The sequence below is a fragment of the Pseudaestuariivita sp. genome (assembly GCF_052825805.1).
The window spans coordinates 52336-107700 of record NZ_JBRBVB010000010.1 but is presented as its reverse complement, the minus strand read 5'-3'; the positions used below and the strand labels follow the sequence as shown (position 1 = coordinate 107700).

The following is a 55365-nucleotide window of genomic DNA, read 5'->3' as shown; positions in this document are numbered from 1 at the left end:
CGAGGATGGCGCGATGCTGCGCCCGTCTTTGCGCAAGGCGCGCAAGGAGCTGACGGAACTGGCCGCTGAATACGGGCTCAAGATCGACCCGGACGCCGTGGTCGAGGAGATCGGCGTCGGCATGCAGCAACGTGTGGAGATCCTCAAGGCGCTCTATCGCCAGGCTGATATCCTGATCCTCGACGAGCCAACGGGCGTGCTGACGCCCGCCGAAGCCGACCAGCTTTTCCGTATTCTCAATCGCCTGCGGGAGGAGGGGAAGACGATCATCCTCATCACCCACAAGCTGCGCGAGATCATGGACATCACCGACACCGTCAGCGTGATGCGGCGCGGGGAGATGACGGCGACCGTCAAGACCTCCGAGACCTCGCCCGCCGAGCTTGCCGAGCTGATGGTCGGGCGCAAGGTGCTGCTCCGCGTCGACAAGGTGCCAGCGACGCCGGGGGCAAACGTGCTCGAGGTCGAGAACCTGCGTGTGGTCGACGAAAAAGGCGTGGAGCGTCTGCGCGGCATCGACTTGACTGTGCGCGCCGGCGAAATACTGGGCATCGCGGGCGTTGCGGGAAATGGGCAGTCAGAGCTGCTCGAGGTGCTCGGTGGCTATCGCACCGGCACGGGCACCATCCGGGTCAACGGGCAGGAGATCGACCTTACGGGCACTGGCTCGGACGGCAAGACCCGCCGCGCGCGCGGCATCGCCCACGTGCCGGAGGACCGTCAGTCCGAGGGCCTGATCATGGACTACATGGCCTGGGAGAACACCGCCTTCGGCTATCACGACGATCCTGCCTTGCAGACCGGTCTTTTGATGAACAACGCCGCGATCAAGGCGGATACCGCCGGCAAGATGGAGCGGTTCGACGTGCGCCCCCCCAACCCGCGCCTCGCGGCCAAGAACTTTTCGGGCGGGAACCAGCAAAAGATCGTCCTCGCCCGCGAGATCGAGCGCAACCCGGACCTGCTGCTGATCGGCCAACCCACCCGCGGCGTCGACATCGGCGCCATCGAGTTCATCCACCAACAGATCGTCGCCCTCCGCGACGCCGGCAAGGCGATCCTCCTGGTGTCCGTCGAGCTCGACGAGATCATGAGCCTCTCGGACCGCATCGCCGTCATGTTCGACGGCCGCGTGATGGGCGAACGGCTGCCTTCGGAGACTGACGAGAAGCGGCTTGGTTTGTTGATGGCAGGTGTGACTGAGGATGCGGCGTGATGTGCGTTAAATTGATTTTAACGACCCGTGCGCTTAACTTCACGCACACGCGCAGAGCCGCAACTTCGCGCAGCCTTCCTTTTGAGGACCCTCGATTCAATGGCGCATTTGGAACACGAAAGCGAATCCATCAAACGCCTGCGCGCGGAGATCGCCGACGGGCGCGAGGCGCGGCGCACATACGTAGCGCTCCTCGTCGCGCTGGTGATGTTGTCGGCGGCCACGCTGCTCGGATCCTACTTGTTTCACACGATTTTCTAAGCGCCACGTCTTTTGAGCGACTTGGAACAAGAAAAACTGAAGGCGGAAATCAGCCTTCTCAGCGCCGAGACCGAAAAGATCAGTGCCGAAATTCGCAAGATGGAGCGGGAACGTTCGCTCGCGCCAGTGGTGGTCGCGACGGGCGTTTTACTTTCAATCATCGGATTGATCAGGCTCCTCATGTAACAACAACCCCGGAGACCCGCCCATGAGCAAGATGCCAGCCTGGGCGGACGCGGTGCTTGTGCCAGTCATCTCGATCCTGCTTGCGGCGATCCTGTCGGCGCTTGTGATCCTCTTCATCGGCGAAGACCCCATGGCCGCGCTCAACCTCATGGTCGAGGGCGCGCTGGGGTCGACCTATGGCTGGGGATACACGCTCTACTACGCGACCAACTTCCTCTTCACAGGGCTCGCCTTTGCCGTCGCCTTTCACGCCGCACAGTTCAACATTGGGGCTGAAGGGCAGGCCATGCTCGGAGGGCTGGGCGTCGCTTGCATCTGCCTTTTGATCCCTTGGCCCCACTGGGCGCTGGCGTTGCCTTTCGCCATTCTTGGCGCAGCGGCGTTTGGGGCGCTCTGGGCGGCGGTGCCAGCCTGGCTGCAAGCGACGCGCGGCAGTCACATCGTGATCACGACGATCATGTTCAACTTCATCGCGGCGGCGCTGCTCAACTACCTGCTGGTGAACGTCATGCGCCCGGCGGGGCAGATGGACCCGGCCACCGGCAAATTCCCCGAAGGCACGCATCTACCCACACTGCACGACATCCTTGGCGTCTTTGGCATCCCCTTCTCCAAGGCGGCACCTGCCAACGTCTCGCTCATCATCGGGCTTATCGCCTGTGTGCTGGTCTACCTGCTGATCTGGCGGACCAAGCTTGGCTACGAGATCCGCGCTTTCGGGAAGTCAGAATCAGCGGCCAAGTACGCGGGCATCAACCCGGTTAAGATCACCGTCGTCGCGATGATGATCTCGGGCGGGCTCGCGGGCATGATGGCGATCAACAACGTCATGGGCGAGGCCGAACGGCTGGTGATGAACGCCACCGAGGGCGCGGGCTTCATCGGGATCGCGGTCGCGCTCATGGGGCGCAACCACCCGCTGGGAGTGCTGCTGGCGGCGATCCTCTTTGGGTTCCTCTACCAGGGCGGGGCGGAGCTGGCGCTCTGGACCAATATCCCTCGTGAGCTGATCGTAGTGATCCAGGCGCTTGTGATCCTCTTCACCGGGGCGCTCGACAATATGGTGCGGATGCCGCTCGAAAAAGTCTTCCTCATGTTCCGAAGGGCTGGCTGATGGATCTCGCAACCGTCCTGCAAATTCTTGATTCCACCGTGCGACTGGCAACGCCGCTGCTGCTCGCCTGCCTTGCCGGGCTCTTTTCCGAGCGGGCGGGCATCTTTGACATCGGGCTGGAGGGCAAGATGCTGATGGCCGCCTTCTTCTCGGCAGCGGTTGCGGCGATGACCGGGTCGGTCTGGCTTGGGCTGCTGGCGGGCATGGCGTCCTCGATGGTGCTGAGCGGGCTGCATGGGCTGGCCTCGATCACCTTTCGCGGCGATCAGCTGATTTCCGGCGTCGCGATCAACTTTCTCGCGGCGGGGCTAACGGTGCTGATCGCGCAGGACTGGTTCTCCCAGGGCGGGCGCACGCCCTCGCTCATCGGCGGGGGCCGGTTCCAGGAGATCACCCTGCCCTTTGCCGAGAGCCTGCAGGGCGTGCCGATCTTTGGCCCGATCTACCACGATCTGATCTCCGGCCACTCGATCCTCGTCTATGTCGCGCTGCTGATGGTGCCGCTGACCTGGTGGACGCTCTATCGCACACGCTTTGGCCTGCGCCTGCGCGCGGTGGGGGAGAACCCGGCGGCGGTCGACACCGCGGGCGTCTCGGTCGTGGGCCTGCGCTTTGCCGCTGTCGCCATCTGCGGCGCGCTCTGCGGGCTGGCGGGCGCGTATCTGGCGACGGGTCTGCAGGCGGGCTTTGTGAAGGATATGACGGCCGGGCGTGGCTACATCGCGCTGGCGGCGCTGATCTTTGCCAAGTGGCGGCCCTGGTACGCGCTGGGGGCCTGCCTGCTCTTTGGCTTCCTTCAAGCCATCGCGCTGCGCTATCAGAACATCGACCTTGGCGCGTTCACCGTGCCGGTGCAGGTGATGGACGCGCTGCCCTATATCCTGACCGTGGTGATCCTGGCCGGGTTCATCGGCAAGGCGATCCCGCCGCGGTCGGGAGGCGTGCCCTACGTCAAGGAGCGCTAGGCGTAGGGTGGGCATCTGCCCACCTTACCTTGCCGGTCACACGCCCAGAGCGGCACGCCCCTTCGCGGCAAACATCGGGACATAGCTGCCATAGCGCGCCGCCTGCTCGGGGTTCGAGGCATTTCCGTCCAGCCCCCGTTTCTTGACCCCCTGCAGGATCGCCGCCATCCGAAAGAAGGCGAAGGCGAGGTAGATGTTGAAATCCGGTATCGGACCCAAGCCGCGCAGGTCGCAGTACCGCGCAACGACCTCTTCATCCGACGGCAATCCAAGCACAGCGCGGTCGAGCCCGGCGAGCCCGCGCCCTGTTTCCCCCGGCGGGAGTTGCCACTGCATGATCAGCGCCGCGAGATCGGCGAGAGGGTGGCCTGTGGTCGAGAGCTCCCAATCGAGCACCGCCGCCACCTCGGGCGCATCCGGGGCAAAGATCAGGTTGTCGATGCGGTAGTCACCGTGCACCAACGTCCGCTGGCCGTCATCCTCCGGCAGCCCGGCCTCGAGCCCGGCGATGAGCGCGTCCATATCAGCCAAGGTGCCAGTCTCGCTCGCCCGGTATTGCTTGGTCCAGCGCGCAAGCTGCCGCGCAAGATAGTGACCTTCGGGCCCGTAGTCCTGCAGCCCTGCCTCTTGCAAATCCACGTCATGCAGCGCCGCCAGCGTCTGGATCATCGCATCAAAATACGCGCCGCGCTCGTCCTTCGGCACATCCGGCAGCGCGGGGTCAAAAAAGATGCGCCCTTCGACATGGTCCATCACGTAAAACGCCGATCCGATCACCTCTGCATCCTCGCACAGCGCGTGCATCCGCGGCACCGGCACGGCGCTGCCCGCCAAGGCGCGCTGCACCCGAAACTCGCGCTCGACGGCGTGGGCGGACTTGAGCAGCACGCCCTCTGGCTTGCGGCGCAGCACGTAAGTCTCACCCGGGGAGCTCAGCTTGTAGGTCGGGTTGGACTGCCCGGACGCAAACTTCTCGAGCACAAACGGCCCGCGCAGAGGCGTCTCCGCCTCGAGCCAGCGCGTCAGCGCGTCCACGTTCATACCTTGGCGTTCGTGTACTTGCGCAGCTCGGCGCGCGCGACCTGACGGCGATGAACCGCGTCCGGCCCGTCGGCAAAGCGCAACGTGCGGTTGTGCGTGTACATCGCGGCGAGGTCAAAGTCCTGGCTGATCCCCGCCGCACCGTGCATCTGCATCGCTTCATCAAGCACCTTTTGCGCCGTCAAAGGCGCGATCACCTTGATCTGGCTGATCCAGGGCGCCGCCTCCTTGGGCGATGTGTTGTCCATCATCCAGGCTGCCTTGAGGCACAGGAGCCGGGCCATCTCGATCTTCATCCGGGCGTTGGCGATGATGTCGAAATTCGCGCCCAGCTCCGCCAGCGGCTTGCCGAACGCTTCACGCGCAATCCCGCGCCTGCACATCATCTCGAGCGCAGCTTCGGCCTGCCCGATCGCCCGCATGCAATGGTGAATGCGCCCCGGCCCGAGCCGCCCCTGCGCCACTTCGAACCCGCGTCCCCGCCCGAGGATCAGGTCCTCCTTCGACACACGCACGTCGGTGAACCGCAAGTGCATGTGACCGTGCGGCGCGTCGTCATTCCCGAACACCTGCATCGGGCGCAGCACCTCGACCCCAGGCGCATCCGCCGGCAGCACGAACATCGAATGCCGCTGGTGCTTGGACGCCTCCCGGTCCGTCTCGGCCAGCAGGATGTAGACCTTGCAGCGCGGATCACCCGCGCCACTGATCCACCACTTCTCACCGTTCAGGACAAACGCGTCGCCGTCCTCGCGGGCCTCGAACGCAAGCTGCGCAGCGTCCGACGACGCCACATCCGGCTCGGTCATCACGTAGGCCGACCGGATCTCTCCGGCCAAAAGCGGCGCCAGCCAGCGCTCTTTATGCGCCGCGGTCCCGTAACGCTCGAACACCTCCATGTTGCCCGTGTCCGGGGCGGAGCAATTAAAGACCTCGGCCGCAAGCCGCACCTTTCCCATCTCCTCGGCCAGGTAAGCGTATTCGACCGTGTTCAGCCCCTGCCCTTTGTCACTGCCCGTAAGCCAAAAATTCCACAGCCCCCGGGCACGCGCCTCGGCTTTGAGACCGTCGAGGATTTCCAGCTGCCGCGGCACGTGGGCAAATCTGTTGCCGGAAGGATGCGTGCCGACCAGCGCGTGAAACTCGTGATCAAGCGGCGCAATCTCTTCGACGATCATCGCGCGCACCTGCGCCACCAGCGGGCGCACCCGGTCCGTCATGCCAAGGTCCATGAGGCTCCTCCCTTTGCGCGCATCAGACCCAATGTCCGGCTGCGGCGCAAGACAGCAGACCGCCCGTCTGCGGTGCTGAAGCGTCGGACATTCAGGTATTTATGAACCAGAGAATGAAGGACGCCGCGCCCAGGTCTTCTTCTGGCGAGAAATATCCCGGGGGGGAGCGGTGAAAATCCATGAATTTTCGAAGTGGGGGGCTGGCCCCCCATGTCACGCCGGTTGCACGTCCGTGGGCGGCTCGGCATCGAGCGAGAAGGGCGCGGCAGGCACAGCCTTGAGGTCCTCGACCGTGAGCGCGCCGGTTGGTTTGGCAAGGCGGTTGCGCACCACCCAATAGAGCCGGTCGGACGCGCGGGTGATCGCGACGTAGGCGAGGCGTTTCCAGAGCGGGACGCCCGCCTCGGACCGGCCGGCGCGGAAGGCGGCGTAAAGGTCAGGGGCAAAGACCTGCACATTCTCCCACTGCGAGCCTTGCGCCTTGTGGATGGTGACCGCCGCGCCGTGCAAGAAGGTGGCGCCCATACGGGCGGCGAAGGGGATGAAGGGTTCCTCCTCGTCCGGTTTCTCGATCTTGACGATCGAGGCCGCGGAGACCTGCGGGTCCTCGGCGCCCATGACGTGCAGTCGTGAGAACCCGGGCCTGCGTCCGAGGCCCATGTAGACCACCTGCGCGCCCTTGATTAGCCCTCGCGCCTCGAGGTCGAGGCGTTTCTTGCGGTGCTTCATGGGCAGTTCGATCCCATCGCAGATCAGCGGCTCACCCTCTAGAAGCTCGTCCTCCGGCGCACCGTAGACGCTGCGAAAGGCTTGGATCAGGCGGATGCGGGTAGCATTGCGCCAGACCAGCACCGGCGAGCGGGCCATCAGGTCGACCTCCACCCGTCCGGCGTAGACGACGCGGTCGTCCCGGGCGGCGGCCTCTTCGACCAGGTGCTCGAACCGGGGGAAGTCCACCGCGGGGTCGGCGAGCGCGTGCGCGAGATCGAGGATCGGGCTGTCCGCCTCCTGCCGGTGCACCCGGTTCAGCGTCATCTTTTGGCTGTCCTTGAGGCGGTCGAACACCATTGCTCCGGATTGGTTGACGGGCGCCAGCTGCGCGGGATCGCCAAAGAGCAGGAGGGTCGGGAAAATTTCGCGCAGGTCGTCGTATTGCTTGTCGTCGAGCATCGAGGATTCATCGACAAAGCCGATATCGAGCGGCTCCTCGCGCCGCTTCCAACCGGTGATGAAGTCGCTGCCCTTGAGGCCGGCGGCCGCCAGCGCGCCGGGCACGGAGGCGTTGACCTGGTAGAAGGCATAGGCGCGGTCGAGTGCTTCGTCGGTGAGCCCCTCGATCTCGGGGCGGTCGCCACTCCCGGCGATCCACTCGGCGATGCGCTCGTATTCGGGATCATAGACAGGCGTGTAGAGGATCCGGTGGATGGTCGTCGCCGGCACGCCGCGCATGCGCAGGACGCTGGCGGCCTTGTTGGTCGGGGCGAGAACGGCGAGGGTGCGCCGCTCCTTGCGGGCCTTGCCCTCCCAATCGCCCGAAACGATGTCGACCCCGGCGGCACGCAGCGCCTTGACCAGCTCGGCGAGCAGCAGCGTCTTGCCCGAGCCCGCCTTGCCCATCAGCCCCATCACCGCCGAGGTGCTGTCTCTTGGCGGGCGGAGCAGCGCGTCAGTGAGGTCGACGCCGGAGGCCGCCAGAAGGGCGGCGACGCGGTCATAAGCCTCGGCCTGGTCCTCGGAAAAGGTAATGGTGGGGGCGGTTTGCATGGCGCCACGGTATACCCAGCGCCCGGCCTTCACCAGCCTTGGTCGTCGCGGATCAGGCCGTTTTTGCGGGCTGTGCCTGGCTGCCAAAGGCCGCCTCGAACCACGCACGCGACTGGGCGGGCAGGATGCCGGAGGCGGCGGAGAGGCGCGCGTTTGCCTCGGGTGTGAAGTTCCAGAGGCCCACGCTGGCCTTGTCCCGGCCGGTGCCGCTGCTGCCAAGCACGTCTGGAGACGCGCCAATCCGGCGGTAGATGCGGACCATGCGCGCGTCAAAGACGCCGATAAAGTGTGTGATGCCAAAGCCCTGCAGGACTTCGCCCCCTGCCAGCATCAGCGCCGCGGCGACATGCGCAGGTGCGCCGGGCGCGAGGCAGAACCGGGTGCATTCCCAGATCAGCGCGCTGTTGATCGCGCCACCCGTCAGGTGCTCGAAATGGTCGTTGACCATGGTCGCGCCTGTGGTCGGCAAAAGCCGCATGGACCCGCCATGGGTGCCGTCGGCGTTCTCCCAGATGACATAAAGCGGGTTCAGCGCGTCGTAGGCGTCGCGCTCCAAGCCTTCGGCGTCGACAGCGACGTCCCAGCCTTGCCGCTCTTTGAACTGGCGCGCGCGGTCGCGAAACATGGTTTCCGCAAGCGTGGGATGCGCGGCAAGCGCGTTTGCGTAGATGTAACGGATCATGGTGTGCCCCTCCATGTGCATGACATGGCAAGGCACGCTCGGATGCGGCGCTTTCGGGTTTCCTACGGCTCCCGGCGCCTGCGTTAACGGTCAGACAACGATGATCCCGCGACTCAGGGCGCGGGCCACGGCGTGGGTGGTGTTCATCGCACCCAGTTTGAAACGCGCGGACTCGATGTAGACGCGCAAGGTATGTTCCGATATTTCAAGGGTTTGCGCAGCCTGCGCGCGGTTGTAGCCCGCCGCCAATAGGGTCATCGCCTCTCGTTCGCGGGGGGACAGGGCCTGATGCGCTTCGGGCGCGCGGCCCGGCTCGAATTCCAGCGCCTTTTTGTTGAAGTAATGCGCGACGAGGATCAAGTCCTGGCGCCACGCGGCGGTAAAGGCCGTCCACTCCGAATCAGTACACGAGTGGTTGACGGTAAAGAGCGCGAACTGACCGTTCGGCCCCCGGATCGGGATGGAAAAGCCCTGATTGCCCACCCCGTGCTGAATCGCGTCCTGCAGAAACGCGCGCGCGGCCTTGGGGGACCAGTCGAGCCGCTTCCAATCGACCGGGTGAAAGCGCTGGAAACAGCCCGACACAACCGGATCGATCGTCAGGTAACCCTGTTCGAGATAGCGCTGCACCCAGACGGGATCGTAAGTGCCGCAGCCGTATTGCTCCCCGTCCGAATTGACCCAGTGATAGACAAGGTGATCGACGCCAATCGTGTCGCGCAGTGCCTCGATCACATGTTGCAGCTCGTCATGCGCGCTCGCGCGCTCGAGGTCCTCCAGGATGTCCGTTACGGTCTGCGTCATGAATTCCCAGCCTCTGCGCGGCAGGCGGTGTCTGCGATGCGATCTCCCGGGCGGCCACCCGGTGCGTGCCGATCAGCGCCTCGGACAGGTCACGAAGCCCGTTGGCCTGTGCAAAGTGGTTCAGGTCTGCAAGGACATCGAGGATCCAGTCGTTGGGCGTCGTCTGCTTCATGCCAAAGTCCTTTATAGGTGTTAACAAAATCTTAAGTTCAACTTTAGCATGTATCATTGCCGCTGCGTAAGTCGCGGCTTTGCACTCCCCCTTTATGGGGAGGGGTCATGCGGACAACCCCCTGAAATCCTGCATCTCCCTGACGGCAAACGGAAAATGACCCAAGACAGCGGCTGCTGTCCCGGGCCATTGTTGCTTTCTTGGAAACGGTGTGTTTACCCGCGTGCGCCCAGCACTTCCTCGAGCGTCGTCAGACCCGCTTTCGGCGACTGCACCAGCACGGACATGTTGCCCGGCTTGTGCTCGTTCCGGCGCATCTTGATATGCGCCTCGGGGATCTGGTTCCACTCGAACACCTCGGACATGCACGGATCGAGCCGCCCTTCGCACATCAGCTGGTTTGCAGCCGCGGCTTGCTGCAGGTGGGCGAAGTGCGAGCCCTGGATGCGCTTCTGGTGCATCCAGACATAGCGTGCGTCCATGGTCAGATTGTAGCCGGTGGTGCCTGCGCAGATCACGACCATGCCGCCCTTCTTGCAGACGAAGGTGGAAACCGGGAACGTGCTCTCGCCAGGGTGCTCGAAGACCATGTCGACGTTCACACCCTTGCCGGTGATGTCCCAGATCGCCTTGCCGAACTTGCGGACCTCGGCGAACCACTCCTTGTACTCGGGTGTGTTGACCGTCGGGAGCTGGCCAAAGCAGTTGAACTCCTTGCGGTTGATCACGCCCTTGGCGCCGAGCTTCATCACAAACTCGCGCTTGTCCTCGTCGGAGATCACCGCGATCGGGTTGGCGCCAGCCACCTTGGCGAGCTGGATCGCGTAGGAGCCAAGACCGCCCGACGCGCCCCAGATCAGGACGTTCTGGCCGGGCTTGATGTCATGCGGCGCGTGGCCGAACAGCATCCGGTAAGCGGTCGCAAGCGTCAGCGTGTAGCACGCCGCCTCTTCCCACGTTAGGTGCTTGGGACGCGGCATAAGCTGTTGTTGTTGCACGCAAGTGAACTGCGCAAAGGAGCCGTCGGGCGTCTCATATCCCCAGATGCGCTGGCTGTCCGAGTACATCGGGTCGCCGCCGTTGCAATGCTCGTCGTCGCCATTGTCCTGGTTGCAGTGGATGACGACCTCGTCACCCACTTTCCAGCGCGTGACCTTGTCACCCACCGCCCAGACGATGCCGGACGCGTCGGAGCCGGCGATGTGGTACTCGGCCTTGTGCACGTCGAAGGGGGAGAGCGGGATGCCGAGGCCAGCCCAGACGCCGTTGTAGTTCACGCCAGCGGCCATCACGAGCACCAGCACCTCGTGGCTGTCGGGTTTCGGCACATCCACCGTTTCGACCTTGAACGCCTGATCGGGCTCGCCGTGCCGTTCGCGGCGGATCGCCCAGGCGAACATCTTGGCCGGGACGTGACCGACGGGCGGCATCTCCCCAACCTCATACAGGTCCTTGATCGGTGCGTCGTAGCTGACGATGCCGGTTTTGTTGTCCAATGCCATATCCGCCTCCATCCCGGGGGTGTCTCAAGAATGCCGCGGCGCAGAACCGCGTCTGACGCTGGGAGTAGCGTCGCCTGAGTAACATTGCAATAGAATTGCGGCATTGTTTTGAAATTTTATAACCGAGCAGTTGCAGAATTTCACGCTACGACTGCGAAATCACTCTATGCGCCACAGATCGCGCGTAAAACTCGAGCGTGCCGCGCTCTTCGGGAATAGGCGTCAAGAGCCCGTTAACCTTGGAAATCAGGCGGCGGCGGAGCAGGATTCCAACGCCATAGGCCGCGTCCTTGTCCACGTCGGACGGCAAGCCTTGCGGCACATCCAGCGCGCTGGTCCGGGCGGCATAGGCGCGTGTCAGGTCCTCCTGGCTCATCGGTCCGTCCTCGAGCAGGCAGGTCGCCACCACCGGCACCGGCAGCACGGGCATCGCCGCCTCGATTCGGCGCATCAGCTCTTCGGCCAGCGCTTCGGGCGTGTCGCCCTTCAGCTCGGCCAGCGGCAGGGGCGCGCCAAAGCACACGCCCGCTACGCCGAACCGGTTGAACTTGCCGCGCAGCATCCGCCCGAGCACGCGCAGCGTAAAGCCGAGGATGACCGAGATGCGCGCACGGAACTTGCGCTCGCCCGAGCTGGCTGCCTCCATCAGCACCCGATCCTCGAGCACGCGGTCATAGTTGAGCGCCACCGGCACAAACGTCAGATCGCGCGCGTCCTCGGCCCGCCCCTCGATCATGTACTTGAGCAGGCCCACCTTGGGCTGCGCGAGCGCGCCGGTCAGGCTGAGCCCGCCTTCGGGGAACATCGCCTGCGCCACACCGCCATCCGTCGACAGCCGCACATACCGCGCCAGCACCTTGCGATAGAGGTTCGTGCGGCTTTTCCGGCGGATGAAATACGCGCCCATCGAGCGGATGAGAAAACTGAGCGGCCAGATGCGCGCCCACTCCCCCACCGCGTAGGACAGCGCCGAGCGCGACCCGACCAGATACGTCACCAGCACGTAGTCCATGTTCGAACGGTGATTCATCACAAAGATGATGGTGCTATCCGTGTCGATGTTCTGCAGCGCCGCGTCATCGACCGAGCCGACCCGCACACGAAAGAGCAGGTTCGACAGCCACCGCGCCGCCCGGATCGCAAACCCGAAATAGGCGCTGGCCGAGAAGGACGGCACGATCTCCCGCGCGTAGCGCTGCGCGGTCTCGAACGCGACGTTCTCCGGCACGCCGTTCTTGGCCGCATGGTCGATCACCGCCTGCGCGACCTCCGGGTCGTAGCTGAGCCTTTGGATCATGTCGTGCCGCCGCGCCAGCTTGAAAGGCTGGATCGGCACCGCCAGACGCTTGTTTAGCCGCGCCACCAGCCGCTCCGCCCGCCTCCGGAAAAACCAGCGCACTGACGGGAAGAGAAAGTGCGACGCAAAGGTCACCCCGGCAAAAAGCACGATCAGAACAAAAAGCCACAGGGGCACAATCACAGGAGCCGTCATGGGCGGCAGAGTGACCGCAAAGCGCGCCGTGGTAAACGGGCGACGCGGAAAACCTATGCCGCAGCGCAGCGGATTGACTTGGCAATGGTGTTTCGTTTACTCACCGCTTTACGAAACAATGTTGCGCAGCAAGGCAGAGGTGATTCATGACCCAGACCGCGACCCCCACGCCGGACCGCCCCTGGCTGATCCGCACCTATGCCGGCCACTCGACGGCGGCTGCGTCCAATGCGCTTTACCGCAAGAACCTGTCCAAAGGGCAGACAGGGCTGTCCGTCGCCTTCGATCTGCCAACGCAGACAGGATACGACAGCGATCACGTGCTGGCGCGCGGAGAGGTGGGCAAAGTCGGCGTGCCGGTGTGTCACCTCGGCGACATGCGCACACTCTTTGACCAGATCCCGCTCGAGCAGATGAACACCTCGATGACGATCAACGCGACGGCGCCCTGGCTGCTCGCGCTTTATGTCGCCGTCGCCGAAGAGCAAGGCGCTGACACGCGCAAGCTGCAAGGCACGGTGCAGAACGACATCATCAAGGAATACCTGAGCCGCGGCACCTACATGTGCCCGCCCAAGCCTTCGCTCAAGCTGATCTCGGACGTGGCCGAGTATTGCTACCGGGAAATCCCCAAGTGGAACCCGATGAACGTCTGCTCCTATCACCTGCAAGAAGCCGGCGCGACGCCGGAGCAGGAGCTGGCCTTTGCCCTCGCAACCGCGCAGGCGGTGCTGGACGAACTGCGGGACAAAGTGCCTGCCGAGGACTTTCCCCGCGTGGTGGGACGCATTTCGTTTTTCGTGAATGCCGGAATTCGCTTTGTCACTGAAATGTGCAAGATGCGCGCCTTTCTCGACCTCTGGGATGAAATTTGCCGGGAGCGTTATGGCGTCGAGGACCCGAAATACCGCCGTTTCCGCTACGGGGTGCAGGTCAATTCGCTTGGCCTGACCGAGCAGCAACCCGAGAACAACGTCTACCGCATCCTTATCGAGATGCTGGCGGTGACGCTCTCCAAGAAAGCCCGCGCCCGCGCCGTGCAATTGCCCGCCTGGAACGAGGCGCTTGGCCTGCCGCGCCCCTGGGACCAGCAATGGTCGATGCGCATGCAGCAGATCATGGCCTATGAAACGGACCTTCTGGAATACGAGGACCTTTTCGACGGCAATCCAGCGGTGGATCGCAAGGTCGAGGAATTGAAAGACGGCGCCCGCGCGGAACTCGCCAATATCGAGGCGATGGGCGGTGCGGTCGGTGCCATCGACTATATGAAAGGCCGGCTCGTCGAATCGAATGCCGCGCGGCTTGGCCGTATCGAACGCGGCGAGACCACCGTCGTCGGCGTTAACCGGTTCGAGACCGGCGAGCCTTCGCCCCTCACCAGCGGGGACGGCGGTATCATGGTGGTCGATCCCGAGGTCGAGGCTGAACAGATCGGGCGCCTGGACGCGTGGCGCGCAGAGCGCGACCCGGCCCGCGTGGAGGCTGCGCTCGGGGCGCTCCGCACCGCCGCCCGCAACGGCGACAACATCATGCCCCCGTCCATCGAAGCCGCCAAGGCCGGCGTCACAACCGGCGAATGGGCGGCCGAAATGCGCAGCATCCACGGCGAATACCGCGCCCCCACCGGCGTGTCGCAGAACCCCTCGAACCAGACCGAAGGGCTCGACGATCTGCGCAGCGACGTGGACCGGGTCAGCGACGCGCTGGGCCGCCGCCTCAAGTTCCTGATGGGCAAACCCGGTCTCGACGGCCACTCGAACGGCGCCGAACAGATCGCCGTCCGCGCCCGTGACTGCGGCATGGACATCGCCTACGAAGGCATCCGCCTGACCCCCGAACAGATCATCGACGCCGCCCGGTCCGAGGAGGCGCATGTCATCGGCCTCTCGATCCTTTCCGGCAGCCATTTGCCGTTGATCGAAGACGTGATGACGCGCCTCTCGGGCGCTGGCCTTTCGAATGTGCCAGTCGTCGTGGGGGGAATCATTCCCGACGACGATGCGGAAAGGCTCTCTGAAATGGGCGTCGCACGCGTTTACACACCAAAGGATTTTCAGCTGAACACGATTATGAAAGACATCGTGGATTTGGCCGACCCAAACAAGCCTGGAAAAACGTCGGACAATCAGGAATTGGCGGAGGCCAGCTGAATTAATCCATGACATTGCGGATTGGCTGACACACTTATGTGTCTTTGCAATTCTATTTTCGGCAGATAAAGGGATCGCACCCAAACCGCTGGAGTGCTTTCCCGATGAATCTTGACGCCATGTCAAAAGAAGAATTGCTCGACCTCAGAAATCAGGTCGACAAAGCCCTTAAATCCGTCGATGCTCGTAAAAAGACCGAGGCGCTGAAAGCCGCCGAAGAGGCTGCGCGCGCGCACGGCTTTTCGCTCGACCAATTGACCAAAGGCAAAGGTGGCGCCACGTCGGCTCCGAAATTCCGCAACCCTGACAATCCAAACCAGACCTGGACCGGCCGCGGCCGTAAACCCGGCTGGTTCACACAAGCCATCGACGGCGGCGCGTCCGAGAGCGACCTCGCCATCTAAACCCGGTCACGGAACGGGTCGCGCTTGCCGCCCTGCTGCGCGCAAGGCACAGTGGCGCGACCCTTCCTGATCGGAGACCCCCATGACCATCCACATCGGTGCCGCGCCCGGCGACATCGCAGAGACCGTCCTGATGCCCGGCGACCCGCTGCGCGCGAAATGGGCGGCAGAGACCTTCCTCGACGATCCGAAATGCGTGAATGAAGTGCGCGGGATGCTCGGTTACACCGGCACCTGGCAGGGCCACCGCGTCACGATCCATGGCTCGGGCATGGGCATGCCGTCCCTGTCGATCTACGCCAACGAGCTGATCAAGGATTACCGGGCCAAGACGCTGATCCGCATCGGTTCTTGCGGCGCGATGCAAGAGAGAGTCGCGGTACGGGACATCATCCTCGCCATGACGTCCTCGACGCTGTCGACGCCGTCGCGCGGGATTTTCCGCGAGCTCAACTACGCGCCATGCGCCGACTTTGACCTCCTGCACGCCGCACATGCCGCAGCAAGGGACACCGGCGCCAAGGTCCATGTCGGCGGCATCTATTCGTCGGATGTGTTCTACGACGAGCGCCCGGACCTCAACGAGCAGATGATGCGTCACGGCATCCTCGGCGTGGAGATGGAGGCGGCCGAGCTCTACACCCTCGCTGCGCGCTACAGCGTCCGCGCGCTGGCCGTGCTCACCGTCTCCGACCACCTGATCACCCACGAGGCCCTGCCAGCCGAAGACCGCGAACGCAGCTTTGGCGACATGGTTGAGATTGCCCTAAAGGCGGCGTTTGCATGATGAAACAGCGACAATTCGGCACCACCTCCGTCGGCGCACTTGGCCTTGGCTGCATGAGCTTTGGCGGCATGTTCGGCCCGGCCAAGGACGAGGAGAGCTTTGCCTGCCTCGACGCCGCCCTCGCCGCCGGGATCACGCACTGGGACACGGCCAACATCTACGGCATGGGCAAATCCGAGGAAGTCCTCGGCGCGTATCTCAAGCAATCAGGCGCCAAGCCGCATATCGCGACCAAGGTCGGCATCCGCCGCGACGGCGCCTATGCGACCAAGTTCGACAACTCGCGCGACTACGTACGTGCCGAGCTTGAAGGCTCGCTAGAGCGCCTCGGCCTCGACCGGGTGGATCTCTACTATTTCCACCGCCGCGACCCGTCGATGGAGACCGAAGCCGCCGTCGAAGTCATGGCGGAACTGATCGACGAAGGGCTGATCGGCGGCTATGGCCTGTCCGAAGTCGCGCCGTCGACCATCCGCCGCGCCCATGCGGTGCATCCGGTGACGGCAGTGCAGAACGAATACTCGCTCTGGTCGCGCCAGCCCGAGCTGGGCGTGATCCAGGCGTGTCACAAGCTGGGCATCACCTTTGTCCCGTTCTCGCCGCTGGCGCGCGGGTTCCTGACCAACCAGTCGGTTGGCGCAGCTGAGCTGGAAGCCGATCCCGGCTCTTTCCGCCGTGACATGCCGCGGTTTCAGGCGCCGAACCTTGGCTACAACTGCGCGCGCCGCAACGCGTTCGCGGACTGGTGCGCGCACAAAGGCTGGACGGTCGCGGCTGCGTCGCTGGCTTGGGTGCTGGACGCCGACCCGTCGTGTGTTCCGATCCCAGCCACCCGCACCGCCGCGCATTTGCAGGAATGGCTGGCCGCTGCCGATATCACGTTCACGGACGAAGATCGCGTGAAGATCGCAGAGCTGCTGCCCGCAGGCTGGGCGCACGGCGACCGCTACAGCGACACCCACGCGCAAACGGTCGAGCGGTATTGCTGACGTAGGGTGGGCATTGTGCCCACCTTACCTACGCCCCGTGGCTGCGGTCGTACCCATTGACCGGCGGAGACGACCAACCGTCCAGCGCACCCGCAGCAGGCTCGAACACCTCCACCAGCATCGGGTAGCACGCCGCCGCATCCGACGAATGGGTCGCGCTGCAATCGCCTCCCGGACAGGCGCTGAGCCCGCCCAGGATGTCGATCTCGGCAAAGAACTCGAGGTAATCGCCGGGCCGCACGGGCGACGCCTTCATGAAATACTGGCCTGTGTCCCGCGTGAACCCGGTACACATGAAGACGTTGCAGACGTCATGCACATGCGGCTCCGCCTCATCAAGCGGCACGCCCAGATGCTCCGCCATCCCGCGGGTCAGGTTGGAATGGCAGCAATGGTGGTACATGTCCCCGCCGGAAAGCGCGTGGTGCGTGTAGGGATCGCAGCGCGTGCCGATAACGTCGTGGACCGAGCCGCCATCCGCGTCGATCCCGTACCAGCCCAGCGTGTCCTCCACGACCGTCGCCATGGGACGCATGTAGGGAAAGGTCGACCACATCCGCTCGCCCGTGGTGACATGCGTGCCATGCAGCGCGCGGGTCTTGCCGGACCAGAACCGCTCATCGAGATTGCGCGCGTTCCACAGGTTCAAGTCGCCGACCTGCGGTCCTTCGATGGAGGTGATGCGAAAGAACGTCCCGGCAGGCGCCTCCCAGCACCTGGCCTCACGCGGAGGGACGACAACCTCCGCCACCTTGGCAGCGCTAGCGCGCGCCGCGCGAAAAAGGTCCATCGGCGGCGGTGCGAGCGTTTCAGGTGGGTAACACACGACGGCTGGCGCGGCGCGGCGCGCGGCGGCATCCTGGGGCTGGGTCATGGTGCGGCACTCCTCTAAGGGTCACGCCGCACGCTGGGTCATCGGGTCATAAGGCGCAAGCCCCGTCACGCCGCCTTTTGCTTGCGCTGGGGACGGCGGCGGCGGCGCCGGTTCGACGGCTTGCTCTCGCCCGGGCGTCCACCTTGCGGCTTGCCGCGCCCCTTGCGACCCGCGGGCTCCACCCCCGGCCAGGGCGTGCCGCTGGCCACGGGAATGTCGAGTTTCATCACGCGCTGAATGTCGCGCAGCGCGCCCGCCTCGTCCGGCGCACAGAACGCCACCGCCCGGCCATCGGCACCCGCACGGGCGGTCCGCCCGATGCGATGCACGTAATTGTCCGGCACGTTCGGCAGGTCAAAGTTGTAGACGTGCCGCACGTCCGGGATGTCGATCCCGCGCGCCGCCACGTCCGTCGCCACAAGCACCTTGAGCTCGCCCTCGCGGAACGCCTTCAGCGCACGGTCGCGCTGGCCCTGGCTCTTGTTCCCGTGGATCGAGCCTGCGGCATACCCCGCCGCCTCGAGCGACTTCTTCAGCTTTTCCGCGCCGTGTTTGGTGCGGGCAAAGACCAGCGCCAACTCCTCGCGGTGCGCATCCAGCAGCTCGATCAAGAGCTCGCGCTTGTGCGGCTGGGTGACGAAGTGGATCGACTGGTCGATCTTGTCCACCGCCTTGCCCGGCGGGGAGACCTGCACCTTGACCGGGTCATCGAGAAACGCGCCGGCGATCTCTTCCATCAGCTTCGGCATCGTGGCCGAGAAAAGCAGCGTCTGGCGCTTCTCGGGCAGCGCCCGCGCGATCTTGCGCAGGTCGTGAATGAACCCCATGTCGAGCATCTGGTCCGCCTCGTCGAGCACCAGAAACTCCGTGGCCTCCAGCGTAACCGCACCGCGGTCCATCAGGTCGAGCAGCCGGCCCGGCGTCGCCACCAGGATATGCACGCCGCGCATCATCCGCTGCGCCTGCGCGTTGATCGACTGGCCACCGACGACAAGCCCCACGCGCAGATGCGCGCCGCTGACGTAATCCATCAGGTTGTCGCGAATTTGCTTGGCAAGCTCGCGGGTTGGCGCAAGCACCAGCCCCTGCGCGCTCTTCGGCGCAGCCTTGCGCGATCTGGCCAGCATCCGCTGCGCCATCGGCAGCCCAAAGGCCGCCGTCTTGCCGGTGCCAGTCTGCGCCAGCCCCATGATGTCGCGCCCTTCGAGCGCATACGGAATGGCCTGCTCCTGGATCGGTGTTGGCGTGGTCAGCCCCGCCTCTGTTAGGCGCGTCACCAGCTTCTCGGTCAGGCCAAGCTGTGTAAAATCAGTCAAAATCGTCTCTTTCCGGCGCAGCTCCTGCGCCCGCCACCCGCACAGCGGTCAGCATGTGTTGGCAGGCCCTCGCGCCCTCACCGGATGTGAGGCACGCTGGTCGCACTGCCCGACCCCATGCGTGATGTGGGAACAAGATATGCCGGATGGTTGGGGCGCGCTCCTGCGGCCGGCCCGCTCACGCGGCGGGGCAAACACCTGACAGACGTCACATGCGCTGCGGCGCGGCAAAGGTCAAGGGTGTCCCGCAGGTCGAGACCCTAACTTCTCTGGTTTTCAAATACCTTGGGGGAGAACCACAAAATCTTCGCAAGAAGATTTTGTGGGTCGGGGGCAAAGCCCCCGAAACCACTGCTAAACCGCGCGCTCCACCATCAGCTTCTTGATCTCGGCAATCGACTTGGCCGGGTTAAGGCCCTTGGGACACGTCTTGGTGCAGTTCATGATCGTGTGACAGCGGTAGAGCTTGAACGGATCTTCCAGCTGGTCCAGCCTCTCGCCCGTCGCCTCGTCGCGGCTGTCGATGATCCAGCGGTAGGCGTGCAGAAGCGCTGCCGGCCCAAGGTACTTGTCCCCGTTCCACCAGTAAGATGGGCACGACGTCGAGCAAGACGCGCACATCACGCACTCATAGAGCCCATCGAGCTTCTTGCGGTCCTCGATCGACTGCTTCCACTCCTTGGCGGGGCGGTTGGTCTTGGTCTCGAGCCACGGCATGATCGACGCGTGTTGCGCGTAGAAGTGCGTGAGGTCCGGGATCAGGTCCTTGACCACCGGCATGTGCGGGAGCGGGTAGATCTTCACATCACCCTTCACCTCGTCGGTGCCGTAGATGCAGGCAAGCGTGTTGATCCCGTCGATGTTCATCGCGCAGGACCCGCAAATCCCCTCGCGGCAGGACCGGCGAAAGGTAAGCGTCGGATCGATCTCATTCTTGATCTTGATCAGCGCGTCCAGAACCATCGGGCCGCAGTTGTCCATGTCGACCCAGTAGGTGTCGACGCGCGGGTTCTCCCCGTCATCGGGGTTCCAGCGGTAGATCTCGAACTTGCGCAAGTTGTTGGCGCCCTCGGGCTTGGGCCAGGTCTTGCCTGTGCGGATACGCGAATTCTTGGGAAGCCTCAGCTGTACCATCAGTTGTCCTTTCCAATCTCGGGCGCCCTATCAGGCGTCAGTCGTTTTGCGCCGCTCACAGCTGAAAACTCCGAAGCTGCGCGGCGGCGATGCACTCCACCGCCTCTGGCCTTTGCGCGATGTCGAGCACCAGCGACGGAATGTCCGACGTGTCGCCTGTTACGCTGGCACTGGCGATGCGCAGAATTTCCTGCGCCGAGGCCGCGTCAATGATGCAGTCGGTGACCGCGGACACGTTCACCCCCGGCAGGCGGTCGGCAACGATCCCGTTGACCGTGTCCTTGGCCTGCGCCCGCGCCAGCCCGTCTGCCGTCTCTTGCACGGCAGAGCAGGCCGAGAGCGCAAGGATCGCCACCACCGCCAGGCCTCGGATCAATAGACCCGCGCTTTCGGCGCGATCTTCTTGGGGTCGATACCGCCGTCGTTGTGGCTGGTGAGCTGTTGCAGGTGTACGCCGCGGTAGCCGAGCGACGCCTTGGAGCCCTGGAACCAGACGAGACTGTGCTTGCGCCAGTTCTCGTCGTCGCGGTCGGGGTAATCCTCGTGCGCGTGGGCACCCCGGCTCTCCTTCCGTGCCTCCGCGGCTTTGATCGTGGCAAGCGCGTTGGGCATCAGGTTGGTGAGCTCCAGCGTCTCCATCAGGTCGGAGTTCCAGATCAGCGACGTGTCGGTCACGCTCACGTCCGTAAGTTTGCCGGCGACGCCGTCCATCTTTTCCATGCCATCGGCGAGCGTCTTGTCGGTGCGGAAAACGGCGGCGTCCTGCTGCATTGTCTTTTGCATCTCGAGGCGCAGCTCGGCGGTCGGGACGTGGCCCTTGGCGTAGCGCAGCCCGTCGAAACGGGAGAACGCCGCCTCTATCGCGGATTTCTGCGGCGTCGGCACAGCGGCCTTGGCGTCCACCACTTCGGCGGCGCGGATCGCGGCGGCACGGCCGAAGACCACAAGGTCGATCAGCGAGTTCGAGCCCAGCCGGTTGGCGCCATGCACCGAGGCGCAGCCCGCCTCACCCACGGCCATGAGGCCCGGCGCGACGCGGTCCTCGTTGTCCTTCGTCGGGGCAAGCACCTCACCCCAGTAGTTCGTCGGGATACCGCCCATGTTGTAGTGCACCGTCGGGAGCACCGGGATCGGCTCCTTGGTGACGTCGACACCCGCAAAGATGCGCGCGGATTCCGAGATGCCCGGCAGGCGCTCGGCTAGCGTGTCCGGCGGCAGGTGCGAGAGATTGAGGTGGATGTGATCCCCCTCCTTGCCCACGCCGCGCCCTTCGCGGATTTCCATTGTCATGCAGCGCGAGACCACGTCGCGGGAGGCGAGGTCCTTGTACGTGGGCGCATAGCGCTCCATGAACCGCTCGCCTTCGGAGTTGGTGAGGTACCCGCCCTCGCCCCGTGCGCCTTCAGTGATAAGGCAGCCCGAGCCATAGATGCCGGTGGGGTGGAACTGGACGAACTCCATGTCCTGCAGCGGCAGACCCGCGCGGGCCGTCATGCCGCCGCCGTCCCCCGTGCATGTGTGCGCTGAGGTGGCGGAGAAGTACGCGCGGCCATAGCCGCCCGTCGCCAGCACGACCATCTTGGCCGAGAAGACGTGCATCGTGCCGTCGTCAAGCTTCCAGCAAAGCACGCCGTTGCAGACACCGTCGTCGCTCATCAAAAGGTCAATGGCAAAATACTCGATGTAGAACTCGGCGTTGTTTTTGAGCGACTGGCCGTAAAGCGTGTGCAGGATCGCGTGACCCGTGCGGTCGGCGGCGGCGCAGGTGCGCTGCACCGGGGGGCCCTCACCAAACTCGGTGGTGTGACCGCCGAAGGGACGCTGGTAGATCTTGCCCTCTTCGGTGCGCGAAAATGGCACGCCGTAATGCTCAAGCTCGTAGACCGCCTTGGGTGCCTCGCGTGCGAGATACTCCATCGCGTCGGTGTCACCGAGCCAGTCCGAGCCTTTCACGGTGTCGTACATGTGCCACTGCCAGTGGTCGGGCCCCATGTTCGAGAGCGATGCCGCGATGCCGCCCTGCGCCGCCACAGTGTGCGAGCGGGTCGGGAACACCTTGGTCACGCAAGCCGTGCGCAAGCCCTGTTCTGCCATGCCGAGCGTCGCGCGAAGACCGGCGCCGCCTGCCCCCACAACCACGACGTCATATTCATGCGTCTCGTAGTCATATGCTGCCATGTCGCGTCCTCCTCAGAGCGCAAGTTTGACGACGGCAAAGACGCCCACAGCCGCCATCGCGTAGCTGAGGCAGATCATGCCGATCAAAAGGAATTTCTGCAGGTCCCCATGCACATAGTCCTCGATCAGCGTCTGCACACCGTCCTTGAAGTGCATCATGCTGACCGCAATGGTCAGCGCCGCTACGATGGCCGGGAAGGGGCGCGCATAATAGGCGGTGACCTCTTCGTAAGAGCCGCCGAGAGCCGCGCCGAATGTGAACACAAAGAGTGGAACGAGGATCAGGAGAGCAACCGAAGACACCTTCATCGCCCAGAAGTGATGCACGCCCGATTTGGCGGAGCCGAGGCCGGTGGCGCGTTTGCGGTCGGTCAGATAGCGCATGTCAGCTCCTCACACAGCGATGACGGTCAGGATTGTCAAAACCACCGAGCCGCCCACGACGATCCAGCCCAGCATATCGGCTCTGTCCATTTCGAGCATTTTGACCTGATCCCAGATCAAGTGCCGCACCCCGGCAAGCGTGTGGTACCAAAGTGCCCAGACCGACCCGAACATCACGAGATCACCAAACCAGCTTGTGATCACAGCATTGGCGGTGGCAAACGCGGCCTCCGATGTGGCTGCCGCGATGAACCACCAGACCACCAGCAGCGCGCCGACAAGCAGCGCATTGCCTGTGATCCGCGTCAGGATCGACGTGATCGAGTTCAGCTGTGGGCGATATACCTGCAAATGCGGAGAGAGAGGGCGGTTGCCCCGGTTTACGTCAGCCATCGTGTCTTTCCATTCGGTTCCGCGCGCCACTGTACTGCATACGCACGACGTGTCACGCGGGTTTCACGGACGAATTGCCGCGATTTGGCAGATTCTGCACTTGCGAGAGAATTTTGTGATCACTCAAAAATTTCTGTGATCACATAAAGTCCTCAGCCATGACGGCGAGCGCGTCCGTGAACTCGGTGCACATGACGATCGCCACCTCGTCGAGATCGTAAAACGCGTTAGCCTCGCCGCACGATTCCACGCGCACCGTGAGTGTGCCGGGCAGATCGAACTCTTCGTTGAGTGCGTCGACTTCGGTGGCGATGACGTCGGCGGTGAAGAGGGCGCCGGGCGTTTCGTGCTCTGCATCGACGAACACGACAGAGCTGCCACTGCCCACGACGCTGTCGAGCGCGGCGCCCCAGCTGCGGGCGGCCTGGTCGTACTCGTCGGGACAGATCTCGGCGCGCTCCTCGGGCAGGCCAAGCTCTTCGGCGACGTCGTCCCGCTCGTCGGGGTTCGCGCCATAAAAGAGGCAGACGAGGTTGTAATAGCGTTGCAAATCAGGGCCATGCTCGCCCCACCACGCGATGTCGTCGCCGGTCTCCTCGGCCTCCGCCAGGAACCCGAATGCGGTGTTGTAGGCCATGGCGACCGCGGTTTCCTCGTCGAAGAACGCGTCGATGAGGTAGATGGAGGCGACGTCGGCGGCGTCCTCTTCCTGTCCGTAGATCGGCAGGTCGAGAATGTGGATCAGGGCATGACCCAGCTCGTGGTAAAAGATGCCAAGCAGATTGTCCTCGACAAAGAGGTGCGCGCTTTCGCTGGCGTTCGGGTCGAACTCGGCCTGCGCCGGCCCGGCAAGGCCGAGCGCGCAGAGCGCTGCCATCACATATTTCATCGCGTCCCCTCCCATGCCGACACCTGCCGCGTGATCTCGCGCAGCAGCTTTTGACGTATGCGAGCGGGATACTGGTCAAACCCCTCCGCTGTCACGACAAAAGCGCCCGAGCCGTGGATGACGTTTTCGAAGAAGTACCCCGTGAGGTCCACATCGTCGGTCTCGATGGCAAGTGCGTTGACGGTGATGCCGCGTGCGGTGAGAAACTCGCGGAGCCGATGCGGCGCGCGCCCTTCGTTCGAGGGACCGTCACCCGAGACGTCGATGATGCGGCGCCGGCACTCTGGCACTTGGTCGAAACTCTGCGCCGTGTGCAGCAGCGCCTCGCCGATGGCGGTGGAGTAATTGCGCCAGACGCGCCTGTCCGACGCCACGCGTTCCGCGAGGGCCAGCACATCCGCATAGCTCCGCATCTGCGTCCACGGGATCGTTGTGCGGTGTCGCGTGTCGCCCGACCATTGCACCAGCGTGACCATGGCCTCGGCCTCCAGCAGCGCCTCCGCGATGCGGCTATCGCGCAAGGCGGTGGCAAGCCCTTGCATCTGCGTCGCGTACTCCCGGCTGTCGACGGAGCCCGACACGTCCACAGCGAGCGCCAGCGCCAGATCGCAGGCAGCGACGGGCGTGGCGAGGCAGGCAGAGAGGAGCGCGGCGCGAAGCATGAGCGCACCGTACCAGCCGGCACCCGGCGCGCCAGTCACGTCTCGGTCAGCATGCGTCTAGCGGGGGATCAGCGCCCAGTAATCGAGGTCGAGAAGCACCTCCGGAAGGTACTTCCCATCCTCACCGCGCAGGGCAAATGGCGCGCCAGTCGTGGCCACCAGACGCAAGCGCAAGGCGCCCACGGATGGGACGGACGTCTCAGCTTTATCAAGCACTTCCGACCACGCCCGCACGGTCATACCCGACGTGCAGGGGTTCACATGCGCGCCACCATTCAGCGCCACAACCATCTGCGCATTCGCTAGCCCGTTAAAGCTGAGTGTGCGCGCGAGCGAGATCACGTGCCCACCGTAGATGAGGCGGGAGCCATCGGGCCGCACCGTCGCGTCGAAATGCACCTTGGCCGTGTTCTGCCAAAGGCGCGTCGCCATCATGTGCTCGGCCTCTTCGACCGTGACACCGTCCACGTGGTCGATCTTTTCGCCCACGTCGTAGTCGTCCCAGCGGTGCGCCTCGCCTGCCAGCGTGAAGTCGTAATTGTCGAAATGCAGCCCCTTCGGCAGCACCAGATCGGATGGGTCCACCACCTTCGCAAGCTCCGGGATCACCGTCTCGGGCGCTGCGCTTGAGGCATCGCGTTTGCGCACCATCACCCAACGGACGTAGCTGAGGACTTCCTCGTTGTGCTGGTTGAGGCCCCTCGTGCGCACCCAGACGACGCCCGTCTTCCCGTTGGAGTTCTCCTTGACCCCGATCACCTCGGACACGGAGCGCAGGGTATCCCCCGGCCAGACTGGCACGAGCCAGCGCCCTTCCGCATAGCCGAGGTTGGCGACCGCGTTCAGCGACACATCCGGCACCGTCTTCCCGAAGACCACGTGAAACGCGATCATGTCGTCGAGCGGCGAGAAGGGCAGGCCGCAGGCTTGCGCGAACTGGTCCGACGAATAAAGCGCATGCCGCGCCGGGTAGAGCGCGTGGTAGAGCGCCCGCTCGCCCATCTTGATTGTGCGCGGCACGGCGTGGTGGATCACCTGCCCCGGCGCGTAATCCTCGAAAAAGCGGCCTGCGTTCGTCTTGGTCATAGGTTTCCCAGCCTGGTCTCGGGGTCGTAGTCACCCGGCACGTCCTTGGTCACCGCCTGCCCGCAACGCATCACGCCGTTGGCGGCGTCGTGGGCGTAGGTTGGGTCGCCGTAAAGCTCCCACCCTTTGGAGAGCGCTTCGGTGACCTTGTGGCAAAAGGCGGAGGTGTCGTCGGCAGTCAGAAATCTGTAGGCTTTCATGGCGTTACCCTCCAAACGGCGAGACGCCGAGCCAGATGTGCACCGCCGAGACGAGCGCGTAGAGCACCAGCGTGATGACGATCAGCGTGATCTCTTTCTTGACCGGCGCTTGCGGGGGCGGCGTCCAGGAGCCTTCGGCCTTGTTGATGAGAATGACGCTGATGACGGCCCAGGCGAGGAGGCCACCAAAGAGCAGGATCGACGCAAGATCCCCGTTGACCAAAAGGTGCGCGACCGCCCAAATCTTGAAGCCCGTAAGCTGCGGATGGCGCAGCTTGGTGCCGAGCCAGACCTTGGCCGGCCTCGCCGCAGATGCGCCAAAGCAGTAAAAGGCGAGCAGCATCAAAAGGTTGTTTATGTGCGTGAAGAACGTTGGCGGCTCCCACACCGGCACGAAGTCGGCACTCCGATAGCCCAGCACCATCAACACCACTGCACCCACGAGGAGGATCGAGATGACGCCACGCGCGCCTTCGCCCATCCCCTCAAAGAGCTGTTGGCGCACTTTGGGAAAAAGGCGCCGCAGCCAGTGGACGATGGACCATTCCAGAATGCCAAAAATGATAAGAACCATGGGGTTACTCCGCTGCGGCTGATGCCTCGGTGGCTGCCTTGAGCTCGGCGATCGCCTTCGCCTTGCCCAGCGTCACTTTGGCCTGCGCCACGTGTAGGTTCTCCACGATCCGCCCGTCAACAACCGCCACGCCACCGCCTGCCGCGGTGACTTCCTCAAAGGCCGCGATCTGCCGCTCTGCAAGCGCGATGTCGTCCGCCGTTGGTGAGAAGATGTCGTTGGCCGTCTCGAGCTGCGCGGGGTGAATCAGCGTCTTTCCATCGAAGCCGAGGTCGAGCCCCTGCCGGCACTCCTCTGCCAGTCCGTCCGTGTCGCGGAACGCGTTGAACACCCCGTCGACCGCCACCAGCCCCGCAGCCCGCGCAGCCAGGAGCGCCATCTGTAGCGACTGCATCAGCGGCAGACGGTCGGCGCGCGGGCGGCAGCCCAGCTCCTTGGCCAGGTCATTGGTGCCAAGCACAAATCCCCCCAGCTGCGGATGCGCCTGCGCGATAGATTGCGCGTTCATCACACCCTCTGCGGTTTCGATCATCGCCCAGAGCGTCACGCCAGGAAGCGCCTCGGCCAGCGTTTCGATGTCAAATGGGCGGTTCACCTTGGGAAGAAGGACCGCGTCGCAGTCCATCTCCCGCACGGCTGCCACGTCTTCGGCGTGCCAGGGCGTTTCGGAGTCGTTGATCCGCACGATCCGGCGGCGCGGCGCGTAGCCTCCGGCCTTGAGCTCGGCCGCCAGAACATCGCGGGCCGTCTCCTTCTGACCCGGCGCCACCGCGTCCTCTAGGTCGAAGATGATGGCATCAGCGGCCAGATTGCGCGCCTTGTCCAGCGCCCGGCTGTTGGACGCAGGCAAGTAGAGGACCGAGCGATAGGGATGGGCGTCACGCACTGCAAAACCTCCGCGAGGATAATTTTCTTGCGCTGTCATGCGCCAAACTTTGCAGATAATTCAACCCTATTTTCGCCGCATTGCAGAAATACAGAAATATTCTGTGGAACGGACGCTGCGTTAACCTCGTTTTGACGGGATATACTGGACGTTTGTTCCAACAACACAGCGCAGTGGGAGGCCCCGCGCGGCATGGCCGCCGCAGACTTCGGGGAGACTGACGCCTCAGTTCAGACACCCCACCGGGGTCTGCCGTCACGCCTGGCCAAACGCGCAGCCCCCGCCCAGTCATAGGAGTTGGGTCATGCGTATTTTCACTCTCATCCTGGCAGCAGGTCTTGTAATTGGTGCTGCGACCGCCTCGGCACAGACCCGTGCCAATTGCGCGCCGCGCGAGGCCGTCGTCGAACGTCTGGCGGACCGCTACGGCGAGACTCGTCAGTCCATTGGCCTCGGCTCCAACAACGCCGTGATCGAGGTGTTTGCCTCGGACGAGACCGGCACCTGGACCATCACTGTGACCTCGCCGAACGGGATCGCCTGCCTCGTGGCCAGCGGTCAGGCGTACGAGACGCTTGCCGAGGCGCTGCCTGCCAAGAGCGACGACGCCTGAGGTTAGGTCAAGGCGTCCCAGATCAGCTTGCCACCCGTCACGGTGAGCAGGCTGAAGGCGACGAGAAAAAAGGCGCGCTCCGGGATCTTCCGGTGCAGCCAAACCCCGAGAAACGTTCCCAAAACCGCGAACGGCGCCAGCACCACGTTGGCTTTTGCCGTGTCGAGCGTGAAGATGCCCAGAAAGGCATAGGGCACGAATTTGAAGATGTTGATCGCCCAGAAGATCAGCACCGACGACGCCTGATAGGCCGTCTTCGACAGCCCCAGCGACAGCAGGTAAACCGCTGCCGGAGGCCCTCCGGCATGGCTGACAAAGCTGGTAAATCCCGTCACACACCCCGCAAGCGCCCCAACCCACAGCGGCAGCTTGCGCCGCTCCGGCGGCTCGGGCGCGATGATCCGCTTGAGCTGGCTGGCGACGTAGAGCAGCGACATCCCCCCGATCACCAGCCGGATCGCATCGGCTGACGCCCATTGGTAGAACACCGCGCCCAGCGCGACGCCGGGCAGGCCCGCCGCGATCATCACCCGCGCCGCCGCCCAATCCCACTGCCGCCAGTAAGGGCGCAGCGTCAACGCATCGATCAACATCAAGAGCGGCAGCATGATCCCGAGCGCCTGACCGGGCTCGATCACCAGTGCCAGAATCGAGGCCGCCGCGAACGCCGCGCCCGAGCCAAAGCCTCCCTTGGAAATGCCCGCGAAGACGACGGCCGGCCCGGCAATGGCAAGGAATGTCCAGCTGAGCTCCATCGCAAAACCTGCCTGAATTCAGTTGAGATGCAGCAGAATTACGCCGCTCCCTCGCGAAAGGCCAGCCACCCGAGAGCCGTCTATGCTGCACCCGCAGCACTTGCGCGCGCGGAGCGCGTCGCGTAGGGCAGCAAAAGCCGAAGTCAAACCAAAGGACAGACATCCCATGGCCAGACCCAAAATCGCGCTCATCGGCGCCGGTCAAATCGGGGGCACCCTCGCCCACCTCGCCGCGCTCAAGGAGCTGGGCGACGTTGTGCTCTTCGACATCGCCGAAGGCGTGCCGCAGGGCAAAGCGCTCGATCTCGCGGAATCCGGCCCGTCCGAAGGCTTTGACGCCGCGCTCTCCGGGACACAGGACTACGCCGACATTGCAGGCGCCGACGTCTGCATCGTGACCGCCGGCGTGCCGCGCAAACCCGGCATGAGCCGCGACGACCTGCTCGGCATCAACCTCAAGGTGATGAAGTCCGTGGGCGAAGGCATCCGCGACAACTGCCCGGACGCCTTCGTGATCTGCATCACCAACCCGCTCGACGCGATGGTCTGGGCGCTGCGCGAATTCTCCGGCCTCCCGCACGCCAAGGTCTGCGGGATGGCGGGCGTGCTCGACAGCGCGCGCTTCCGCCACTTCCTGAGCCTCGAGTTTGACGTGTCGATGAAGGACGTGACGGCCTTCGTTCTCGGCGGGCATGGCGACACGATGGTGCCGCTGACGCGGTACTCGACCGTCGCAGGCATCCCGCTCCCGGACCTCGTGGACATGGGCTGGACCACCAAGGACAAGCTCGACGCGATCGTGCAGCGCACCCGTGATGGCGGCGCCGAGATCGTGGGCCTCCTGAAAACCGGCTCCGCCTACTACGCCCCGGCGACCTCCGCTATCGAGATGGCCGAAGCCTACCTCAAGGACCAAAAGCGCGTCCTGCCTTGCGCGGCCTACGTGGACGGTGCCTATGGGCTCGACGGCTTTTACGTCGGCGTGCCGACCGTGATCGGCGCAGGCGGCATCGAGCGCGTGGTCAACATCTCGCTCTCGAAAGACGAGCAGGCGATGTTCGACAAGTCGGTCGACGCGGTCAAAGGCCTCGTGGAGGCGTGCAAAGGCATCGACGAGACGCTCGCCTGATCGCAAACGAGTCGCTGTGATGAGGAAATCCCCGGCCCAACGGCCGGGGTTTTTCATTTTGTGATCACACTTTTTCAACGTGTGATCACATATCGGCACATTTTTGCGCAGATCACCGGGCCTCGCCCGATTTGGCATGCGCAAGGGCCGCAACCCTGTTTAGTGAGGCCAACGGTATACAAAACGGAAATGGCTCCATGAACATCCATGAATACCAGGCCAAGGCGCTGTTGCGGTCCTACGGCGCTCCGGTCTCTGACGGGCGCGTGGTCAAGAAGGCTGACGAGGCCAAGACCGCCGCGGGCGAGCTCGACGGACCGCTCTGGGTGGTCAAGGCGCAGATCCACGCCGGCGGCCGCGGCAAGGGCACGTTCAAGGAAGCCGACGCGGGCGAAAAGGGCGGCGTGCGCCTCGCCAAATCCGCCTCAGAAGCCGCCGATGAGGCCAAGCGCATGCTCGGCCGTACGCTGGTGACCAAGCAGACCGGCGAGGCCGGCAAACAGGTCAACCGCATCTACATCGAAGACGGCTCGGGCATCGAGAGCGAGCTCTACCTCGCCCTCCTCGTCGACCGTCAGACCTCGCGCGTCAGCTTTGTTGCCTCCACCGAGGGCGGCATGGACATCGAGGAAGTCGCTGAAAGCACGCCCGAAAAGATCCTGTCCTTCAGTGTCGATCCGGCGACGGGCTACCAACCCTTCCACGGACGCCGCATCGCGTTCAGCCTCGGCCTCAAGGGCGGTCAGGTCAAACAATGCGTCAAGCTGATGGGCACGCTATACCGCGCCTTCCTCGAGAAGGACATGGAGATGCTCGAGATCAACCCGCTGATCATCACCGCCAGCGGCGATCTGAAGGTGCTCGACGCCAAGGTCAGCTTCGACGGCAACGCCATCTACCGCCACAACGACATCGCCGAGCTGCGCGACGTGACCGAGGAAGACCCCAAGGAGCTGGAGGCGTCCAAGTACGACCTCAACTACATCGCGCTCGACGGTGAGATCGGCTGCATGGTCAACGGCGCGGGCCTCGCCATGGCGACGATGGACATCATCAAGCTCTACGGCGCGGAGCCTGCGAACTTCCTCGACGTCGGCGGCGGCGCGACGAAGGAGAAAGTGACCGAGGCGTTCAAGATCATCACCTCTGACCCGAACGTCAAAGGCATCCTTGTCAACATCTTTGGCGGTATCATGCGCTGCGACGTGATCGCCGAAGGCGTGGTCGCCGCGGTTAAGGAAGTCGGCCTGCAAGTCCCCCTCGTCGTACGCCTCGAAGGCACCAACGTCGAGGAAGGCAAGCGCATCATCAACGACAGCGACGTGGACGTGATCGCCGCCGACGACCTCAAGGATGGCGCCGAGAAGATCGTGAAGGCTGTCAAAGGCTGACCGGGCGATGAAAGCTCTTGCACTCCTGACGGCACTGGCCATCTGCGGGTCATCCGCGGCCTCGGCAGAAGCCTTGCGCAAAAACGCGATGACTGCCGAAGCGGCGGGTCGGCTCTTTGCGTCGATCTGCTACGGCCCCTACCAGACAAGTGTCGAGGCAGCGCAGATCAAAGCGCAGCGCAAGGGCTTTGACTACGACGCGGCGAGCGGTCTTTTTGTGAACGCACGCAAGGACCGCCAGATGCGGATCAACAGCCAGCGGTGTGCATTGCGCTTTCTCACTCGGACACCTGTGACGGAACTGCTCGTCAGATTTAGCGACGCTTCCATGCAGGCCGCGAAGGGAAACATTCCGATGGGCACGCGCGTAGGCATCGGCACCGAAAACGCTGGCAACGGGCTGACCCGTGTCGCCGCAAGACTCGACAAGTAAACTAGGAGCCCGCCAAAAATGGCAGTCCTTATAAACGAAACCACCAAAGCCCTCGGTCAGGGACTGACGGGCTTGAAGGAGAACTTCCACTCCGAACAGGCCATCACGCTTGGCGCTGCGAAAATCATCAAGGCGGTCGAAGACTGATGAGCATGTTCCGGCAAATCGCGGTTGGGTTTGCTTTGCTGGCTACGTTGGCAGGGTCAATCAGCGCGTCCGCCGGGACGTCCATCGGCGTGAAATTTACGAATGACGGAAGCTGCCAAGACGGCATCGCCCACTTTTGCACTGCCTGTGCGATCTCTTTCTCCAATGCGCTTGCTCGCAATGTGGGCGGGGACGGAGAAATCGTCTTTGTCTGGCCAGTCGCCTCCCATGCGCCATGGGCTTTTTCGGAGGCGGAGGATGCACGGATCCTTTTCCCTTCGATGCGCATCAAGCATGGCTCTGGTGTCGCCTTCGGGTTCGGTGAATGCCGCGTTGATGCGCCAAATGGCAAAGTGCTGTCAGCAAAAGTGTGGTTCCGCTCCGACGCCGAACAAACAAAATCCGTTTTGCCGTTTTCTTCCGGCGGAATCCCGAAACACCTCGAAAACATCGCAACCGAGCCGCCAAGACTTCTGGGTCTCTTCGCAGAAACCGGTGACCTCGCTGTGGTTAAATTTGAATATAAGGAGCCACGCAAATGGCAGTCCTCGTAGACGAAAACACCAAAGTCATCTGTCAGGGCCTTACCGGCTCGCAGGGGACCTTCCACTCTGAACAGGCCATCGCTTATGGCACCAAGATGGTCGGCGGCGTGACGCCGGGCAAAGGCGGGATGGAGCATATCGGCCTGCCCGTGTTCGACAGCGTGCACGAAGCGATGCACGCGACCAATGCCAATGCGAGCGTCATCTACGTGCCGCCGCCCTTTGCCGCCGACTCGATCCTCGAGGCCATTGACGCCCAGATGCCGCTCATCGTCTGCATCACCGAAGGCATCCCGGTGCTCGACATGATGCGCGTCAAGCGTGCGCTCGAGGGGTCGAAGTCGCGCCTCATCGGGCCCAACTGCCCCGGCATCATCACTCCCGACGCCTGCAAGATCGGCATCATGCCCGGCCACATCCACAAGCGCGGCAGCGTGGGCGTTGTGTCCCGTTCGGGCACGCTCACCTACGAGGCGGTCAAACAGACCGCGGACAGCGGCCTCGGCCAATCGACCGCGGTTGGCATCGGCGGCGACCCGATTAAAGGCACCGAGCACATCGACGTGCTCGAGATGTTCCTCGCCGATGACGAGACGCAGTCGATCATCATGATCGGCGAGATCGGCGGCACCGCGGAGGAAGAGGCGGCGCAGTTCCTCGCCGATGAAAAGAAGAAGGGCCGCTGGAAACCCACCGCTGGGTTCATCGCTGGACGCACCGCGCCTCCGGGCCGCCGCATGGGCCACGCAGGCGCTATCGTCGCGGGCGGCCAGGGCGACGCGGAGAGCAAGATCGAAGCCATGAAGAGCGCCGGCATCGTCGTCGCCGACAGCCCCGCCACGCTCGGCGAGGCGGTGCTGGAAGCGATCGGGTAAAAGGGCACGGGCGCAGAGCGATGGTCCTCGTCTCCCACTCCCACGCGTTCATCTTCCTCAAGTCGCGGAAGACGGCAGGCACAAGCGTCGAGATGGCGCTTGAGCCCTTTTGCCGTCCAGCGGGTGCGAGGGTGGTGGAAAAGACCCACACCCGCATCACGGTGCAGGGTGTGGTGGGCCAGCGCAAAGTCCCGACCGCCAAGCTGACGAAGGCGGACGCGCGGTGGTATCACCACATGCCCGCACGCAAGGTGGCAGAGCAGATCGGGCCAGAAATCTGGGAGCGCTATGCCAAGATCACGAGCGTGCGCAATCCCTACGCGCGGATGGTGTCCTACTATTTCTGGCTGGCGCTGCGGGATGGCGGCGGCGTGCCTGAGGGCTGGCAGGCGCAACGCGAGGACTTTGCCACGTTTGTCGCCTCGGACTATTGGCAGGCGGATGCCGGCATTGTCTCGACCGACACCGGGCTCGCGGTGACCCACGCCGTGCGTCAGGAGCACATCGAAGGTGACCTGCTCAAGCTGGCAGATCACCTCGCGCTCGACAAAGGCCGCATCACTGTGCCGACCACCAAGTTCACCCGCGACCACCCGGACCGCAAACCGGTGCCGGAGTATTTCGACGCCAAAACCGCCGCCATCGTGAAAAAACGCTGCGCCTGGATGTTCGAGCTCGGCGGCTATTCGGAGGACTGGGCGGATGCCTGACCGCCGCGCAACCAAACCGGCGGCAAACGCATTTTCCAGATCGGGGGACGCGCACCGGCGAAGGCGCAGGCCGATCCCCGCCACGACCGCCGCGATTTCCACCCCGAAAAGGTGACATGACATGACCGACCAATCCCCCAACGACCAGTTCCATGCCTCTTCCTTCATGCAGGGGCACAATGCCGAGTACCTCGAGCAGCTCTACGCGCGGTACGCGAACGATCCGGCGAGCGTGGACGAGGCGTGGCAGGCGTTCTTCAAGGGGCTGGGTGACGGGGAGGTCGACGTCAAGAAAGAGGCGGCAGGGCCTTCCTGGGCGCGCGCCGACTGGCCGCCGCAGCCGAATGACGATCTGACGGCGGCGCTCGACGGGCAATGGGCGATGGACCCGGAGGTCAAGACCGCCGCGCCGAAAATCCAGAAAGCCGCCGAAAAGGCCGGCGTCGAGGTCAGCGAGGAGCAGATCAAGCGCGCCGTGCTCGACAGCATTCGCGCCATCATGCTCATCCGCGCCTACCGGATCCGGGGTCACCTTGCGGCAGACCTCGACCCGCTGGGGATGCGCGAGCAGACGCAGCACCCCGAGCTTGACCCGCGGACCTATGGCTTCACCGAGGCGGACATGGACCGCCCGATCTTCCTCGACAACGTGCTGGGGCTGCAGCTGGCCTCGATGCGCGAGATCGTGGAGATCGTGAAACGCACCTACTGCGGCACCTTTGCGCTGCAATACATGCACATCTCGAACCCCGAGGAGAGCGCCTGGCTCAAGGAGCGCATCGAGGGGCTCGGCAAGGAAGTGCAGTTCACCCGCGAAGGGCGCAAGGCGATCCTGAACAAGCTGGTGGAGGCCGAGGGCTTCGAAAAGTTCCTGCATGTCAAATATATGGGGACCAAACGGTTTGGCCTCGACGGGGGTGAGAGCCTCATCCCGGCGATGGAGCAGATCATCAAGCGCGGCGGCAACCTCGGCGTCGAGGAGATCGTCGTCGGCATGCCGCACCGGGGGCGTCTCAGCGTTCTGGTGAACGTGATGGGCAAGCCCTACAAGGCGGTCTTCAACGAGTTCCAGGGCGGGTCCTTCAAACCCGAGGACGTGGACGGCTCGGGAGATGTGAAATACCACCTCGGCGCCTCGTCGGACCGGGAGTTCGATGGCAATTCGGTCCACCTCAGCCTGACCGCGAACCCCTCGCACCTCGAGGCGGTGAACCCGGTTGTGCTGGGCAAGGTCCGCGCCAAGCAAGACCAGAAGGGTGACAGTGAGCGGAAAAAGGTCATGGGCATCCTCCTGCACGGCGACGCGGCCTTTGCCGGTCAGGGCGTCGTGGCAGAGGGGCTGGGTCTCAGCGGGCTCCGCGGGCACCGCACGGGCGGGACCATGCACATCGTGGTCAACAACCAGATCGGCTTCACGACCGCGCCGCATTTCTCCCGCTCCTCGCCATACCCCACCGACATCGCGCTGATGGTCGAGGCGCCGATCTTCCACGTGAACGGCGACGATCCCGAGGCGGTCGTGCATGCCGCCAAGGTCGCCACCGAGTTCCGCCAGAAGTTTGGCAAGGACGTGGTGATCGACATGATCTGCTACCGCCGCTTAGGGCACAACGAGGGGGATGAACCGATGTTCACCAACCCCCTCATGTACAAGAAGATTAAGAAGCAGAAGACGACCCTGACGCTCTACACCGAGCGGCTCGTCAAGGACGGCCTGATCCCCGAAGGGGAGATCGAGGACATGAAGGCCGCCTTCCAGTCCCATCTCAACGACGAGTTCGAGGCCGGCAAGAACTACAAGCCGAACAAGGCCGACTGGCTCGACGGGCGCTGGTCGCACATCGACAAGCGCGGCGAGGAATACGAGCGCGGCAAGACCGCCATAGCCCCCGAAACGCTCGAAGAGATCGGCACCGCGCTCACGCGCCTGCCCGAGGGCTACCCGGTCCACAAGACCGTCGCGCGCATGCTCGCCAACAAGGCCAAGATGTTCGAGGACGGCAAGGGGTTCGACTGGGCAACTGGTGAGGCGCTGGCCTTCGGCTCACTCTTGACCGAGGGCTACCCGGTGCGCCTCGCGGGCCAGGATTCTGCGCGCGGCACGTTCAGCCAGCGGCACTCCGGCGTCGTGAACCAGGACACCGAGGAACGCTACTACCCGCTCAACAACATCCGCAGCGGACAGGAGCGCTACGAGGTCATCGACTCGATGCTGTCGGAATACGCGGTGCTCGGCTTCGAATACGGCTACAGCCTCGCCGAACCCAACGCGCTGGTGATGTGGGAGGCGCAGTTCGGCGACTTTGCCAACGGCGCGCAGATCATGTTCGACCAGTTCATCTCGTCGGGCGAAAGCAAGTGGCTGCGCATGTCAGGCCTCGTCTGCCTGCTCCCGCACGGGTTCGAAGGACAAGGCCCCGAGCACTCCTCCGCGCGATTGGAGCGTTTCTTGCAACAATGCGGGCAAGACAACTGGATTGTCGCCAACTGCACGACGCCGGCCAACTACTTCCACATCCTGCGCCGGCAAATTCACCGCGACTTCCGCAAACCGCTGATCCTCATGACGCCCAAGTCGCTCTTACGGCACAAGCTCGCCGTGTCGGAGACCGAGGATTTTACCACCGGCTCCTCCTTCCACCGCGTCCTTTGGGACGATGCGCAAAAGGGCAATTCGGACACCACGCTGGCCGCCGACGACAAGATCAAGCGGGTCGTGATGTGTTCGGGCAAGGTCTATTTCGACCTCCTCGAAGAGCGCGACGCACGCGGCATCGACGACGTCTACCTGCTCAGGATCGAGCAGTTCTACCCCTTTCCCGCGCTCAGCCTCGTCAAGGAGCTCGAGCGCTTCAAAGGGGCAGAGATGGTCTGGTGTCAGGAAGAGCCCAAGAACCAGGGCGCCTGGACATTCATCGAGCCGAACATCGAGTGGGTCCTCACCCGGATCAAGGCCAAGCACGCCCGCCCGACCTACGTCGGACGCACCACATCGGCCTCGCCGGCCACCGGCCTCGCCTCCGCCCACAAAGCCCAACAAGCCGCGCTCGTCGACGAAGCGCTGACGATCAAAGGATAAGTCCCATGGCCACCGAAGTCCGCGTCCCGACCCTGGGCGAAAGCGTCACCGAAGCCACCGTCGCCACCTGGTTCAAGAAACCCGGCGACGCCGTCGCTGCCGATGAAATGCTGTGCGAGCTGGAAACCGACAAGGTCACCGTCGAGGTCCCCTCCCCCGCCAGCGGCGTCATGGGAGAGATCGTCGCCTCCGAAGGCGACACCGTCGGCGTTGACGCCCTCCTCGCAACGATCTCCGAGGGCGAAAGCGGCTCGGCCGGTGAAGGCTCCAAGATGCCCGAAGCCAAAGCCGAAGCGTCCAGCGACGAGGACGGCGGCTCGGCCAAGGCGATCGACGCAGGCTCGGCTGACGTCAAACCGCGCGAAGAGGGCGAGACGATCGACGTGCCCGTCCCGTCGCTCGGCGAGTCGGTGACCGAGGCAACCGTCTCCACCTGGTTCAAATCCGAAGGCGACACCGTCGCGCAGGACGAGATGCTGTGCGAGCTGGAAACCGACAAGGTCTCCATCGAGGTCCCCTCGCCCGCTGCCGGCACCCTGACGGAGATCAAGGCCAAGGAGGGCAGCACCGTCGAGGCGTCCGCAATCCTCGCCGTCCTGTCGTCGGGGGACGGCGCCTCCGCCGCTGCCCCGGCCTCTGAAAGCGCACCAGCACCCGCCGCGGCGCCCGAAAGCTCGGGCAAGGACGTCGAGGACGCCCCCGCCGCCAAGAAAGCCATGGCCGAGGCCGGCATCAGCCGCGATGCCGTAGAAGGCTCCGGCCGCGATGGCCGCGTGATGAAGGAAGACGTCGCCAAAGCCGTCGCCTCCGCGTCAACCGCGCCGTCTCCAGCCCCCGCAGCCCAAGCGCCCCGCGCACCTGTCGCTGCCGAGGACGAGGCCCGCGAAGAGCGCGTCAAGATGACCCGCCTCCGCCAGACCATCGCGCGCCGGCTCAAGGACAGCCAGAACACCGCCGCGATGCTCACGACCTACAACGAGGTCGACATGACCGAGGTCATGGCCCTGCGCAGCGAGTACAAGGACCTCTTCCTCAAGAAACACGGCGTGAAACTCGGCTTCATGTCCTTCTTTACCAAGGCGTGCTGCCACGCCCTCAAAGAGGTCCCCGAGGTCAACGCCGAGATCGACGGCACCGACATCGTCTACAAGAACTTCGTCCACATGGGCATCGCCGCAGGCACGCCCACCGGCCTCGTGGTCCCGGTGATCCGCGACGCTGATGCCATGTCCTTCGCCGCCATCGAAAAGGCCATCGCCGAAAAAGGCGCCCGCGCCCGCGACGGTAAACTCTCCATGGCTGAAATGCAGGGCGGCACGTTCACGATCTCGAACGGCGGCGTCTACGGCTCGCTCATGTCCTCGCCGATCCTGAACCCCCCGCAGTCCGGCATCCTCGGCATGCACAAAATTCAGGACCGCCCCATGGCCATCGGCGGCCAAGTCGTCATCCGCCCCATGATGTACCTAGCCCTCAGCTACGACCACCGCATCGTGGACGGCAAAGGCGCGGTCACGTTCCTTGTGCGGGTGAAGGAGGCGCTGGAGGATCCAAGAAGGCTGTTGATGGATCTCTGATCGCAGATGCCGCGACCGCCCTTCGACTGAGACGCCGAAAAAGCCACACAAAACGAGGCAAAGCACGGCGTCTCCTTCGAGGAGGTGTACGCTTTCGACTGGAGCAGCGTGATCGAACGTCCGGACAGGCGCGCGGACTACGGCGAAGACCGCATGCAGGCCCTTGGCAAAATCAACGGGCGTGACCACGTTCTGGTATATACACTGCGCAAAGACCGCATCCGCGTGATCTCACTGCGCAAGGCGAACAAGAGGGAAATGCGATGAACACGCGCAAGGACATCCCGACCGACCACGATGAGAATCCTCCGCTTGACGCGGACTTCTTCGACGAGGCGCGCCCCGCGTTCGAGAACACCGCGCTGATGCAGGTCTTGCTCAAGGACCCGTCTGCTCTGGAAAACGCCCTCCGTCAGATCGTCGAAGCACATGATGCGGGCGACCCGCTCGAAGGACCAATCTCCAAGGCCCGCGCAATCCCCCACGCCGCCGAATGATGCAACCGCAGTCATTTCACGACCGATGACCCTCACCCTAGCCATAACAGCTCTCATGCCTGACGCAGCTCAGCGCTGGCGCAACCCGGCACAGTGGCCATGAAGCCGGAACGCGTATCATTGGAAACGGCGCGACACCGCGCAGTGGACTTGAAGATCCTTGGCCACGACCCGGTCTCCGGCCCGCGTCTGCTCGAAACCTATCGCAGTGATCCAAAGGCTATGAAGTTCGGATATGCTCTTGCACTGATCGCCCCAATCGAAGTCGCATTCGATTTTCCGATCATGAGCGCCAATTCACAAATCGGGACCGCTCTGCTGTGTCTCGCAGCAGTCGGGGCCCTCATACTTTTCTCGCGGACCAAACGGTATTCACGCCCAGAAGACCCCTTAATGAAAACTCTCCACGTACGTATCGGAATTGCATTTGTATTGTTGGCAGTGGCTGTCGTTCCGTACTTACCGATCGTTGGTATTCTCTACTATCAGGGAGTGGCCGCGCTCGTTATCGTCGTGTTCATCTTTTTGCTGCGCCCGATATACACGGCATCTGTTGTTTGGGCTGACGCATGACCCTCACCCAAGCCATCACCGCCCGCCGGGCCTTCTCCCTCCCCGGCTACACCACGCTCGCCGAGGCGGGCTTCGATGGCGAATACGTCTCCCCGATCCAGCTTACCTCCGGCAACCCGGACGGCCCCATGCTGATGTCCAAGGACTGGCTCGACGCCCCCTCGGCACGCGCAAACCACGCGCAGCTGAGCAAGACCGGCTACCTGCCGCATATCCCCTTCAACCGCGTCCTCGACAAAGCGCTCGCCTTTCTCGGCCTCAAACGCGCTGACATCTACATCGCCCCGATCTTCTGCCTCTTGCCACCGAAACGCTCGCACCCGCTGCCCGCTGCCCACGCCCGCGCCTCCTTCGACCAGGTCACCCGGCACGAGCTCTTCGGCCGCCGCCCCGTCGCCGCCGGCACCGACGCCGCGCGCACGCTCGAATACTTCGACGTCCCGCACATCGCAACGTGTCACCCTTCGGCCCGCGGCCTCACCTTCGAGGCCCGCGCCGAGCAAATCGCCGAAGCCCTCCGCGCCGCATGAGACAGACCACCCGCCCCGGACTTGATCCGGGGCCTCTAAACCCAACGAAACCGCACCAACCCAAGGCTCACACCCACATGACCGCGAACCCGCTCTTCCGCAAAGCCGTCATCCGCAGCGTGCTCGCCACCGTAGCCATCGCCGCCTGGGTGCTCTTCTTCGACGGCCCCGCCTTTGCCTGGGCGCTCCTCGCCTTCTACCTGTTGCTCACCTGGGTCACGGCCTTCGGCCTCACCCGCTGGGTCGCCAAACGCGCCGAGCGAGACGACGACCAATGACCCCCGAACTCACCGCCCTGACCCTCGCCGCCCTCCTGCAGGTCGTGCAATTTGCGCTCATGGCGATCCCCGCCAACCTCGAGCTCGGCACGCGCAAGACGCTCAGCCCGCGCGACGGCGCCTCACTGCAATCCGAGCTCAGCCCCCGCACCGCGCGCCTCCACCGCGCGCTCGGCAACCACTTCGAGGGGCTCATCCTCTTCTCCATCGCCACGCTCGTGATCGTGCTCAGCGACCAGGGCACCGCCTACACGGCGCTCCTGTCCTACATCTACGTCGCGGCCCGCATCCTCTATGTCCCAGCCTACGCCTTCGGCTGGACGCCGTGGCGCTCGCTGATCTGGATGACCGGGTTCGGCGCCACCACCGGCCTCTTGATCCTCGCCCTCATCTGACTTCTTCTGGCTGAAAATATCCCGGGGGTCCGGGGGCTGGCCCCCGGTTCCACGCTGACAAAAGGAACACACCCATGGCATCTTACGACGTGATCGTGATCGGCGCAGGCCCTGGCGGCTATGTCGCCGCCATCCGCTGCGCACAACTCGGCCTCAAGACCGCCTGCGTCGAAGGGCGCGAGACGCTCGGCGGCACGTGCCTCAACGTCGGCTGCATCCCGTCCAAGGCGCTCCTGCACGCCTCCCACATGCTGCACGAGGCGGAGCACAACTTTGCGACCATGGGTCTCAAAGGCAAAAGCCCGTCGGTCGATTGGAAACAGATGCAGACCTACAAGCAGGACACGGTCAACACCAACACCAAGGGCATCGAATTTCTGTTCAAAAAGAACAAGATCGACTGGCTCAAGGGCTGGGGAAGCATCCCCGAGGCCGGCAAGGTCACCGTCGGTGAGGACACGCACGAGGCCAAGTCGATCATCATCGCCACCGGGTCCGAGGCCGCCTCGATCCCCGGGGTCGAGGCGGACGAGAACACCGTCGTGACCTCGACCGGCGCGCTCGCGCTCGGCAAGATCCCTAAGAAACTCGTCGTCATCGGCGCGGGTGTAATCGGCCTCGAGCTCGGTTCGGTCTACGCGCGCCTCGGCAGCGAGGTGACCGTGCTCGAATACCTCGACCACATCGTACCCGGCATGGACGGGGAGGTGCAAAAGCAGTTCCAGAAGATGCTCAAGAAGCAGGGCATCGACTTTATCCTCGGCGCCGCCGTGCAAGGGACCGAAGCGCTCAAGACCAAGGCCAAAGTCAGCTACACCCTCCGCAAAGACGACAGCGCCCACGAGATCGACGCCGACACCGTGCTCGTCGCGACCGGCCGCAAACCCTTCACCGACAAGCTCGGCCTCGATGCTCTGGGCGTCGAGATGACCAAGCGCGGTCAGATCGCGGTCAACGACCACTGGGAGACGTCCGTCAAAGGCATCTACGCCATCGGCGACGTGATCGAGGGGCCCATGCTCGCCCACAAGGCCGAGGACGAGGGTATGGCCACCGCCGAAGTCATCGCGGGCAAGCATGGCCACGTGAACTACGGCGTGATCCCCGGCGTGATCTACACCCACCCCGAGGTCGCCAACGTCGGCGAGACCGAGGAGACCTGCAAAGAGAAGGACATCCCCTACAAGGTCGGCAAATTCCCCTTCATGGGCAACGCGCGGGCCAAGGCGATGTTCTCGGGCGAGGGCTTTGTCAAGATTATCGCCCACGCCGAAACCGACCGCATCCTCGGCGCACACATCATCGGCCCATCGGCGGGCGACCTGATCCACGAGATCTGCGTCGCGATGGAGTTCGGCGCCTCCGCCGAGGACCTCGCCCTCACGTGCCACGCCCACCCAACGGTCTCCGAAGCGGTGCGCGAAGCGGCGCTGGCCTGCGGCGACGGCGCCATCCACGTTTGAGCCAGCGTAGGGTGGGCACCTGCCCACCTTACCTTTCCCGGCGCTTCAACCCGTGAAAACGATGGGTACTTGGTGCCAGTCAACTGGCGCACGAGACATCTGAATGCCACCCCAGTGAAAGCCCTGATTGTGGGCTTTTGCTTGCGCTCAGACAATCCGCTCGAGGCGGCCTTTTCGTTTATAGACGTTTTTGTAATCCCACTGGATGCGTCGACTCTTTTTGAGCCATTTTTTGACCGTCTCGATGTCGACGTCCTCGACATCGGCATAAAGTCGTGACGCGTCCTTGAACTTGCCCGTCCCCGACTTCAGCTCCGGCTCCTCGAAGTCCGCACCGCTCCAGAACATCAGACGCATACCCGCCTTCAGGCGGCTGTATCCAACGATCGGATTGCCTTGCAAGAACCAGACGGGATGTCGGTGCCAAATCTTGCTTTCGGCGTCCGGCAGCTCCGCGTCGATCACGTCGCGCAACGCATGGCAAATCGCGCGATACTCTGGCGGCAGAGCCGCTTGGAATTCATCTATGGACGTATAACTCATGCGTCTCGCTACTATATTCGCCAGACAAGGCATTGCCTGGGATCGCTCGGGATACGCCCTAGGGCACCCTCACCACATCCGCGGCATCGCGTACGCGTTGTAGGTCCGGTCGTACTCCGCGCCGCCTTCCTCGCCGTCCGTCATGTCGGCCAAGATCTCGCCCACAGTCGGCAGCCCTTCGGTGTCGTTGCGCGCCCAGAGGTCCGAGCGCAGCAGCGCTTTGGCGCATTGGGTGTAGATCTCGGTGATCTCGATCACGATCACCGTCGCCGGGTGCTTGCCGCGTTGCTCGAACCGGTGGCGCAGAGTGTCGTCGTCCGTCAGGAACGCCGTGCCGTTCACCCGCACCAGCGTGTTGGACCCCGGCACCATGAAAAGCAGCGACACCCGCCCGTCCCGCACGATGTTGCGCAGCGAATCGAGCCGGTTGTTGCCGCGCCAGTCGGGCATCAGCAGTGTCCCGGTGTCGAGCGCCTGCACCACCGGGCCATCGTCGCCGCGCGGCGAGCCGTCGGTCCCCTCCGGCCCCACCGTCGTCAGGATGCAGAACCTCGAGGCCATGATCCAATCGCGGTAGAGCGGCGTCAGGGCCTTGGCCACTTTGCGCAGCGCGGGCTTGCCCGGCACGCCGTAAAGGCCATGCAGTGTCTCGAGGTCTTCAATCCGGCGCATGAAACCCGGCCTCCGCCATAAGTGCTTTGGAGCGGGTCTCGATCCGCGTTCTCAGTTGCGGCAGGAACGCCTCGCGCTCCAAGCCCGGCTTGATCGGGTAGAGGAATTCGACAACCGCCAGCCCGGGCTTGCGGTAGATGCCGTGCCGCGGCCAGAACACGCCCACATTCGTCGCCGCCGGCACGACATCCTGTCCCGTCTCGGCATAGAGCACGGCGGTCCCCACCTTGTACGGCAGGTCCGCCCCCGGTGCGACACGTGTGCCCTGCGGGTAGATGATCAACTGACCTGCCGGCGCATCGCCCGATTGCACATCGCGCATCATCTTCTTGATCGCTTCGGCGCGCTTGCCGCGATCGACGGGCACGCAGCCGATGCGCATCGCGTACCAGCCGAGGATCGGCGCCCAGCGCAGGACGGATTTCATGATGAACTTGGGGCGCGGCACTTCGGAGACGATCATGATGATGTCGAGAAAGCTCTGATGCTTGGAGGCGATCAGCACCTCGCCGCTCGGGACCTGTCCACGCACTTCGGTCCTGAGCCCGATCATCCAGACCGCAGACCAGCGCACATAGCGGCAATAGGTGCGCACGCCCGCATAGGCCCACGACCGGTCAAAGATCGCCGGCGGGGTAAAGAACACCGCAAGCACCGCCATCATCACGTACATCTGCACGATGAAGACAAGCGACCGCAGCCATTGCACAGCGCGTCCCATCACCTCAATCCCTCCAGCATCCTGCGCGCGGCCACCGACGTGGACCAGAATGCGACAGCCCCAAGCGCAGGCGGGATGAGCAGCGCAACCAGCCAGTGCCATCCGCGAAACCCGAGCCCCGTCAGGAACGTCGTCTCCGCGCCGGAGGACGGCAGCAGCAGCACCGCGACCGCTCCGGCCACAAGCCCGATCCCGGCGCCAGACAGCGCGCGAAAGGTGAACCGTCGCACGAAGGCGCGCGCAATATAGCCGTCCGTCGCACCCACCTGCCGCAGCACGGCGATCACCTGCGCATTGGCCGACAGGGCGGCATTCGCCGCCAGCGTGATCATCGCCGCCGAGGCAGCTGCCATCAGCGCGATCGACACCCAGCCGAGCACCCGCAGCACCCGCGCCGCGCGCACCAGCGGCTTGCGCCAGCGCGCGTGATCGTCGAGCACCGCACCCGGCACCTCGGCGCTGAGCCGCAAACGCAGACCCGCGGCGTCAAAGCCGCCACGGTCCTCGGTGATCTCGATCAGCTGCGGCACGGGCAGCTCCTCGAGCGGCAGGTCTGGCCCGAACCAGGGCGCCAAAAGCGCGCGCTGCTCGTCTGCGCTGAGCGCCCGCGCGCTTGCCACCCCCGGCGTGGTCTGCAGAACCGCAAGCGCCACGGCCGTCTGCGCCGCCATCTGGTCCGCCGGCGCCGAGAGCCGCAGGGTCGCGCCCTGGCTCAACGCCGCGCTCCAGCTCGACGCAAGCCGGCCCGAGGCAAGCGACAGCGCCAGGGCGAACACCATCAGGAACGCCATCGCCGCCGAGGTCAGCACGGTCAGCTGCGCGGTGAAGCCCTGCGGCGGGACAACCCTGTCGGCGTTCGCCTCCCCGGCGAGGACCGCGCGGATATCGGCCAGCACACGCCTCACAGGTCAGCCCCGGCCAGCTGCAACCGCCGGTTCGCGATGCGCAGCACGCGCGCCTGCACGTGGCTCTTGGCGGCACGGATCAGCCCGAGATCATGCGTCGCAATCATCACCGTCTTGCCCATCCGGTTGAGCTCGATCAGCAGCGTCAGCAGGCGCTGGGACATCTCCCAGTCGACATTGCCCGTCGGCTCGTCCGCCAGGATCACGTCGGGCGACAGGATCACCGCGCGCGCCAGCGCCGCCCTCTGCCGCTCCCCGCCCGAAAGCTCGGGCGGCAGCGCATCGGCGCGCCGCGTCAGGCCGACCCAGGCCAGGAGCTCCTTCATGTTGGCGATGTCGGCAAGCTGCTCGGAGCCCGACACCATCAAGGGCAGGCTCACGTTGTCGGCCACGCTCATGTGGTCGAGGAACTGACAATCCTGGTGCACCACCCCGATCCGCCGCCGCGCCAGCGCCACATCATCCCGGCTCATCGCGCGCAGCGACTGGTCAAAGAGGCCCACGTCCCCCGCCGTCGGCAAGAGCGCGCCATAGCACAGCTTGAGAAACGTCGTCTTCCCCGCGCCCGACGGCCCCGTCAGGAAGTGAAACGAGCCCGGCGCGAGCTTGAGGGAGATGTCGCTCAAAAGCTCGCCGCCGCCATAGGAATAGGCCACATTCTCGAGCTCGATCACTGCTGGCCCTCTCCCCGGCAGGCGGCCTGTGCCGCTTTGCCCATGTTGTGCCTGAGCACCGCAGATCTTGCAATCGCAGCGAGGGACTTTTCGCCGCCCGGCCTTCGCCCTAATATCGCCTTGAAACGCGCGCCGGGCGCGTCCGTGCGACCCGGTCACGCGGTAGGATGAAAGGTCGAGGCCGATGCGGCTGGTCTGCCCGAATTGCGGGGCGCAATACGAAGTGCCGGACGGGGTGATCCCCAAGACCGGGCGCGACGTGCAATGCTCCAACTGCAGCAACACCTGGTTCGAGCCGCACCCCTCGATGAAGGCGCAGGCCGGCGAGGACGAGGACCACGTGTCCGCGTCGCCGCCCCCCGCGCCGCAACCGCAACCGCAACCCACGCCTCAGCCTCAGCCACAGCCGGTTGACCCGGCCGTTGCCGATGTCCTGCGCCAGGAAGCGGAATTCGAGGCGCGCGCGCGTGCCGCGGAGACAACGGCCGACCCGATCGAAAGCCAACCCGATCTCGGTCTGGTGGAAGCCGCGGATGATGCCGAACAAGCACGCCGGGTGAGCGAGACGCAGGCCCAGATGGCGCATGTGCGCGGCGGGGCGGAGGCTGCAGCGGGTGTCGCGGCAGCCGGTGCTGCCACAGCTGCGGTGACCAACACCGCCGAGGACCGCCCGCGCCGCGAGCAACTGCCCGACATCGACGACATCAACGCCAGCCTGCGCTCCTCCAAAGAGCCGCGCCTCGCGGACCGCTCGGACCCGCCACCGCATATGGCAGCCGAAGCCGACCGGCGCCGCAACTTCCGCCGCGGCTTCGCGCTCGCCGTGCTGGTCGGCGCGATGATCGTGGCGCTCTACGTCTTTGCCCCCCGCATCTCCGAGCAAGTGCCAGCGCTTAGCGCGCCGCTCATGGCCTTTGTGGAAGGGATCGACCAGGGGCGGCTCTGGCTCGACGGTCAGGTCGACCGCACGCTCGCCTGGCTCGACTCGATGGCGTCCGAAGCTTCGGGGCCGGCAGCAGAGTCCACGCCGAGCGAGTAGGTCACTTTTGGTCAGCTATCCCGGCCAGTGCGATCGTTCAAAGCGGGCTCAATTAATCCAGAAACAGGCAAAACGAGTCTTCCCACGCCGTCCCGCGGGGTGGCGCAATCGCGCCGCCCCATGGGGGCGGGTCGGCGCGGCCTGACGGTGCCCGTCAGGCGGGTGCTTTGATTTAGGCGATGTGTTTCTGGCCAAGTTCACGCCACACAAACCAACCCGTTCAATACCGATCAAGCAGGCGCTCGAGATACTCCAGCTCCTCGTCCGGGCGCTCGGCCTCACCGGAGCGGCGGCGGATTTCGTCCAGCAGCTCGCGCGCGCGGCGGTAGACGTCTTCGCCCTGCAACAGCTGCTCCTGCGTGCCGATCTGGCCGTTGCTTCCGGCGCGGCGGCCCAGCGGGTCGCGCTGTTCCTGGCCGGTCTCGGCATCCGCCGTGCCCTGCTGGCCGTTCTGCTGGCGCTGCTCTTCGGCCATCGCCTCTCCGAGGCTGCGCATCCCCTCGCGGAGCGCTTCCATCGCGTCGGACTGGTTGTCCATGGCGCCCGCCAGATCGTCCTGACGCAGCGAGTCCTCGGCGCCGCGCATCGCGTCCTCGGCCCGGCGGAGCGCGTCCCGCGCGGCCTGCCCGGCCTCACCACCCACGTTCGGCAGCGCATCCTGCTGGCGTTGGAGCTCGCCGCGCAGCGCGCGCTGACGGTCGGCCAGTGTCTCGCGCTGGTCACCGCCCGCGCCCTGACCCTCGCCCTCCTGCTCGCCGCCCTGGCTTTGCTGGTTGTCACCCGACTGGCCCTGCTGGCCCTGTCCGCCCTCGGAGTGCTCGGTGCCCCGGCCCTGACCGCCGCTCCGACCCTCGTTCTGCTGGCTCTCGCCCGCCCCCGAGCCCTGGCCCTGCTGCTCCTGCAGGTCGCGGAATGCCTGATCGCTCAGCCCCTGCTGCTCGCGCAGCGTGTCGGCCAAACCCTCCATCGCCTGCTGCCCGGGAGACTGCTGGCCCTGGCCCTGCTGACCCTCGGCGATGCGCATGTTCTCCATCATCTGCTGCAGCTCGTCGAGCGCCTGCTGCGCCTCGGCCATGCGGCCCTGCTCCATCAGCTCCTGGATACGGTCCATCATGCGCTGCAGGTCGTCCTGCGTCATCTGCATCTCTTGGCCCTGTTGGCCTTGCTGCTGGTTCTCTGCCGATTGCTCGCCCTGCTGGCCGTCCTGCTGTTGCTGACGCGCCAGCTGGTCGATGTAGTCGCGGGAGGCGTCGCGCAGCTCCTGCATCAGCTCGGCAATCTCGTCCTGGCTTGCGCCATTGCGCATCGCCTCCGACAGGCGCTCTTGCGCGCGGCGCAGCCGTTCGAGCGCGTCCGACAGATCGCCCTCCTCCAGCAGGATCGCGAGGTCCCAGAGCGCCTCGGCGATCTCCGCCTGCTGGTCGTCCGAGATGCCATGTTCGTTGAACGCCTCGAGCCGGCGCAGGATCACACGCAACCGCAGGTAGGCCGTCTCCGAGCGAAAGGCGCTTTCGGCCCGGTGCGAGACCGCGCGCAGCACCTGTGCGATGCGCGGCCCGTTTTCGCGGTTCCACAGCAGATCGCGCCGCTGCTCGACAATCGCCGCCGCCATCGGGTCAAAGAACCGCCGCCCCGGCAGCACCATGTCGAAATCCGAAGTGCTCCCGGTCTGACCCAGCTCGTCCTCGACCGTCAGCGTCAGCGTCACCGGCAGGTTCGCCCACGGGTGCTCCGAGAAATTCTCGACGATGGTTTCCTCGAAATCGGTGCGGTCGCCCGAAATCGGCATCGGCAGGTCCAGCTCGATCACCTCCTGCGGTTCGGGGTCGAGTACCAGCCCGTACCGGCGCGGCACGTTCTCGAGCGCAAGCGCGATCACTCCACTGCCGGACACCACGCCATAGTTGTCCCGCGCGACAAAGCGCTGCGTCATGCGGCCGTCCGCCTCCCGCTCGGGCTCGGCAGAGATCGATACGCGCGGCGCGCCGTCTGGCTCCATGACCACCGGCCAGCTTTGCCCGCCGGGGCCGTCGATGGTCAGCGTGCCACTCTGCGCGATGGTAAAGCTCTCCGCCAGATCGAGCGCGCCAGCCTCCTCCGTCAAAGGCCGGCCTGAGACATCTTCGGTCACCGTCAGCGCGCTTGTGTCGCCGTAAAAGCGCAGCGTGATCGTGGTGCCTTGCGGCACACGCAGCGTCTCGGTCTGATCGGCGAGGTAGAGCGTCGGCTTACCGGTGTAGGCGGGCGGCTCCGCCCAGCCCTCCCACAGGGGCGCATTGGCGACGGCGCCGCTGCCCGGCGCCATCTCCGTGACTGAACCAACGCGCGTGATCGAGCCAAAGAGCAGCGCGATGGCCAGGATCAATAGCGCCGAGTAGCGCAGACCAAAGGGGTCGAAGGCCGATATCTTGAGGTCCGGCGACACCGCCTTGGCCTCCGCCGCGCGGGACGCCATGCGGGCGCTGTGCGCCTGCCAGACAGCCTCGGACTGCGCGTCGCCCTGCCCGATCGCCTGATCGTCTTGCAGCGCCGCGAGCGGGCGCCCTTTCAAAGTCGCGTCCAGCCGCTCGGTCGCCGCCTGCCGCGAGGGCAGACGGAAGCGCCGCACGGCGTAGATCAGCGCCCAGAGCGCGCCCGCGGCAAAGAGGCACACCAGCGCCCAGACGGCCTCCACCCCGAGCATGTCCTGCACGCCCAGCATCAAAAGCCCCGCCGCGAGGATAACGATGGACCAGAGCGGCCAGAAGGCCCGCACGGCGCTTTCGGCCACCAGCCCGAGCCGGGTCAGGCCCAGCGGCCAGGCCAAACGCTTGAAAAGAGGGTCGTTCCCTGAGGGCCGTGTCATCGAGTGTCTCCCGCGGCGCCGCGCCGGGACAAGGTCCCGCACTGCTTTGGAGGCATCATAGCCAAGGCGGGATGGTATCTCGATTTATCATGTCGTCAAAGGTCGGGCGTGGGCGGATCACCGCGTAGTGATCGCCCTTTGCCAGAACTTCGGGCACCAGCGGGCGCGAGTTGTACTCGGACGCCATCACCGCGCCGTAGGCGCCCGCCGAGCGGAAGGCGACGAGGTCCCCGGCCTTGAGCGGCGCCATCGTGCGCCCCTTGGCAAAGGTGTCGCCGCTTTCGCAGACCGGGCCGACGATGTCGTAGGCGACCTGCTCCACCCCCGGTGCGGGCTCCACCACCGGCACGATGTCGTGGTAGGCGTCATACATCGCAGGCCGGATGAGGTCGTTCATCGCGCCGTCGAGGATGAGGAACTGGCGGTCCTCGCCTTCCTTCACGTAGATGACGCGGCTCACGAGGATCCCGGCGTTGCCGGCGATCAAGCGGCCCGGTTCGATCTCGATCTCGCAGCCCAGATGGCCCACCGTGCGCTGGATCAGCGCGCCGTAATCCGTCGGCATCGGCGGCGCCTCGTTCGAGCGCGCGTAAGGAATGCCAAGCCCGCCGCCAAGGTCGAGCCGCATGATCTCGTGCCCGTCCGCCCGCAGCGTCTCCGTCAGCTCGGCCACCTTTTGATAGGCCAGCTCGAAGGGCGCCAGATCGGTCAGTTGCGAGCCGATGTGCACGTCGATCCCGATCACCTTGAGCCCGGGCAGCGCGGCGGCCATCGCATAGACCTGACGCGCGCGGGAGATGGGAATGCCGAACTTGTTCTCCGACTTGCCGGTGGCGATCTTGGCGTGGGTCTTGGCATCCACGTCCGGGTTCACGCGGATGGTGATCGGCGCCTCCACGCCCATCTGATGCGCAACGCGGCTCAGCACCTGCATCTCCGGCTCACTCTCGACGTTGAACTGGCGGATACCACCTGTCAGAGCCTGCGCGATCTCCTCCTCGGTCTTGCCGACGCCGGAAAAGACGATGCGCTCGCCCGGAACGCCCGCCGCCTTGGCCCGCGCGTATTCGCCGCCCGAGACCACGTCCATGCCGGCCCCCTCGGCCGCGAGGGTCTTGAGGATCGCCTGGTTCGAGGCCGCCTTCATCGCGTAGCACACCAGATGCGGCATGCCGCTCAGCGCGTCGTCAAAGAGGCGAAAGTGCCGGACAAGCGTCGCAGTGGAATAGAGGTAGAACGGCGTGCCGACCTCCGCCGCGATCTCTGCCACGGGCGTGTCCTCGACGTGCAAGACGCCATCACGATAGAGAAAGTGATCCATGGTCTGCGCTTTAGGGGGATGGCGCCGCGCTGGCAATGGCGCGCTTGCGCACGAGGCGATGTGCCTCGGCCGCGCGCAGGCATGTGGGACCGCACCGCCACAAGCACCGCTGGTCTGCTGCCTCGCGCCCTGTCCTGGGCCAGGGGAATGGCGGACAGGGGCGGAGGGATCCTCCCGCCCCGCGCGGAGTGACACAGGCTCGGCTGCAAGGCGGTCAGAGGGCTTGGCCAGCGCGATGCGGCCCTTGCCCACACCCTATGCGTGCAAGGCAACGCCGCGACAGTCCCCAGATCTGGCTAGGCGCGGAGCGTGTAAACCAAAGCAGGCGACCTAAATTCTTATAAACGTTCGCTCAGATCAAAGCATCCGCCTGACGGGCACCGTCAGGCCGCGCCGACCCGCCCCCCTGGGGCGGCGCGATTGCGCCACGCCGCGGGCCGGCGCGTGCTCGTCCGTTCCGAATGCTTCAGATCAAAGTCGCCCACCAAAAGTGCGCACGAACCCGGGACGCAGCCTCAAACAGGCCGTGACCGCAGGAACAAATACAGCGGCAACCCGCAGCTCACACCGATGCAGAACGTCGCCGGGATCGCCAGGAGCGCGATCCAGTTACGCCGGGCAAAGACTTCGGCGAGGATCCACACCGTCAGCGTGACCGCCGCGATGGTCAGGTCCCAGACGAGGCCAGACGTGGCAGCATTCACATGCCAGGCGTCGACCATGGCCATGAGGCTCCAGCCAAACTCCTGAAACCACGAGATGAAATAGTACATCGGGTGGATCGCACCCCAGATGGCGAGCGCCAGCCAGACCCAGCGGAGCGGCGTCATAGCACGGCCCCCTCGGCCAGAGCGGCCAGCGCGGCAAACTCAGGCGTCTCCGGCTCCCCGTCCGCGCCGCACCCCGTTAAAAGCGCGACAAGTAGGGTGGGCAGCGCCCACCTTACCGCCTGGGTCCACCGATGTGCCTTCATGCCAAAAGCGCCTCCCAGAGCGCGATCTGTTCCCGGACCCGGACGGGCGCCGTACCACCGTAGCTTGTGCGCGAGGCGACGGAGTTCTGCACCCCCAGCACGCCATACACCCCCTCATGTATGCCGCCATGCACGCCTGTCATCTCCTCAAGGGTCAGGTCCGGCAGATCGCGCCCCGTCTTCTCGGCCAGCCCCACAAGCGTGCCGGTCACGTGATGCGCCTCGCGGAAGGGCAGATCGAGCTCCCGCACCAGCCAGTCGGCCAGGTCCGTCGCCGTGGAAAAGCCCGACGCCGCCGCCGCCTCCAGCACCTCGCGGTTCGCGGTCAGGTCCGACATCATCCCCTCCATCGCGGCAATCGCGAGCATCAGGTTGTCAGCTGCCTCAAAGACCGGCTCCTTGTCCTCCTGCATGTCCTTGGAATAGGTCAGCGGTAGACCCTTCATCACGGTGAAAAGGCTGACGGTGTTGCCGAGGATACGCCCGATCTTGGCGCGGATCAGCTCGGCCGCGTCCGGGTTCTTCTTCTGCGGCATGATCGAGGAACCGGTGGAGAAGCGGTCCGACAGCGTCACGAACCGGAACTGCGCCGAGGACCAGATCACCAGCTCTTCGGCGAGGCGGCTGAGGTGCATCGCGCAGATACTCGCCGCACTCAGGAACTCCAGCGCAAAGTCCCGATCACTCACCGCATCGAGGGAGTTCGCAGCCGGCCGGTCAAAGCCCAGCGCCTCCGCCGTCATGTCCCGGTCGATAGGGAAAGACGTCCCTGCAAGCGCTGCCGCCCCCAGCGGGCTTTCGTTCATCCGTTTGCGCGCATCGGCCAGGCGGGAGCGGTCCCGTCCTAGCATCTCCACATAGGACATCATGTGATGGCCCCAGGTGACAGGCTGCGCGACCTGCAGATGGGTGAAGCCCGGCATCACCCAATCCGCACCCGCCCTGGCCTGCGCCAGGCACGCCTGCATCAGCTTCACAAGCGCTGCGTCCAAAGCATCCAGCTGGTCGCGCACCCACAGGCGGAAGTCGAGCGCCACCTGGTCGTTTCGGCTGCGCGCGGTGTGCAGACGCCCCGCGGCAGGCCCGACGATCTCCGTCAGGCGCGCCTCGACGTTCATGTGGATGTCTTCCAAGGCGGCGGAGAACTGAAACGTGCCGCCCTCGATTTCTGACAAGACCGTGAGCAGCCCTTCCCGGATCGCCTCGGCGTCTTTATCCGTAAGGATGCCTGTGCGCGCGAGCATCGCCGCGTGGGCCCTCGAGCCGCGGATATCCTGCGCCGCCATACGCTGGTCGAACCCGATCGAGGCGTTGATCGCCTCCATGATCGCGTCCGGTCCCGCCGAAAAGCGGCCGCCCCACATCTGGTTCGAGGAATCCTTGGTCATGCGCAGTCCTTTTGGGAGAAGCCCCGTGAAACGTCTCATCGCCCTTTATACCGCGCTTGTGCTCGCTGCAAACGCAGGTCTCGCGGACACCTCCGGGATCGAGGCGCTCAAGGCCGGCGACATGCGCAAACTCAACGTGCATTCGGAGCCGGTGGCGGTGCCGGACACGGCGTTCCAGACCTTCGAGGGTGAGAGCCTGACGCTGGCCGACTATGCGGGCAAGCACGTCGTGCTCAACTTTTGGGCGACCTGGTGCGCGCCCTGCCGGACCGAGATGCCGCATCTCAGCGTGTTGCAGGAGGCTTACGGCGGCGATAGCTTCGAGGTCGTGACCATCGCCACCGGGCGCAACCCGCCACAGGCGATGAAGGACTTTTTCGAAGAGATCGGCGTCGACAACCTCCCCCTTCACCGCGACCCCGGCCAACGGCTCGCACGCCAGATGGCGGTGCTGGGCCTGCCGATCACGGTGATCCTCGACCCCGAAGGCAATGAAATCGCCCGCCTGCGCGGGGACGCGGATTGGGCGTCGGACAGTGCTAGGGCAATTGTTGCGCATTTGATCGGTGATGAGGGGTAGCGGATTGGCGGGCTGCGGCGCGTTGGTCAGTCTGATTTTCCAATCGCATTAGATCGCTGTTGACCTGAACCATACGAGCACATCGACGAGCCGCGGTGCGTCGAGCCAACCGATCTTCTGAGCACCTTTATCCCAGCCAAGTTCGGAAGACCTCGGAGCGAGGCGCTACCTTCACCGTATCGACGTGCCGTCACGCCAAAGGCGTGCCAATGATTGATGGCGCACCTTCGGTGCGACGGGTGGCCCGTCGATGTGCAGCGGCTCCGCCTTGATTCCGCACGGGAGAGGAGTGCCACCGTTTCACTTCGCAGCCTTGAGCGCGTCGAGGCAGTTTTGACTCAACCGGAAACCGGTGAATTTGAGCGCAAGTACATCGACGGGCCGCGGCGCGTCGAGCCACCGGCCGTTCTATGCACCTTTATCCAAGCCAAGTCCGGACGACCTCCGAGCGAGGCACTGACGTCAACGTATCAACGTGCCGTCACGCGGGAGGCGTGCCAATGATCAATGGCGCACCTTCGGTGCGATAGGCGGCCCGTCGATGTGCGGCGGCTTCGCCTTGATTCCGCATACGTAAGAGAACCAACGCTAAGGACCTTTGATCAGCTCAGCGTGGAGGTGATCGGTAAGAGCAAGACCCTGCCCAACCTCGACCAAGCACACCAAAGTCTCACCTTCCTCGGCGGCGACGCTCTCCCAATCCCCAACGGCCTCCCTCTCCGCATCGCGGCGCGCAAGATCGAGATACTCAGTCAGCTGAGGCGCGTACAGAATACGGTCGGCAGCTTGCAGACGGGCGACGCCGCGCAGAGAGATCAGGTCGGACGTGCCCGGCACAGCTTCGACCACGGCAATTGACCCCTCAGGTGCGGTCCAAGACCCTTTCGTGAGCGCGTCTTCGATCATCGCCAGAGCCGCATCGGCATCGCCAGCCGCATGCAGCTGGCGGGGAGGACCTTCGAACACCCACCGGTAGAAATCACGGCGCGCCCGGCCGTCGAACACCTCCGCCACACGCGGGCGCAAAGCGCCGACATGTGCCGTCAGGGCGCCGAGGTTCGGTTCGAGAAAGGCATCGACCCGCCGCTTGATCTGCTGGCCCAATACGGGCGCCGCGCCTTCGGTGCCGATGGCGACGACGACCGGGTCGCGATCCACAATCGAGGGGGTGATCGCATCGCACAGCGCAGGCCGGTCGACGACGTTCACAAGCGCGCCGAAGTCCTTGGCCAAAAGGTGCAGCACCCGGTCGTTCATGCAGCAGCCCGTGCCGATGACGACAAGGGCGGCGCCCTCGAAAAACTCTCGCGTCAGCCCGCCCGCATGGTGCGTGATCCGCCCTTCGTCCGAGGCCGTTTGCAGCTCCGGCACCAG

At 64.7% G+C, this 55365-nt stretch carries 59 protein-coding genes and 1 pseudogene (2 of these 60 cut by a window edge); 28 read left to right on the top strand and 32 right to left on the bottom strand.

The features are described 5' to 3' along the window. The 5 genes from ACU0B3_RS12125 to ACU0B3_RS12105 all read left to right on the top strand — a co-directional run. Positions 1-1216: the 3' portion of an ABC transporter ATP-binding protein gene (locus ACU0B3_RS12125; protein ID WP_446261117.1), read on the top strand. 320 nt of this gene lie to the left of the window's left edge; the window shows 1216 of its 1536 coding nt (coding positions 321-1536); its start codon lies beyond the left edge, outside the window; it ends in the stop codon at positions 1214-1216. A gap of 99 nt (positions 1217-1315) precedes the next feature. Then, positions 1316-1477, top strand: a complete 162-nt coding sequence (locus ACU0B3_RS12120; protein ID WP_446261116.1) for a hypothetical protein — start codon at positions 1316-1318, stop codon at positions 1475-1477. Positions 1478-1498: 21 nt separating this feature from the next. After that, the gene (locus tag ACU0B3_RS12115) at positions 1499-1663 is read left to right on the top strand and encodes a hypothetical protein (RefSeq protein ID WP_446261115.1); all 165 of its coding nucleotides are present in this window, start codon (positions 1499-1501) and stop codon (positions 1661-1663) included. 22 nt (positions 1664-1685) lie between these two features. After that, entirely contained in the window at positions 1686-2777 is a 1092-nt protein-coding gene (locus tag ACU0B3_RS12110) for an ABC transporter permease (protein WP_446261114.1), read from the top strand. Next, positions 2777-3742: an ABC transporter permease gene (locus ACU0B3_RS12105; RefSeq protein WP_446261113.1), complete on the top strand. Its 966-nt coding sequence runs from the start codon at positions 2777-2779 to the stop codon at positions 3740-3742. The genes ACU0B3_RS12110 and ACU0B3_RS12105 overlap by 1 nt, the downstream gene beginning before the upstream one ends. Before the next feature lie 36 nt (positions 3743-3778). On the opposite strand, the gene ACU0B3_RS12100 is transcribed toward ACU0B3_RS12105, so the two are convergent. The 8 genes from ACU0B3_RS12100 to ACU0B3_RS12065 form a co-directional block, all read right to left on the bottom strand. After that, a complete protein-coding gene (locus ACU0B3_RS12100) occupies positions 3779-4783 on the bottom strand; it encodes a phosphotransferase family protein (protein ID WP_446261112.1) in 1005 nt (334 codons plus the stop codon). After that, positions 4780-6015 carry an acyl-CoA dehydrogenase family protein gene (locus tag ACU0B3_RS12095; RefSeq protein ID WP_446261111.1) on the bottom strand — a complete coding sequence of 412 codons (1236 nt, stop codon included), beginning with the start codon at positions 6013-6015 and terminating at the stop codon, positions 4780-4782. Before ACU0B3_RS12095 ends, ACU0B3_RS12100 begins: the two co-directional genes overlap by 4 nt. Positions 6016-6228: 213 nt before the next feature. Next, a complete protein-coding gene (locus ACU0B3_RS12090; RefSeq protein ID WP_446261110.1) occupies positions 6229-7779 on the bottom strand; it encodes an ATP-dependent DNA helicase in 1551 nt (516 codons plus the stop codon). A gap of 52 nt (positions 7780-7831) precedes the next feature. Next, on the bottom strand, positions 7832-8461 hold the full coding sequence (locus ACU0B3_RS12085) for an acyl-homoserine-lactone synthase (protein WP_446261109.1): 630 nt from the start codon (positions 8459-8461) through the stop codon (positions 7832-7834). Positions 8462-8551: 90 nt separating this feature from the next. Continuing rightward, entirely contained in the window at positions 8552-9265 is a 714-nt protein-coding gene (locus ACU0B3_RS12080; protein ID WP_446261108.1) for a helix-turn-helix transcriptional regulator, read from the bottom strand. Next, positions 9210-9437, bottom strand: coding sequence for a hypothetical protein (locus ACU0B3_RS12075; RefSeq protein WP_446261107.1), 228 nt, complete (start codon positions 9435-9437; stop codon positions 9210-9212). Before ACU0B3_RS12075 ends, ACU0B3_RS12080 begins: the two co-directional genes overlap by 56 nt. Positions 9438-9652: 215 nt before the next feature. Next, positions 9653-10939 carry a crotonyl-CoA carboxylase/reductase gene (gene ccrA / locus ACU0B3_RS12070; RefSeq protein ID WP_446261106.1) on the bottom strand — a complete coding sequence of 429 codons (1287 nt, stop codon included), beginning with the start codon at positions 10937-10939 and terminating at the stop codon, positions 9653-9655. Positions 10940-11084: 145 nt separating this feature from the next. Further along, the gene (locus tag ACU0B3_RS12065; protein ID WP_446261105.1) at positions 11085-12431 is read right to left on the bottom strand and encodes a 1-acyl-sn-glycerol-3-phosphate acyltransferase; all 1347 of its coding nucleotides are present in this window, start codon (positions 12429-12431) and stop codon (positions 11085-11087) included. Positions 12432-12577: 146 nt separating this feature from the next. Between ACU0B3_RS12065 and ACU0B3_RS12060 the strand changes: the two genes are divergently transcribed. The 4 genes from ACU0B3_RS12060 (at position 12578) to ACU0B3_RS12045 (ending at position 16764) form a co-directional block, all read left to right on the top strand. Then, the gene (locus ACU0B3_RS12060; protein WP_446261104.1) at positions 12578-14584 is read left to right on the top strand and encodes a methylmalonyl-CoA mutase family protein; all 2007 of its coding nucleotides are present in this window, start codon (positions 12578-12580) and stop codon (positions 14582-14584) included. A gap of 104 nt (positions 14585-14688) precedes the next feature. Next, positions 14689-14988 (top strand): H-NS histone family protein, encoded by a 300-nt coding sequence (locus ACU0B3_RS12055; RefSeq protein WP_446261103.1) that lies wholly within the window; start codon positions 14689-14691, stop codon positions 14986-14988. An 82-nt stretch (positions 14989-15070) separates the two neighbouring features. After that, positions 15071-15775, top strand: a complete 705-nt coding sequence (gene deoD / locus ACU0B3_RS12050; protein WP_446261102.1) for a purine-nucleoside phosphorylase — start codon at positions 15071-15073, stop codon at positions 15773-15775. After that, positions 15775-16764, top strand: coding sequence for an aldo/keto reductase (locus tag ACU0B3_RS12045; protein WP_446261101.1), 990 nt, complete (start codon positions 15775-15777; stop codon positions 16762-16764). Before deoD ends, ACU0B3_RS12045 begins: the two co-directional genes overlap by 1 nt. Before the next feature lie 28 nt (positions 16765-16792). On the opposite strand, the gene ACU0B3_RS12040 is transcribed toward ACU0B3_RS12045, so the two are convergent. The 13 genes from ACU0B3_RS12040 to ACU0B3_RS11980 form a co-directional block, all read right to left on the bottom strand. After that, positions 16793-17638 (bottom strand): urea carboxylase-associated family protein, encoded by an 846-nt coding sequence (locus tag ACU0B3_RS12040; protein WP_446261100.1) that lies wholly within the window; start codon positions 17636-17638, stop codon positions 16793-16795. Between the two features lie 65 nt (positions 17639-17703). Continuing rightward, positions 17704-18954, bottom strand: a complete 1251-nt coding sequence (locus ACU0B3_RS12035) for a DEAD/DEAH box helicase (protein ID WP_446261099.1) — start codon at positions 18952-18954, stop codon at positions 17704-17706. Positions 18955-19308: 354 nt separating this feature from the next. Next, the gene (locus ACU0B3_RS12030) at positions 19309-20088 is read right to left on the bottom strand and encodes a succinate dehydrogenase iron-sulfur subunit (RefSeq protein ID WP_446261098.1); all 780 of its coding nucleotides are present in this window, start codon (positions 20086-20088) and stop codon (positions 19309-19311) included. 55 nt (positions 20089-20143) lie between these two features. Further along, positions 20144-20464: a succinate dehydrogenase gene (locus ACU0B3_RS12025; protein WP_446261097.1), complete on the bottom strand. Its 321-nt coding sequence runs from the start codon at positions 20462-20464 to the stop codon at positions 20144-20146. Beyond that, on the bottom strand, positions 20461-22266 hold the full coding sequence (sdhA, locus tag ACU0B3_RS12020; protein ID WP_446261096.1) for a succinate dehydrogenase flavoprotein subunit: 1806 nt from the start codon (positions 22264-22266) through the stop codon (positions 20461-20463). The genes ACU0B3_RS12025 and sdhA overlap by 4 nt, the downstream gene beginning before the upstream one ends. 12 nt (positions 22267-22278) lie before the next feature. After that, positions 22279-22650: a succinate dehydrogenase, hydrophobic membrane anchor protein gene (sdhD, locus tag ACU0B3_RS12015; RefSeq protein ID WP_446261095.1), complete on the bottom strand. Its 372-nt coding sequence runs from the start codon at positions 22648-22650 to the stop codon at positions 22279-22281. 9 nt (positions 22651-22659) lie between these two features. After that, positions 22660-23043 carry a succinate dehydrogenase, cytochrome b556 subunit gene (gene sdhC / locus ACU0B3_RS12010; RefSeq protein ID WP_446261094.1) on the bottom strand — a complete coding sequence of 128 codons (384 nt, stop codon included), beginning with the start codon at positions 23041-23043 and terminating at the stop codon, positions 22660-22662. A gap of 139 nt (positions 23044-23182) precedes the next feature. Next, positions 23183-23932 (bottom strand): DUF4344 domain-containing metallopeptidase, encoded by a 750-nt coding sequence (locus tag ACU0B3_RS12005; protein ID WP_446261093.1) that lies wholly within the window; start codon positions 23930-23932, stop codon positions 23183-23185. Further along, positions 23929-24594 (bottom strand): DUF1194 domain-containing protein, encoded by a 666-nt coding sequence (locus ACU0B3_RS12000; protein ID WP_446261092.1) that lies wholly within the window; start codon positions 24592-24594, stop codon positions 23929-23931. The genes ACU0B3_RS12005 and ACU0B3_RS12000 overlap by 4 nt, the downstream gene beginning before the upstream one ends. A gap of 57 nt (positions 24595-24651) precedes the next feature. Further along, positions 24652-25680, bottom strand: a complete 1029-nt coding sequence (locus tag ACU0B3_RS11995) for a MaoC family dehydratase (RefSeq protein ID WP_446261091.1) — start codon at positions 25678-25680, stop codon at positions 24652-24654. Then, positions 25677-25880: a DUF1737 domain-containing protein gene (locus ACU0B3_RS11990; protein WP_446261090.1), complete on the bottom strand. Its 204-nt coding sequence runs from the start codon at positions 25878-25880 to the stop codon at positions 25677-25679. Before ACU0B3_RS11990 ends, ACU0B3_RS11995 begins: the two co-directional genes overlap by 4 nt. Before the next feature lie 4 nt (positions 25881-25884). Next, positions 25885-26454 (bottom strand): NnrU family protein, encoded by a 570-nt coding sequence (locus ACU0B3_RS11985; RefSeq protein WP_446261089.1) that lies wholly within the window; start codon positions 26452-26454, stop codon positions 25885-25887. A 4-nt stretch (positions 26455-26458) separates the two neighbouring features. Next, a complete protein-coding gene (locus ACU0B3_RS11980; RefSeq protein WP_446261088.1) occupies positions 26459-27340 on the bottom strand; it encodes an HpcH/HpaI aldolase/citrate lyase family protein in 882 nt (293 codons plus the stop codon). Positions 27341-27644: 304 nt separating this feature from the next. Between ACU0B3_RS11980 and ACU0B3_RS11975 the strand changes: the two genes are divergently transcribed. Continuing rightward, positions 27645-27953: a hypothetical protein gene (locus ACU0B3_RS11975; protein ID WP_446261087.1), complete on the top strand. Its 309-nt coding sequence runs from the start codon at positions 27645-27647 to the stop codon at positions 27951-27953. Between the two features lie 2 nt (positions 27954-27955). Here the strand turns inward: ACU0B3_RS11975 and ACU0B3_RS11970 are convergent, their stop codons facing one another. Continuing rightward, a complete protein-coding gene (locus ACU0B3_RS11970; RefSeq protein WP_446261086.1) occupies positions 27956-28708 on the bottom strand; it encodes a sulfite exporter TauE/SafE family protein in 753 nt (250 codons plus the stop codon). Positions 28709-28874: 166 nt separating this feature from the next. On the opposite strand from ACU0B3_RS11970, the gene mdh reads away from it, so the two are divergent. The 16 genes and pseudogenes from mdh (at position 28875) to lpdA (ending at position 42330) form a co-directional block, all read left to right on the top strand. Further along, positions 28875-29837, top strand: coding sequence for a malate dehydrogenase (mdh, locus tag ACU0B3_RS11965; protein WP_446261085.1), 963 nt, complete (start codon positions 28875-28877; stop codon positions 29835-29837). A gap of 197 nt (positions 29838-30034) precedes the next feature. Further along, positions 30035-31228, top strand: coding sequence for an ADP-forming succinate--CoA ligase subunit beta (sucC, locus tag ACU0B3_RS11960; protein WP_446261084.1), 1194 nt, complete (start codon positions 30035-30037; stop codon positions 31226-31228). Between the two features lie 7 nt (positions 31229-31235). Further along, positions 31236-31661: a hypothetical protein gene (locus tag ACU0B3_RS11955; RefSeq protein ID WP_446261083.1), complete on the top strand. Its 426-nt coding sequence runs from the start codon at positions 31236-31238 to the stop codon at positions 31659-31661. 18 nt (positions 31662-31679) lie between these two features. Beyond that, a complete protein-coding gene (locus tag ACU0B3_RS11950) occupies positions 31680-31808 on the top strand; it encodes a hypothetical protein (RefSeq protein WP_446261082.1) in 129 nt (42 codons plus the stop codon). Next, positions 31808-32362 carry a hypothetical protein gene (locus tag ACU0B3_RS11945; protein ID WP_446261081.1) on the top strand — a complete coding sequence of 185 codons (555 nt, stop codon included), beginning with the start codon at positions 31808-31810 and terminating at the stop codon, positions 32360-32362. Before ACU0B3_RS11950 ends, ACU0B3_RS11945 begins: the two co-directional genes overlap by 1 nt. Continuing rightward, positions 32347-33228 (top strand): succinate--CoA ligase subunit alpha, encoded by an 882-nt coding sequence (gene sucD, locus ACU0B3_RS11940; RefSeq protein ID WP_446261080.1) that lies wholly within the window; start codon positions 32347-32349, stop codon positions 33226-33228. The genes ACU0B3_RS11945 and sucD overlap by 16 nt, the downstream gene beginning before the upstream one ends. A gap of 20 nt (positions 33229-33248) precedes the next feature. Beyond that, complete coding sequence (locus tag ACU0B3_RS11935; RefSeq protein WP_446261079.1) at positions 33249-33938, top strand: hypothetical protein; 690 nt, start codon at positions 33249-33251, stop codon at positions 33936-33938. A 121-nt stretch (positions 33939-34059) separates the two neighbouring features. Continuing rightward, entirely contained in the window at positions 34060-37017 is a 2958-nt protein-coding gene (locus tag ACU0B3_RS11930; RefSeq protein ID WP_446261078.1) for a 2-oxoglutarate dehydrogenase E1 component, read from the top strand. 5 nt (positions 37018-37022) lie between these two features. Further along, positions 37023-38594 (top strand): 2-oxoglutarate dehydrogenase complex dihydrolipoyllysine-residue succinyltransferase, encoded by a 1572-nt coding sequence (odhB, locus tag ACU0B3_RS11925; RefSeq protein WP_446261077.1) that lies wholly within the window; start codon positions 37023-37025, stop codon positions 38592-38594. 42 nt (positions 38595-38636) lie between these two features. Beyond that, positions 38637-38861, top strand: a pseudogene (locus ACU0B3_RS11920) (BrnT family toxin); the annotation flags it as partial. Continuing rightward, a complete protein-coding gene (locus tag ACU0B3_RS11915) occupies positions 38858-39091 on the top strand; it encodes a hypothetical protein (protein WP_446261076.1) in 234 nt (77 codons plus the stop codon). The pseudogene ACU0B3_RS11920 and the gene ACU0B3_RS11915, both read left to right, overlap by 4 nt. 99 nt (positions 39092-39190) lie before the next feature. Continuing rightward, positions 39191-39664, top strand: coding sequence for a hypothetical protein (locus ACU0B3_RS11910; RefSeq protein ID WP_446261075.1), 474 nt, complete (start codon positions 39191-39193; stop codon positions 39662-39664). Beyond that, a complete protein-coding gene (locus ACU0B3_RS11905) occupies positions 39661-40194 on the top strand; it encodes a hypothetical protein (RefSeq protein ID WP_446261074.1) in 534 nt (177 codons plus the stop codon). Before ACU0B3_RS11910 ends, ACU0B3_RS11905 begins: the two co-directional genes overlap by 4 nt. 77 nt (positions 40195-40271) lie before the next feature. After that, positions 40272-40472 carry a hypothetical protein gene (locus tag ACU0B3_RS11900; RefSeq protein ID WP_446261073.1) on the top strand — a complete coding sequence of 67 codons (201 nt, stop codon included), beginning with the start codon at positions 40272-40274 and terminating at the stop codon, positions 40470-40472. After that, a complete protein-coding gene (locus ACU0B3_RS11895; protein WP_446261072.1) occupies positions 40469-40867 on the top strand; it encodes an MAPEG family protein in 399 nt (132 codons plus the stop codon). The genes ACU0B3_RS11900 and ACU0B3_RS11895 overlap by 4 nt, the downstream gene beginning before the upstream one ends. A 74-nt stretch (positions 40868-40941) precedes the next feature. Further along, on the top strand, positions 40942-42330 hold the full coding sequence (lpdA, locus tag ACU0B3_RS11890) for a dihydrolipoyl dehydrogenase (protein WP_446261071.1): 1389 nt from the start codon (positions 40942-40944) through the stop codon (positions 42328-42330). Positions 42331-42477: 147 nt separating this feature from the next. Here lpdA and ACU0B3_RS11885 read toward each other — a convergent pair whose 3' ends face one another. From ACU0B3_RS11885 to ACU0B3_RS11865, 5 genes are all read right to left on the bottom strand, one after another. After that, on the bottom strand, positions 42478-42873 hold the full coding sequence (locus ACU0B3_RS11885) for a DUF1801 domain-containing protein (RefSeq protein WP_446261070.1): 396 nt from the start codon (positions 42871-42873) through the stop codon (positions 42478-42480). Between the two features lie 69 nt (positions 42874-42942). Beyond that, positions 42943-43545, bottom strand: a complete 603-nt coding sequence (locus ACU0B3_RS11880) for a pyridoxamine 5'-phosphate oxidase family protein (RefSeq protein WP_446261069.1) — start codon at positions 43543-43545, stop codon at positions 42943-42945. Further along, positions 43532-44266, bottom strand: coding sequence for a lysophospholipid acyltransferase family protein (locus ACU0B3_RS11875; protein ID WP_446261068.1), 735 nt, complete (start codon positions 44264-44266; stop codon positions 43532-43534). The genes ACU0B3_RS11880 and ACU0B3_RS11875 overlap by 14 nt, the downstream gene beginning before the upstream one ends. After that, positions 44266-45171 carry a cell division protein FtsX gene (locus ACU0B3_RS11870; protein WP_446261067.1) on the bottom strand — a complete coding sequence of 302 codons (906 nt, stop codon included), beginning with the start codon at positions 45169-45171 and terminating at the stop codon, positions 44266-44268. The genes ACU0B3_RS11875 and ACU0B3_RS11870 overlap by 1 nt, the downstream gene beginning before the upstream one ends. After that, on the bottom strand, positions 45168-45845 hold the full coding sequence (locus tag ACU0B3_RS11865; RefSeq protein ID WP_446261066.1) for a cell division ATP-binding protein FtsE: 678 nt from the start codon (positions 45843-45845) through the stop codon (positions 45168-45170). Before ACU0B3_RS11865 ends, ACU0B3_RS11870 begins: the two co-directional genes overlap by 4 nt. A 184-nt stretch (positions 45846-46029) precedes the next feature. On the opposite strand from ACU0B3_RS11865, the gene ACU0B3_RS11860 reads away from it, so the two are divergent. Then, the gene (locus ACU0B3_RS11860) at positions 46030-46884 is read left to right on the top strand and encodes a zinc-ribbon domain-containing protein (protein WP_446261065.1); all 855 of its coding nucleotides are present in this window, start codon (positions 46030-46032) and stop codon (positions 46882-46884) included. A 220-nt stretch (positions 46885-47104) separates the two neighbouring features. On the opposite strand, the gene ACU0B3_RS11855 is transcribed toward ACU0B3_RS11860, so the two are convergent. From ACU0B3_RS11855 to argH, 4 genes are all read right to left on the bottom strand, one after another. Then, positions 47105-49729, bottom strand: a complete 2625-nt coding sequence (locus tag ACU0B3_RS11855) for a TIGR02302 family protein (RefSeq protein ID WP_446261064.1) — start codon at positions 49727-49729, stop codon at positions 47105-47107. Between the two features lie 55 nt (positions 49730-49784). Beyond that, positions 49785-51050 (bottom strand): diaminopimelate decarboxylase, encoded by a 1266-nt coding sequence (gene lysA, locus ACU0B3_RS11850; RefSeq protein WP_446261063.1) that lies wholly within the window; start codon positions 51048-51050, stop codon positions 49785-49787. A 515-nt stretch (positions 51051-51565) separates the two neighbouring features. Beyond that, positions 51566-51880 (bottom strand): DUF2834 domain-containing protein, encoded by a 315-nt coding sequence (locus ACU0B3_RS11845; RefSeq protein WP_446261062.1) that lies wholly within the window; start codon positions 51878-51880, stop codon positions 51566-51568. A gap of 139 nt (positions 51881-52019) precedes the next feature. Next, a complete protein-coding gene (gene argH, locus ACU0B3_RS11840) occupies positions 52020-53411 on the bottom strand; it encodes an argininosuccinate lyase (RefSeq protein ID WP_446261061.1) in 1392 nt (463 codons plus the stop codon). On the opposite strand from argH, the gene ACU0B3_RS11835 reads away from it, so the two are divergent. After that, positions 53410-53991, top strand: a complete 582-nt coding sequence (locus ACU0B3_RS11835; protein WP_446261060.1) for a TlpA family protein disulfide reductase — start codon at positions 53410-53412, stop codon at positions 53989-53991. The genes argH and ACU0B3_RS11835 overlap by 2 nt on opposite strands. Before the next feature lie 588 nt (positions 53992-54579). On the opposite strand, the gene ACU0B3_RS11830 is transcribed toward ACU0B3_RS11835, so the two are convergent. Continuing rightward, positions 54580-55365: the 3' portion of an NAD(P)-dependent oxidoreductase gene (locus ACU0B3_RS11830; RefSeq protein ID WP_446261059.1), read on the bottom strand. Its footprint extends 132 nt past the window's final position; the window shows 786 of its 918 coding nt (coding positions 133-918); the start codon falls outside the window, past its right edge; the stop codon is at positions 54580-54582.

Coding starts and splice junctions, on each gene's coding strand:
- ACU0B3_RS11970 (WP_446261086.1), bottom strand. CDS start 28,708: ATGGAGCTCAGCTGGACATTCCTTGCCATTGCCGGGCCGGCCGTCGTC.
- lpdA (WP_446261071.1), top strand. CDS start 40,942: ATGGCATCTTACGACGTGATCGTGATCGGCGCAGGCCCTGGCGGCTAT.
- ACU0B3_RS12110 (WP_446261114.1), top strand. CDS start 1,686: ATGAGCAAGATGCCAGCCTGGGCGGACGCGGTGCTTGTGCCAGTCATC.
- sdhA (WP_446261096.1), bottom strand. CDS start 22,266: ATGGCAGCATATGACTACGAGACGCATGAATATGACGTCGTGGTTGTG.
- ACU0B3_RS11900 (WP_446261073.1), top strand. CDS start 40,272: ATGACCGCGAACCCGCTCTTCCGCAAAGCCGTCATCCGCAGCGTGCTC.
- ACU0B3_RS11995 (WP_446261091.1), bottom strand. CDS start 25,680: ATGACCAAGACGAACGCAGGCCGCTTTTTCGAGGATTACGCGCCGGGG.
- ACU0B3_RS12000 (WP_446261092.1), bottom strand. CDS start 24,594: ATGCTTCGCGCCGCGCTCCTCTCTGCCTGCCTCGCCACGCCCGTCGCT.
- ACU0B3_RS11905 (WP_446261074.1), top strand. CDS start 39,661: ATGACCCTCACCCAAGCCATCACCGCCCGCCGGGCCTTCTCCCTCCCC.
- ACU0B3_RS12095 (WP_446261111.1), bottom strand. CDS start 6,015: ATGGACCTTGGCATGACGGACCGGGTGCGCCCGCTGGTGGCGCAGGTG.
- ACU0B3_RS11875 (WP_446261068.1), bottom strand. CDS start 44,266: ATGGGACGCGCTGTGCAATGGCTGCGGTCGCTTGTCTTCATCGTGCAG.
- ACU0B3_RS11935 (WP_446261079.1), top strand. CDS start 33,249: ATGGTCCTCGTCTCCCACTCCCACGCGTTCATCTTCCTCAAGTCGCGG.
- sdhD (WP_446261095.1), bottom strand. CDS start 22,650: ATGCGCTATCTGACCGACCGCAAACGCGCCACCGGCCTCGGCTCCGCC.
- ACU0B3_RS11860 (WP_446261065.1), top strand. CDS start 46,030: ATGCGGCTGGTCTGCCCGAATTGCGGGGCGCAATACGAAGTGCCGGAC.
- ACU0B3_RS12005 (WP_446261093.1), bottom strand. CDS start 23,932: ATGAAATATGTGATGGCAGCGCTCTGCGCGCTCGGCCTTGCCGGGCCG.
- ACU0B3_RS11845 (WP_446261062.1), bottom strand. CDS start 51,880: ATGACGCCGCTCCGCTGGGTCTGGCTGGCGCTCGCCATCTGGGGTGCG.
- ACU0B3_RS11835 (WP_446261060.1), top strand. CDS start 53,410: ATGCGCAGTCCTTTTGGGAGAAGCCCCGTGAAACGTCTCATCGCCCTT.
- ACU0B3_RS12100 (WP_446261112.1), bottom strand. CDS start 4,783: ATGAACGTGGACGCGCTGACGCGCTGGCTCGAGGCGGAGACGCCTCTG.
- ACU0B3_RS12065 (WP_446261105.1), bottom strand. CDS start 12,431: ATGACGGCTCCTGTGATTGTGCCCCTGTGGCTTTTTGTTCTGATCGTG.
- ACU0B3_RS12105 (WP_446261113.1), top strand. CDS start 2,777: ATGGATCTCGCAACCGTCCTGCAAATTCTTGATTCCACCGTGCGACTG.
- ACU0B3_RS11895 (WP_446261072.1), top strand. CDS start 40,469: ATGACCCCCGAACTCACCGCCCTGACCCTCGCCGCCCTCCTGCAGGTC.
- ACU0B3_RS11885 (WP_446261070.1), bottom strand. CDS start 42,873: ATGAGTTATACGTCCATAGATGAATTCCAAGCGGCTCTGCCGCCAGAG.
- argH (WP_446261061.1), bottom strand. CDS start 53,411: ATGACCAAGGATTCCTCGAACCAGATGTGGGGCGGCCGCTTTTCGGCG.
- deoD (WP_446261102.1), top strand. CDS start 15,071: ATGACCATCCACATCGGTGCCGCGCCCGGCGACATCGCAGAGACCGTC.
- ACU0B3_RS11950 (WP_446261082.1), top strand. CDS start 31,680: ATGGCAGTCCTTATAAACGAAACCACCAAAGCCCTCGGTCAGGGACTG.
- ACU0B3_RS11880 (WP_446261069.1), bottom strand. CDS start 43,545: ATGCGCCGGATTGAAGACCTCGAGACACTGCATGGCCTTTACGGCGTG.
- ACU0B3_RS11855 (WP_446261064.1), bottom strand. CDS start 49,729: ATGACACGGCCCTCAGGGAACGACCCTCTTTTCAAGCGTTTGGCCTGG.
- ACU0B3_RS12075 (WP_446261107.1), bottom strand. CDS start 9,437: ATGAAGCAGACGACGCCCAACGACTGGATCCTCGATGTCCTTGCAGAC.
- ACU0B3_RS12120 (WP_446261116.1), top strand. CDS start 1,316: ATGGCGCATTTGGAACACGAAAGCGAATCCATCAAACGCCTGCGCGCG.
- ACU0B3_RS12080 (WP_446261108.1), bottom strand. CDS start 9,265: ATGACGCAGACCGTAACGGACATCCTGGAGGACCTCGAGCGCGCGAGC.
- ACU0B3_RS12085 (WP_446261109.1), bottom strand. CDS start 8,461: ATGATCCGTTACATCTACGCAAACGCGCTTGCCGCGCATCCCACGCTT.
- sucC (WP_446261084.1), top strand. CDS start 30,035: ATGAACATCCATGAATACCAGGCCAAGGCGCTGTTGCGGTCCTACGGC.
- ACU0B3_RS11985 (WP_446261089.1), bottom strand. CDS start 26,454: ATGGTTCTTATCATTTTTGGCATTCTGGAATGGTCCATCGTCCACTGG.
- sdhC (WP_446261094.1), bottom strand. CDS start 23,043: ATGGCTGACGTAAACCGGGGCAACCGCCCTCTCTCTCCGCATTTGCAG.
- ACU0B3_RS11975 (WP_446261087.1), top strand. CDS start 27,645: ATGCGTATTTTCACTCTCATCCTGGCAGCAGGTCTTGTAATTGGTGCT.
- ACU0B3_RS12090 (WP_446261110.1), bottom strand. CDS start 7,779: ATGCAAACCGCCCCCACCATTACCTTTTCCGAGGACCAGGCCGAGGCT.
- ACU0B3_RS11915 (WP_446261076.1), top strand. CDS start 38,858: ATGAACACGCGCAAGGACATCCCGACCGACCACGATGAGAATCCTCCG.
- ACU0B3_RS12060 (WP_446261104.1), top strand. CDS start 12,578: ATGACCCAGACCGCGACCCCCACGCCGGACCGCCCCTGGCTGATCCGC.
- mdh (WP_446261085.1), top strand. CDS start 28,875: ATGGCCAGACCCAAAATCGCGCTCATCGGCGCCGGTCAAATCGGGGGC.
- ACU0B3_RS11990 (WP_446261090.1), bottom strand. CDS start 25,880: ATGAAAGCCTACAGATTTCTGACTGCCGACGACACCTCCGCCTTTTGC.
- ACU0B3_RS11910 (WP_446261075.1), top strand. CDS start 39,191: ATGAAGCCGGAACGCGTATCATTGGAAACGGCGCGACACCGCGCAGTG.
- lysA (WP_446261063.1), bottom strand. CDS start 51,050: ATGGATCACTTTCTCTATCGTGATGGCGTCTTGCACGTCGAGGACACG.
- ACU0B3_RS12040 (WP_446261100.1), bottom strand. CDS start 17,638: ATGACCCAGCCCCAGGATGCCGCCGCGCGCCGCGCCGCGCCAGCCGTC.
- sucD (WP_446261080.1), top strand. CDS start 32,347: ATGGCAGTCCTCGTAGACGAAAACACCAAAGTCATCTGTCAGGGCCTT.
- odhB (WP_446261077.1), top strand. CDS start 37,023: ATGGCCACCGAAGTCCGCGTCCCGACCCTGGGCGAAAGCGTCACCGAA.
- ACU0B3_RS12045 (WP_446261101.1), top strand. CDS start 15,775: ATGAAACAGCGACAATTCGGCACCACCTCCGTCGGCGCACTTGGCCTT.
- ACU0B3_RS11930 (WP_446261078.1), top strand. CDS start 34,060: ATGACCGACCAATCCCCCAACGACCAGTTCCATGCCTCTTCCTTCATG.
- ACU0B3_RS12030 (WP_446261098.1), bottom strand. CDS start 20,088: ATGGTACAGCTGAGGCTTCCCAAGAATTCGCGTATCCGCACAGGCAAG.
- ACU0B3_RS12055 (WP_446261103.1), top strand. CDS start 14,689: ATGAATCTTGACGCCATGTCAAAAGAAGAATTGCTCGACCTCAGAAAT.
- ACU0B3_RS11945 (WP_446261081.1), top strand. CDS start 31,808: ATGAGCATGTTCCGGCAAATCGCGGTTGGGTTTGCTTTGCTGGCTACG.
- ccrA (WP_446261106.1), bottom strand. CDS start 10,939: ATGGCATTGGACAACAAAACCGGCATCGTCAGCTACGACGCACCGATC.
- ACU0B3_RS11955 (WP_446261083.1), top strand. CDS start 31,236: ATGAAAGCTCTTGCACTCCTGACGGCACTGGCCATCTGCGGGTCATCC.